Raw genomic sequence first — 44,761 nt, 5'->3', positions numbered from 1 at the left:
CCTCCGGGGGGGGGCGGGGGGGGGGGGGGGGGGGCGGGCGGGGGGGGGGGGGGGCCCGGCCCCGGGGGGGGGGGGGGGCCGCGGGGGCGGGGGGGGGGGGGGGCGGGGGGGCCCCCCCCCCCGCCGCTCCACTCGTCAGGTCAGGCCACGCAGAACGACTTCCAGGCCTGGATGCTCGGTTGGTCGAGCAGCCGGAAGTCGCCCTGGCTGACCGTCTGGTTGTAGTAGGCCACGAACTCCGGCCGCTGACCGTTCAGATAACTGGTCATGGCGCGGATCCAGGTGGCCCGGCCGGCGCCGGAGTCGCCGGGCACCAGGTCACTGCCGGTCTCGGCGACGCCCCACGGCTTGCCCAGCGCCTTCGACTTGTTGATCATCGGGCCGTAGATCTCCTGGGGCGAGGCGTACCGCTTCCACTTCTTGCCCCAGTTGTAGCAGTCCCAGCCGAGCGCCTCGATCACGTCGCCGCCGGGGTAGAACGCGTCGAAGCTGCGCCCGGACTTCGAGTCCAACGTCCAGCACATCAGGATCAGCGTGTTGATCAGCTTGGCGTTGTCGGCCCGGGCGGCCAGGCCGGCGACCCGCTTCCACGCCGCCCGGTAGGCGTCCGTGGTGAACGCGCCGCGCTCGACGTCGTCCTCCGGCTCGTGGAAGTAGGACCAGTAGACGTTGTGGTCGCGCGGGATCGAGGCGAACCAGGAGGCCAGCCGGGCGTCGTGCCGGCCGGAGTTGATCTCCTGGGGTGAGGCCTTGAAGGACACCACCACGGTGCGGTCCACCACGTCGGCGCGGCTGCCCTTCCAGGCCGGCGGCAGGCCCGGGAAGAAGATCCGGGCCATCTGCAGCTTGCCGAACGTCTGGTCGGAGCGGCTCAGCGCCTGGCCGAAGGTCTCGCCGCTCTGCACCCCGATCGACGCGCCGGGGAGCGTCAGGCGGGTGCCGGCGAAGCCCTTGGCGTTCGCGCCGGCGGACGCCGACGGCTTCGCGGCGGGCTTGCCACCGAGGCCCTGGGCGACGCTCGGGGACGCGGCGCCGGGCCCGGCCGGGGCGCCGAGGCCGGCCGACGGCTTCGGCCCGGCGGTGGTCGGCACCTCGCCCGCCTGCGGGTTGGTGGCGTCGGGCCGGAGCGCGGCCACCGCGACCCCGCCGCCGGCCACGGCCAGCACCACGGCCGCCGCGATCATCATGCGCCAGCGTCGGCGGGCCCCGCCGGGCGGCGGGACGGGTGAGCCGGGCGGTGGTGGCGGCTGCCCCGGACCACCGGCGGCCGGCCGGGCGTGCGGCCCGACCGGGGCGTCCGTGTGCGGCGGCCCGGTCAACGTGGCGGTCGCCGCCGCGTGGCCCCAACCGGCGGTCGCCCGGTCGGCGCCGACCGGCGAGGTCGCGTCGGGCCCGGACCAGGACGGGTCGTGTCCCCACCCGGGCTGGTCGTGCCCGGACCAGGGCTCGTCACGCCCGGACCAGGACTGGTCGTGCGTCGGCCAGCTCTGGTCGGTGTGCTCGTGACCGGCCACCCCGCGTTCGGGCCAGGGCAGGTCACCGTGGGCGTCGAGCCGGGCCGGTGGCGCGGGCGCGGCCCGGGCGTCGGGCCAGGGCAGCGTGACCCCGTCCGACTGGTGCGAAATGTCCTGCCCCGGCCACAGGCCGGGCGGCTGCCCGTAGGCGGTGTGCGGATCTCGGTCGGCCGGCATGGCCCTCCCTGGCTGTCGGCGGCCCGTGTCGTGGGCTCAGGTCGGACGCACATTCCCGCCCGACAATATCCCTCGTTCACCCTGGCCGTACGTACCGTCACTCTCAGCCGAACGCCTCACCCTGCTCATCGGTGACGGCCGAAGCGGGCATCTCGACCCCGGTACGCGAGATCGCGTCGAGTAACCGGTCGGCCAGTTCGGGGCGGCAGACCAGCAGATCGGGCAGGCGCGGATCGGCCCGGTTGTAGCGCAGCGGGGACCCGTCGATCCGGGACGCGTGCATGCCCGCGCCCAGCGCCACGGCCACCGGCGCGGCGCTGTCCCACTCGTACTGGCCGCCCGCGTGGACGTACGCGTCGACCTCGCCGGTCACCACCGCGCACACCTTGACCCCGGCCGAGCCCATCGGCACCGCCCGCGCGCCCAGCAGCTCGACCAGCTCGCCGACGAACGCCGGCGGGCGGCTGCGGCTCACCGCGATCCGGATCGGCCCGTCGGTCGCCTTCGGCGTCGGGCAGGTGGTGCCGAGGACCACCGGGGCACCGTCCACGGTGGTGCGGGCCGGCATGCCGACCGCGCCGGCGACAAGCGCGCCGTCCGGCGCGGCGGACCGCTGCCAGAGCGCCACGTGCACGGCCCAGTCGTCCCGCCCGGCCTCGGAGAACTCGCGGGTGCCGTCCAGCGGGTCGATGATCCAGACCCGGTCCGCCTCGTGCCGGGGCGCGCGCTCGCCGTCCGCCCAGGCCCGGCGCGCGTCGGCCTCCTCCTCGGAGAGCACCGCGTCGGCCGGCCGCCACCGGGCCAGCGCCGCGGTCATCAGCTCGTGCGACGCGCGATCGCCGGCGTCCTTGAGCGACTTCGGATCGGCGAAGCCCTGCCGGTCCCGCAGCGCGGTCAGCGCGACCCCTGCCTCGGTGGCCAGCCACTGCGCGAACTGCTGGTCGTCGAGTCGTCCCGTCTCGTCCTCGGTCACGAGCCCCATCCCTGTCTCGCGGGTCTGCCGACCCGTCATCCTTCGGCGGTCGGCCCTGTCGGCGCCACCGTCCGGTCGGATCGTAGACAGCCGCGAGCGGGTCTCGCCTTCCCGTCCGTCCTGGTGGACACCGGTGGCCGCCCGCATGTTGAACTTCGCGTGTATGCCGGTCGGACCCGCCGGGCCAGGCCCTAGGCTCTGCGCATGACCGCCGAGCAGCTGATCTCCTTCGCCCGTGGGGCTCCTTCGCTGGACATCGTCGATGTCGAGGGGCTCAAGGCCGCCGCCGTCCGCGCCTTCGACGCCGACCCCGCCGGGGTCACCGCGTACGGCACCTCCGTCGGCTACCCGCCCCTGCGGAAGTGGATCGCCGAGAAGCACGGCGTCGAGGCCGACCAGGTGCTGGTCACGAACGGTTCGCTGCAGGCCGACGCGTTCCTCTTCGACCACCTGGTCCGCCGGGGCGACGCGGTGGTCGTCGAGCGCCCGACGTACGACCGCACGCTGCTCAACCTGCAGCAGATGGGCGGCGAGGTGCACGGCGTGACGATCCAGCCGGACGGTCTGGACACCGCCGAGCTGCGCAAGCTCCTGGAGTCCGGGGTCCGGCCGCGGCTGGCCCACGTGATCCCGAACTACCAGAACCCGGCCGGCGTGACCCTCTCCCTGGAGAAGCGTCGTGAGCTGCTGGACCTGGCCGCCGAGTACGAGTTCACGATCTTCGAGGACGACCCGTACGCGGACATCCGGTTCCGGGGCGAGCCGCTGCCGTCGATGCTGTCGATGGACGGCCGGGGCGTGGTGGTGCACGCGTCCAGCTTCACCAAGACGGTCTGCCCGGGCGTCCGGGTCGGTTACCTGGTGGGCCCGGCGGAGCTGATCGCGGCGATCGCCAAGCGGGCCACCAACCTCTACATCTCGCCGGGCATGGTGGCGCAGGCGATCGTGCACGACTTCTGCGTCTCGGGCGCGATCGACAGGTCGATCCACACGGTCCGCACCGCGCTGGGCGAGCGGGCCGGTGCACTGGCCGAGTCGCTGCGCCGGCACATCCCGGAGGCCCGGTTCGTGGAGCCGGACGGCGGCTACTTCCTCTGGGTGGAGCTGCCGGAGGACGTGGAGGTCGACCGGCTGGCGCCGGCCGCGGCCGAGCGCGGCGTCGCGGTGGTGAAGGGCAGCGACTTCATGGTCGACGGCGGTCGGCACGCGCTGCGGTTGGCGTACTCCGCGGTGACCGCGGACCGGATCGACGAGGGGGTCCGGCGGCTCGCCGAGGCGATGGCGGCCGTCCGCGGCTGATTTGCTGTCGGGTTTCCGACAGAAAGCCCTTGCAGGCCGGTCCGGCTCTCCCGCCGGACCGGCCCCCGGCCCACAATGCTGCGAGCGTCGCTCACCTTTCGGTCCGGCGAGCGGTCCCGACCGGGTCGGCGACGCGCCCAGCATCACCCCCGCCCCCAAGGGGTGCCGGGTGGGCCGTGTCGCCCCTCACCACCCTGACGCGGCCGGCCCACCCGGCGCCACACGTGATCGGCACTCCCGCTCCCCGGCGGCGTAGCCTGCAACCCGCAGCTTCGTGGAGAGGGGGCGAGAGATGACGGACCGGGTGTCACGCGAGCGAGCCACCGGCCAGCAGGGTGACCGGACGGTCAGGCCACGCGCCTGGGCGGCCCCGGTGCGCGCCATGTCCCGCATCCTCAACGCCGACGGCTCCCCGCGCACGCCGCAGCCGGCCGGCCCCGGTCGCAGCGGCATCGTCGACTGCGGTCTCTACGTCGACGGCGAGCGCCGGCCCGGCCGCCCGCAGTACGCCGAGGCCCTGGCCGCGGCCCGCCGGGAGCGCGACGGTTTCGTCTGGCTCGGCCTGCACGAGCCCGACCTGACCGAGATGACCGAGATCGCCGCCACGTTCGGCCTGCACGAACTGGCCGTGGAGGACGCGGTCAAGGCCGAGCAGCGGCCGAAGCTCGAGCACTTCGGCGAGATCGTCTTCCTGGTGCTGCGGACGGCCCGCTACTGCGAGCACACCGAGCTGACCGAGAACTCCGAGGTGGTGGAGACCGGCCAGGTGATGCTCTTCATCGGGCCGAACTTCGTGATCAGCGTCCGGCACGGGGACGCCTGCCGGCTGTCGCCGGTCCGGGCCGACCTGGAGGCGAAGCGGGACCTGCTGCGGCAGGGGCCGTGGGCGGTCGCGTACGCGATCACCGACCGGGTGGTGGACCTCTACCTGGAGGTGGCCGACCGGCTGGAGGACGACCTGGACGTGCTGGAGGCGGACGTCTTCGACCGCCAGAGCAGCGGCCGGATCCAGCGGATCTACCAGATGAAGCGGGAGCTGGTCGAGTTCAAGCGCGCGGTGGTGCCGCTGCAACGTCCGCTGATGACCCTCACCTCCCAGGTCAACCGCGCGGTGCCGCAGGAGGTACGCCGCTACTTCCGGGACGTGCAGGACCACCTCAGCCGCACCGTCGAGCAGGTCAACTCCTACGACGACCTGCTCAACTCGATCCTCCAGGCCCGGCTGGCCCAGGTGACAGTCGACCAGAACAACGACATGCGCAAGATCGCCGCCTGGGCCGCGATCGGCGCGGTGTGGACCGCGATCGCCGGCATCTACGGCATGAACTTCGAGAACATGCCCGAGCTGAAGTGGACGTACGGCTATCCGGGCATCTGGGCCGTCAACCTGGCCCTGTCGTTCGTCCTCTACCGCTGGTTCCGCCGCAACGGCTGGCTCTGACGGCCGCGGCCCGGAGTCGGACCGGTCCGGACGCGGAAGCGCCGGCCACGCGGGACGAGCCCACGTGCCGGCGCTGCTCCGACTGTCGGTTCCGGCTCAGCGGCGACCGCCGGCCCTGGCGGCGTTGCGGCCGTTCTGCGCGGCCTTGGTGATGTCGTCGGCCGGACGGCCGGAGACGTCCCGGGCGCCCTCGGCCACCGAGGGGACCTGGCTGTTCGGGTGGATCACCGGCTCGGCGGCGGGCGTCGTGGTGGACGCGCTGCTGCCGCCGGCCACGGGCGAGCTGCCGGCGCCGGTCGGGCCGGCCTGGGTCACCTTCGCGGTCGAGTCGGGGGTCTCGACCACGATCGTGTCCACGTCCTCCCGCATCGGCTCCAGCTTGTCCCGACCGGTCGGGGCGACCGCGCCGGTCGGGTCGTACTCGGCCCACTCCTGCTGCTCGCGGCGGCGACGCATGGCCATCGCCCCGGCCAGGCCGGCGACCGTGCCGGCGACCAGCAGGCCCGTGGTCAGGCCGCGCGACCTGCGCTGCTTCTTCTTCCCCGTCTTCATGTTCTTCGCCTTCTTCGTGATCGCGGACTTCTTCGCCGCCGCGGCCTTGCGGCCGGTCAGCGCCTTGCCCGCGGCCTCGGTCCGCGCGTTGCGCACGGCCAGGAGCACCGGCGCGAGCGCCGCGGCGCTCGACGCGACGCCGCTGGACGCCCGGTCCCGGACCAGGACCGCGGTGGGTGCGACCGCGACCCGGGCTGCCTGGACCCGCGGGCCGACCGTGGCGCCGGCACCCTTCGCCGCGTGCGTGGCGGCCTGCCTCAGGTGACCGATGCCCTGGTTCAGCTCGGCCTTCGCGAGCTGGCCCTGGGTCTTTCGCCGCCCGATTCCAAACACGGTCCCACCTCCTGGGAGTTGTTCCTTCGTCATCCTCCACCTTCGGATGCCTCCGCATGGCCGTATCGGGCACATGGGAGGATCCGCAAGGAACTGACCAACGAGTGAGGAGTACCCGTGGCCGAGGCTGTCTACGCCACCTTGCACACCAACGCCGGCCCGATCCGGCTGGAGCTCTTCCCGAACCACGCGCCGAAGACCGTCCGCAACTTCGTGGAGCTGGCGGAGGGCACCCGTGAGTACACCGACCCGCGCACCGGCCAGCCGGGCAGTGGGCCGTACTACGACGGCACCATCTCGCACCGTGTGATCAGCGGTTTCATGGTCCAGATGGGCGACCCGACCGGCACCGGTCGCGGTGGCCCGGGCTACAAGTTCGCCGACGAGTTCCACCCGGAGCTGCGCTTCGACCGGCCGTACCTGCTGGCGATGGCGAACGCCGGGCCGGGCACGAACGGCTCGCAGTTCTTCATCACGGTGGGACCGACGCCACACCTGAACAACCGGCACACCATCTTCGGCCAGGTGGCCGACGAGCAGTCGGCGAAGGTGGTCGACTCGATCGCGAACACCCCCACCGGGCCGAGCGACCGGCCGCTGCAGGACGTGGTGATCGAGCGGGTCGAGATCGAGCGGCAGCAGTCCTGAGCGTCGCGCGGGTACCTTTGCTCGCATGACTGAGCGCTCCGGGCAGGCAGGCGACGCGACCGAGGGGCCGGTGCCGACCACTCCGGTCTGCTACCGGCACCCCGATCGGGAGACCTGGCTCCGGTGCGCCCGCTGTGACCGGCCGATCTGTCCGGAGTGCATGCGCGACGCCGCCGTCGGCCACCAGTGCCCGGAGTGCGTCGCCGAGGGACGCCGCACCGTGCGGCCGGCGCGCACCGCCTTCGGTGGCGGTGCCGCCGGCCGCGAGGGCTATGTGACCAAGGCACTGATCGGGCTGAACGTGCTGATGATGGTGTTCTCCGTCATCTCGGCGCGGAGCGGGAACGCCCTCGCCGGCGGCGGCCTCGGCGGCCTGATGGGCGGCTCGACCCCGCTGACCGACTGGGGCGGCGTGATCGGCCTGGCGATCCTGCCCGACGGGAGCCTCGGCGGGGTGGCCGACGGCCAGTGGTACCGGTTGGTCACCGCGATGTTCCTGCACTTCGGCGTGCTGCACCTGCTGCTGAACATGTGGGCCCTGTGGGTGCTCGGCCGGACGCTGGAGGCGGTGCTCGGGCCGCTGCGGTTCCTCGCGCTCTATCTGCTCGCCGGGCTCGGCGGCAACGTCGCGGCCTACGTCTTCACCGCGCCGAACCGGTCCACCGCCGGCGCGTCGACAGCCATCTTCGGCCTGTTCGCCGCGATCTTCGTGATCATGCGCCGGATGGGCCGGGACACCTCGGCCATCGTGCCGATCCTGGTGATCAACCTGATCTTCACGTTCACCGTGCCGAGCATCTCGGTGGCCGGGCACCTCGGCGGGCTGGTGGTCGGCGCCGTGACGGCGCTGGTCCTGGCGTACGCGCCACGGTCGCGGCGGACCGCGTTCCAGGTGGCCGGCGGCGCGCTCGTGCTGGTCGCCCTGATCGGCATGACGCTGGTCCGCACCGCAGCCCTGACCGGCTGACCGGTCGCCTCGTGGCGTGGCCGTTACCGGGTCGGCGGTCGGTGGGTGGCCGTTCCTGGCCGGTGGTTGGTTGAGGGCCGTTCCTGACCGGCGGCCGGCGCATGGCCGTTACCGGCCACAGGAAGTGATGGCCTCGAGGCGATATACCTCAGGGGCATAATTATGACTCCTAGGTATATCGCTTAGTGGCAGTGCGTTCCTCAACCGCGACACGCCCGGCCAGTCACAGTGCCGGGTGACGGGTCGCCGTGGCGCCGGGCGACGACCGCGACGCAAGGCCGCCGCGACGCACGCGCAGCGAGGCGGGGTGGACACCGCGCCGCGAGGTTGGTCTGGAGGCAGGCGCCATGACGTGGGGCGCGCGTCGTGGCGCGGAGGGCCTCGGCGTCAGGGACGGGAATCGGCGGCCCGGGCGGCGGTGAGCGTGGCCGCCACCTCGTCCAGCGGCGCGTCCAGGTCGCGGCGGCCGAACAGGTGCAGCGACTCGCCCGCGTCGATCTCCAGCGTCTCGGCGGTCACCCCGCGACGGCTGCGCCGGTCCAGCCGGATCGCCTCCACCGTGGCCCACGGCAGCCGGCGCCGGCCGGCGTAGCCCCGGATGACGGTGAGGCCCTCCGGGTCGACGGCGAGCCGGACCGGTGCGACGAGGTCGCGCAGCGCCCAGGTGAGCAGCGCGACGGCGGCCAGCCCGGCGAGCGCCGGACGGACCGGGTCGCCGGCGGCGAGGAGCAGGCCCAGCGCGCCCAGGGCGAGCGCGCCGAGCGCCTTGACCAGCGGCAGCGCTCGCGGCACCCGCCACTGCGCGGCCGGTGACGGCTGTGGATCCATGCGCCAAGCATGCCAGCCGGGGCACCCGGACGGCGGGGGAGGGCGACCGGTCGGGTCAGCACGTAGGATCGGGGGAAGCGAGGTTACCGGGGAGTAGACATGAGTGACGCGGTCATCGTCGGTGCGGTACGGACCCCGGTCGGGCGGCGCAAGGGCAGCCTCGCCGGCGTGCACCCGGTCGATCTCTCGGCGCACGTGCTGCGTGCCCTGGCCGAGCGCACCGGCATCGACCCGGGCCAGGTCGACGACGTGGTCTGGGGTTGCGTGTCGCAGGTCGGCGAGCAGTCCTGGAACGTGGCCCGCAACGCCGTGCTGGCCGCCGGCTGGCCCGAGTCGGTCCCCGGCACCACGATCGACAGGCAGTGCGGGTCGAGCCAGCAGGCGCTGCACTTCGCCGCCGCCACCGTCCTCTCCGGGCAGGCCGACCTGGTCGTCGCCGGCGGCGTCGAGTCGATGACCCGGGTGCCGATGGGCTCCAGCGTGGCCGGCGGGATGCCGTTCAGCGCGGCGATCCTGGAGCGCTACCGCGGGGTCGAGGGCGTCGCCGAGGATTCTCCGTTGCCGTTCAACCAGGGTGTCGGGGCGGAGCTGATCGCCGAGCGGTGGCGCTTCTCGCGGACCCAGCTCGACGAGTTCGCGCTGGCCAGCCACGAGAAGGCGGCCGCCGCGCAGGACGCCGGGGCGTTCGAGGCGGAGCTGGCCCCGGTGGCGCTCGCCGACGGTGGCAAGTTCGCCGCCGACGAGGGCATCCGCCGGGACACGTCGCTGGCCAAGCTGGGCGAGCTGGCCACCCCGTTCCGCGTCGACGGCGTGGTCACCGCCGGGTCCGCGTCGCAGATCTCCGACGGCGCCGCCGCGCTCGCGGTGACCACCGCCGAGTGGGCCAGCCGGCACGGGCTGCGTCCGCTGGCACGGGTGCACACCGCGGTGGTCGCCGCCGACGACCCGGTCACCATGCTCACCGCGCCCATCCCGGCCACCGCGAAGGCGCTGCGCCGCGCGGGGCTGGGCATCGAGGAGATCGGGGTGTACGAGGTGAACGAGGCGTTCGCCCCGGTGCCGCTGGCCTGGCTGGCCGAGACCGAGGCGGACCCGGAGCGGCTCAACCCGAGGGGCGGGGCGATCGCGCTCGGCCACCCGCTCGGCGGCTCCGGCGCGCGGATCATGACGACGATGCTCCAGCACATGCGGGACAACGGCATCCGCTACGGACTGCAGACCATGTGCGAGGGCGGCGGCATGGCCAACGCCACGATCGTCGAGCTGCTCTGAGCGGAGCCGGACGTCGCACCGCGGGTGCGATTTGCACGGATGGAAGTTCCAGAAATCGGGCGTGACCCATATCACCCCAGGTCACATGCTCGTTGCACCGGGCATGGACGTGTTCTCGCGAACGTTCCTTCCGGCCGCCGCCGACACCGGCCTGGCGACCCAGACCGCCACCCGCCACATGCCGGTGTTCCGCAGGTGCGTCGGCTCCGGTGACGCCACCATCCTGGTCACCCGGTGCAGCCGACCGGACCACCCGGTCGGCGGCGAGTACCTGATGCTCCTCACCCACCGCCGGCTGGTGGTGACCCGACAGACCCGGGTGCTGCACCGGCTGCGCCTGCACCTCAACACCGAGCTGCGCGAGCTGAGCAACGTCACCTGGAGCCCGGACCCGCGTACGCACAGCGTGGAGTTGGCGGCCACCGCCATCGACGGCATCCGGGAGCGGTTCCTCATCCGCACCCACCACCCGAAGCAGGTGTGGCAGCTCGACGCGTTGCTCAACCACGCCTTCCGGACCCGGCTGCGGACGCCCGCGGAACGGCTGGTCGCCACCATCGGCGACCCACCGGCCGCCGCCCGGCCCGCCGTGTTCCGCCCGGCGACCGCGCACTGACGTTCTCCTTACCGAACCCGAACATCGCCCGGACCGTCCCCGCCGCCGGTCGTCGGTCATCATGGGCCGGTGACCGCCGACGCCGCGCAGCGCGGGCTCGTCCTCGTGGTGGAGGACGAACCGGCCATCGCCGACCTGGTCCGGCTCTACCTGACCCGGGACGGCTTCGGCGTACACCTGGAACGGGACGGCACGGCGGGGCTGGCCGCCGCGCGGCGGCTGCGCCCGGTGGCCTGCGTGCTCGACATCGCGCTGCCCGGCCTCGCCGGCACCGAGATCTGCCGGCGGCTGCGCGCGGCGGACGACTGGACGCCCGTCATCTTCCTCACCGCGCGCGACGACGAGGTGGACCGCGTGGTCGGCCTGGAGTTGGGCGCGGACGACTACGTCACCAAGCCGTTCAGCCCGCGTGAGCTGGTCGCCCGGGTGCGCGCGGTGCTGCGCCGCAGCGCCGGCACGCCCGTCGAGCAGCCCCGGGTGCTGGGCGCGGTCACCCTCGACCCGGTCCGGCGGGCGGTGACCGCCGGCGGGGTTCCGGTGCAGCTCACCTCCACCGAGTTCGACCTGCTCGCCCATCTGATGTCCCGCCCCGGCCGGGTGTTCACCCGGGAGGAGCTGCTGGCCGCCGTCTGGGGGTACGCGGCGCACGGCGGCACCCGGACCGTGGACGTGCACGTGGCGCAGGTCCGGGCCAAGCTCGGCCCGGCCGGCGTGATCCGCACCCACCGTGGCGTCGGGTACGCGGCCGATGCCTGAGCAGCCCACCATGACGCTGCCGGTGATCCGGCCCGGCCCCCCGCCCGTCCGCCGCCGCCCCGGCCTGACGTTGACCGTCCGTGCGGTGCTCGTCACCTGCGCGGTGGCGTTGGTGTCGGTGCTGGTCACCGCGCTGGTCGCGGTGCCGCTCGCGGTACGCGGCGCGGAGCGGCGGGACCAGGACGCGCTGGCCGCCCAGGCCCGCCTCGCGGCCGACGTGCTGCGGGTCCGGCCGGTACGCCAGCGCGACAACGCCGGTGACCGGCTCATCCGGCAGCTCGGCCAGCAGCAGGTCACGGTGTACGTGATCCGGGGCGGTCGGGTCGACCGGGCCGGGCTGCCCGCGCCGCTCGTCGCCCGGGTGGCCGCCGGTGGGAACGTCTCCGGCCGGCGGCTGGTCGACGGGGAACGCCGGCTGGTCGAGGCGCGGTCGCTGCCCGGCGGCGACGGGGTGGTGCTGACCCGGGCGGTGACCACCGGCCCGTGGCGGCAGGTGCTGCGCGGGCTGTGGCTGCCGCTGCTCGCCGGCCTCGCCGCCGGGGCGGCCGCCGGGCTGCTGCTGGCCCGCCGGCTGGCCCGCCCGATCCGCACCGCGGCTGCCGCCGCCGCCCGGCTGCGCGCCGGGGACCGGGCGGTCCGGGTGCCTGTCGAGCCGCCCGACGAGGTGGCCGACCTGGCGCACGCGCTGAACGGGCTGGCCGCCGCGCTGGCCACCAGCGAGGGCCGGCAGCGCGAGTTCCTGCTCTCCGTCTCGCACGAGCTGCGCACCCCGCTGACCGCGATCCGCGGCTACGCCGAGGCGCTTGCCGACGGCGTGCTCGACGCGGACGCGGTCCCGGCGACCGGCCGGACCGTGCTCGCCGAGGCCGAACACCTGGACCGGCTGGTCAGCGACCTGCTGGCGCTGGCCCGCCTGGAGGCCGCCGACTTCCCGCTGGAACCCGGGCCGGTGGACCTGACCCGGCTCGCCGCCGACGCGGAGCGCACCTGGTCGGACCGGTGCGCGGCGGTCGGGGTCCCGTTCCGGGTGGAGACGCCGGGCGTGCCGGTGCCGGCGTACACCGATCCGGGGCGGATCCGGCAGGTGGTGGACGGGCTGCTGGAGAACGCGCTGCGGGTCGTACCCCCGGGGGCGCCGGTGGTGCTCGCGGTCCGGCCGGCCGGCGCGGACCCGGCGAGCGGCGGCGTGGTGGAGGTCCGCGACGGCGGACCCGGCTTCACCGACGACGACCTGGCGGTGGCGTTCGAGCGGGGCGCGCTGCACCAGCGGTACCGGGGGGTGCGCAAGGTGGGCAGCGGGCTGGGGCTGGCGCTCGCCGCCGGCCTGGTCCGTCGGCTGGGTGGGGACATCGCCGCCGGGCACGCCCCGGAGGGGGGCGCGGCGTTCGCGGTCCGGCTCCCCGGAGACCCTTACCTGGCTCGAACATCGGCCTGACGGTCCGCTCGCGTGTCCGGGGGACGCTGACGTCACCACCGGACGAGAGGAACCTCCGTGACACGTCAGCGAATCGTCACCGGCGCCACCGCACTGCTCGCGGCCGCCACCCTCGGCCTCGCCGGGTGCGGGGCGGCCCAGGTCGGCGCCGACTCGGCCCGGGACGGCGCGGTCGAGGTCGCCGCCGCCATGGGCGTGGACGGGCAGGCCCTCGCCGCGCTCGGCGTGGACGCCGGTGACCTGGACGTCGACCCGGTCGCCGCGCCCGCCCCGTCCGCCTCCGGCACGCCGGGCCAGCAAGCCGGCGAGCGCAAGGGCGAGCGGGCCCAGGAGTGGCGCAAACGGCACCGCGCCCGGGTGCTGCTGCGCAAGAACACGCTGCACGGCGAGGTCGTGGTGCAGACCAAGGAGGACGGGACGAAGACCGTCACGGTCCAGCGCGGCCAGGTCACCGCGATCGACGACAGGTCGATGACCGTCAAGTCCACCGACGGGTTCACCATGACCTGGACGTTCGACGAGAAGCTGAAGGTGGTCGAGCGCCGCGCCACGATCCAGCCGAGCGACGTGAAGGTCGGCACCACGGTCGGGGTGGCCGGTACGAAGGACGGGGACCGGGGGGTCGCCCGGCTCATCGTGGTGCCGCTCAGGCAGCAGTAGAGTGGGCAGGCTGTCGTGACCTGAGGGATCCGCCAGGCTACGCTATGCCCCGACTTGCCATCGCGCCCGTGGAGAACCCGTGAAGCTCTCGATCCTCATGCCGGTCTACAACGAGGAAGAACGTGTCGCGGATGCGCTCAAGCAGGCGCTGGCGGTCGACTACCCGTGCGAGATCGAGCTGGTCGTCGTGGACGACGGCAGCCGGGACGGCACCGGCGAGGTGCTCGGCCGGGTGGACGACACCCGCCTGCGGGTGATCACCCACCAGCGCAACGCCGGCAAGGGCGCGGCCATCAAGACCGCCGTCGACAACGCCGAGGGTGAGTACATGGTCATCCTCGACGCCGACCTCGAATACGACCCGCAGGACATCCCGCGCCTGCTGGAGCCGGTGCTCGACGGTCGGGCGACAGTGGTCTACGGCAACCGCACGTTCGGCAGCCACAGTTCCTACAGCTTCTGGTACGTGGTGGGCAACAAGGGCGTCACGCTTGCCGCCAACGTGCTCTACAACTCCTACATCGGCGACCTGGAGACCTGCTTCAAGCTGATGCCGTTGGAGCTGTACCGCTCGCTCCAGGTGCGCTCGCGCGGCTTCGGCATGGAGGCCGAGGTCACCGGCAAGCTGCTGCGCCAGCGCATCCGCCCCTACGAGGTGCCGATCAGCTACCGCGCGCGGGGCCGCGAGGAGGGCAAGAAGATCACCTGGAAGGACGGCGTCGAGGCGATCTGGATCCTCGCCCGCGAGCGCGCCCGTCGCCGCCCGGTCGGCGCCACCTCGCGCTGACCCGCCCGACCCGAGGACCCCGCGCACCGGCAGCCGCCGGGTCGCGGGGTCCCGTCGTGTGCGGCCCTGGGTCGGACCGGTCCGGCGTCCCCGGGTCAGGCCGGGTCGAGGAACGCGTCGACCGAGCGGCGCAGCCCGGCCGCGTCCAGCCCGTGCCAGCGGTCGTGGTCCTCGGGGGTGCCGTAGCGACGCAGCTCGGCCCGGCCCACGCCGAGCGCGAGCAGCCGGTGCGGCCGGTCGGCGAGCGCGGCGGCCACCACCCGGGTCGACGTGCCGGCCAGGTAGGGCTCGACCAGGATCACCTCGCCGCCGGCCAGCGCCCGCAACCCGGCGGTGTCGAACGGCCGCGGCCGGTGGGTGAAGGCCACCGTCACCGGCCGGTCGGCCACCGCGTCCAGCGCCGCGTCCAGCACCGGCCCGACCGCCACCAGCAGCGGCGCGCCCGGCCCGGCGTCCCGGACCACCCGCAGGTCACCCGCCTCCGGGTACGCGACCGCGTTCACCCGCGTGGACAGCCGCAGGTAGGCCGAGCCGGTCCCGCACACGGCGGTGCGCAGCAGTGGGCGTACCTCGTCGGGGTGGCCCGGCACGTGCACGGTCCACCCGTCGAGCGTGTCGAGCAGCGCCACGTCGGCCGGCGCCACGTGGGTGCGCCCGGCCGCCGCCCGGTCGTACGAGGCGCCGATGCCGACCAGCACCGCGCCCACCCCCTGGTGGTCGAGATCCAGCTTGATCTGCTCGTACGCCCGCTCGATCAGGAACGGGGCGTAGCTGTGCACGATCGGCCGCTGCCCGGTCAACGCGAGCCCGCCGGCCACACCGATCATGAGCTGTTCCCGGATGCCGACGTTGATCACCCGATCCGGGTGCCGGGCGGCGGCCGGCGCGAACGCGGCGGCGGAGATGTCCGCCAGCACGATCGTGCTCCGGGGATCCGCCAGCACCTCACCGGCGCTGGTCACGAACGCGTCCCGCATGGTCATGGCGTCACTCCCCGTCGGCGACGGCCGCGACGACGACGTGCGGCCGGTGGTGGTCGTGCCCGGTGAGGGCGGTGTGCAGGGCGTCGTGGTCGTGGCCGTCCACGGTGGCGGCGGTCCACCCGTTGACGGTGAACCGGCTCGCCGCGCCGCCCGGCCAGCCGTACGTGGCGGAGCGGTTGTCCACCACGATCGCGGTCAGGTTGCCGAGCCCGGTCGCGCCGGCGTACGCGATCGCCTCGTGGTTGGCGCCCTCGTCCAACTCGGCATCGCCCAGCAGCACGTACACCCGGGGGGCGGGGCGGCCCTGGGCCCGCAGGCCGAGCGCGATGCCCACGCCCAGGCCGAGCCCGTGGCCGAGCGACCCGGAACCGATCTCGACGCCCGGCACCAGCAGCCGGTCCGGGTGGTCGCCCAGCCGGCTCGCCGGGCCGCCCTGGTCGTCCAGCCAGTCGACCGGGACGAAGCCCCGGGCGGCGAGCACCGCGTAGTAGCCGGCGACCGCGTGCCCCTTGGAGAGCAGGAACCGGTCCCGGTCCGGGTCGTCCACGGTCGCCGGGGTGACGCGCAGCACCCGGTCGTAGAGGACCTGGAGCACGTCGAGCGTCGAGTACACGTTCGCGCCGAAGTCGCGGCCGGCGCGTACCCGGTCCAGCAGCGCGGCCAGCTCGGTGGCGGTGGTCGTCGTCATGCCGATAGCCTCGAACCTCAACCGAACTTCACCTCAAGGTCCTGTGATGCACGAGGCAACCCTCACCATCGGCCAGCTCGCCGAACGCAGCGGCGTGGCGCCCTCCGCGCTGCGCTACTACGAGCGGCTCGGCCTGATCCACGCCGCCCGCACCGGCGGCAACCAGCGCCGCTACGCCCGCACCGAGCTGCGCCGGGTCGCCTTCGTCCGGATCTCCCAGCAGGTCGGCGTGTCGCTCGACGAGATCCGGGAGGCGCTGGACTCGCTGCCGTCCGGGCGGACGCCGACCCCGGAGGACTGGGCGGCGCTCTCCCGGGCCTGGCGGGACCGGCTGGACGAGCGCATCCGCCTGCTCGGCAAGCTCCGCGACGACCTGGACGGCTGCATCGGCTGCGGCTGCCTGTCGTTGCAGCGCTGCACGCTCTACAACCCCGGCGACTCGCTGGCCGCCGAGGGCCCCGGCGCGCGCCTGGTGCTCCCCCGGGACTGAGGCGTCACCGCACCAGCAGCACCTTGCCCAGGTGGTCGTTCGTCTCCACCAGCCGGTGCGCGTCGGCGGCGTCCGCCATGTCGACCCGCGCGTGCACCACCGGCCGGATTTTTCCGGCCTCCACCAGCGGCCACACCTGCTCGCGGACGCCCCGGGTGATCGCCGCCTTCTCGTCGACCGGACGGGACCGCAGCGCGGTGGCGTGCACCGAGGCGCGCTTGGCCAGCAGCATCCCCAGGTCGAGTTCGCCCTTGCGCCCGCCCTGCATGCCGATCACCACGAGCCGCCCGCCGGTCGCCAGCGCCGCCACGTTCCGGGGCAGGTAGGACGCGCCCATGATGTCGAGGATCACGTCCGCGCCACGCCCGTCGGTCACCCGGCGTACCTCCTCGACGAAGTCCTGCTCCCGGTAGTCGACGGTGTGCGCGGCGCCCAGCTCGCGCAGCCGGTCGTGCTTGGCCGCCCGCGCGGTGACCACCACCGTCGCGCCGAGCGCCACCCCGAGCTGGATCGCGAACGTGCCGATGCCGCTGCCGCCGCCGTGCACCAGCAGCGTGTCCCCCTCGGTGAGCCCGGCCAGGTCCACCACGTTCGACCAGACCGTGCAGGCCACCTCCGGCAACGCGGCGGCGTCGACCAGGTCCACCCCGGCCGGCACCGGCAGCAACTGCCCGGCCGGCACCGCGACCTGCTCGGCGTAGCCGCCGCCGGCCAGCAGCGCGCAGACCTCCTGGCCCACCGACCAGCCGGCCACCTCCGCGCCGAGCGCGCGGACCGTCCCCGAGCACTCCAACCCGGGGTACGCGGGCGCGCCCGGCGGCGGCGGGTAGTGGCCCTGCCGTTGCAGCAGGTCGGCGCGGTTGACCGCGCTGGCGGCCACCTCGACGACCACCTCGCCGGGGCCGGGCTCGGGGTCGGGCACCTCCGCCCAGACGAGTGCCTCGGGTCCGCCGGGTTCCGTGATCGTGATCGCGCGCATGGCTCAGTCTTACCCGATCGCGCGTTCGTGGCAGACTATGCGCGGTCGGGTTCCCCGTCGGGGAGCGCGTCGGGAGGGTTCGCCTAGTGGCCGATGGCGCTGGTCTTGAAAACCGGTAAGGCAGCGATGTCTTCGTGGGTTCGAATCCCACACCCTCCGCCTGTAACGCCGAGGAGGCCGAGGTGACGGACGCGGCGCTGGCCGAGGTGACGGCCGAGCTGGCCGCGCTGGAGGACCCGAAGGCCCGCGCGGTCAACGAGCGGCACGGCGACGACCACGGGGTCAACCTGGGCAAGCTGCGCGCGGTCGCGAAGCGGCTGAAGACCCGTCCGGAGCTGGCCCGCGAGCTGTGGACGACCGGGGACAGCGCGGCGCGGCTGCTGGCGGTGCTGATCTGCCGCCCGAGAGCGTTCGGGGCGGACGAGCTGGACGCCATGCTGCGCGAGGCACGCACCCCCAAGGTGCACGACTGGCTGGTCACCTACGTGGTAAGGAAGAGCCCGCACGCCGAGGCGCTACGGGTGGCCTGGCTCGCCGACCCGGACCCGGTGGTGGCGAGCGCCGGCTGGGCGCTGACCACGGACCGGGTGGCCCGGCAGCCGGACGGACTGGACCTGGCCGGCCTGCTCGACGTGGTCGAGGCGGAGATGCGCGACGCCCCGGACCGCCTGCAGTGGGCGATGAACCACTGTCTGGCCCAGATCGGGATCGAGCACGCCGAGTTCCGTGACCGGGCGATCGCGATCGGTGAGCGCCTGGCGGTGCTGAAGGACTATCCGACGCCGCCGGGCTGCACGTCACCGTACGCGCCGATGTGGATCGCCGAGATGGTGCGCCGGCAGCACGACAGCGGGGTATGAAGGGGCGCAGAACATTTCGCGCACCCGGAAGGACCCGTTTCGATGACCCTGGAACGACCGATCGCCCCGGACCCGTACGAGCTGCTGCCGACCGTGCCGTCGTTCGACCTGACCAGCGACGACGTGCACAACGGCGAGCCGATGGACGCGCGGTACGCGCACGGCAGCACCGGTGGCGAGAACGTGTCGCCGCACCTGTCCTGGTCGGGTTTCCCGGCGGAGACGAAGAGCTTCGTGGTCACCTGCTTCGACCCGGACGCCCCGACCGGCAGCGGGTTCTGGCACTGGGTGCTGGTGGACGTGCCCGCCTCGGTCACCGAGCTGCCGACCGGGGCGCGGGAGGCCGACCTCGGCGGCGCGTTCAGCATCCGCAACGACTACGGCGACACCGGCTACGGCGGCGCCGCGCCGCCGCCGGGGGACCGCCCGCACCGGTACGTCTTCGCGGTGCACGCGGTCGACGTGGAGCGCCTGGACGTGGGCAAGGAGGCCAGCCCGGCCTTCGTCGGCTTCAACCTCGCGTTCCACACCGTCGCCCGGGCGGTGATCCGCCCCACCTACCAGGTCAAGGAGTGAAGTAAGGAGGGGCCCCTTCTTAACACCTCGGTGTGAGAAGGGGCCCCCTCTATACCGGAGGCGTTAACAGGGGGCCCTTCCTTACACCCGGGCCACGGCGAAGACGGACTGCCCGAACGGGGGGCGGATGCGCTGCTCGGCGGCCTTGGTGGCGGGCAGCACCAGGGTGTCGTAGACCTTCACCATCGGGCCCTCCTTCGGCATCAGCCGGAAGACCTTGGTGGCCATGAAGTAGCCGATCAGGCCGAGCGCGTTCGCGTAGTGGATCTTCTCGACCGTGAGCCCGGCCTCGGTCATCGCCGTGGCAAGCGTCTTCTTGGTGTAGCGCCGCACGTGGCCGGTCGCGATGTCGGCCGGGCCCATGGCGAACTGGAACGCCGGCACGATGATGATCACCGCGCCGCCGGGCCGGACCAGGTCGCGCATGCTGCGCAGCGCGCCCACGTGGTCGTCGATGTGCTCCAGCACGTTGTACGACACGGCGGCGCTGTAGTCGCCGCGCTCGGTGTGCGGCAGCAGCATCTGCCGGACCTCGACCCCGGGGTACGGGGCGAGCCGTTCCTTGAGCTTGACCAGCCGGTCCGGGTCGGCCTCGGTGGCGGTGATCCGCGGGATGTGCTCGGACCAGGCGAGGGCGTAGTCGCCCAGCCCGCTGCCGATCTCGATGGGGTTGTCACCGAGGTAGGGCACGGCCAGTTCGACGAACCACCGCCGGTGGTTGACCGCCGTGGCCAGGCCTTCGAGCACCTCCGCCTGGACGCGCTGATCCCCAGTGATTTCTGCCATGCGTCGATTCCTCACGAGATTACTGACCCGCGCCTGGACCGTCAGAGTCAACCATCTGGATGGCTGGCGGGAAAATCGGGGGCACCGGAGGGGCCGAATTGCGGTCGGGTGGGGCACGTGATCGGCGGTCGGCGAACTCGGCACATAGTACGCGAGTCCCCGAAATATGTCACCTGGCCGTCATGCGATGACTACGCTCTGAAATGTTATGACTACTCCGCAATCGGACGCGGAACCGCGCCGGGGACGGCGGATCGACGCCCTCACCGTGCTCAGCTTCGTGCTGCTGGCGTTCTGGGTGACCGCCCGGCTGTGGGTGAACCCGGCGAACGGCGTACGGGACAATCGCACCGATCAGGCGCAATTCGAATGGATGATGGCGCACGGTGCGCGAGTCGTCACTGATTTCGCCTATCCGTTCACCTCGGATCGCATGAATGTGCCCGACGTCGTCAATTTGATGGCGAACACCTCCGTGTTATCCATGTCGCTGCCCCTGTCACCGGTGACGGTGTGGTTCGGGCCGCGCTGGTCGTTTCTCATTTTCCTCACCCTGGGACTCGCCGCCACCGGAGCCGCCTGGTACTTCCTGCTCTGCCGGGTGGTGGTGGGCGCCCGTGGGCCGGCCTGGCTGGGCGCCGGCTTCTGCGCGTTCGCGCCGGCCATGGTGTCCCACGCCAACGCCCACCCCAACATCGTCAGCCAGTTCGTGGTGCCGCTGATCGTCTGGCGGACGCTGCGGCTGGCGCGGCCCGGCCGCTGGCTGCGCAACGGAGTGCTGCTCGGCCTGGTGATCGTCTGGCAGGCGTTCCTCAACCTGGAGATCCTGCTGATGACCGCCATCGGCCTGGGCGTGGTGGTGCTGGCCCTCGCACTCGGCCGGCCCGCGCTGCGGTCGGCGGCCCGCCCCTTCGCGGCCGGGCTCGCGGTGGCCGCCGTGGTGGCCGGGGCGCTGCTGGCCTACCCGCTGTACGTGCAGTTCGCCGGTCCCGGCGCGTACTCCGGGCTCTCCACGCTGATCCGGGGCTACTCCACCGACCTCGCCGCCTACCTCGCGTGGTCCCGGGAGTCGGTGGCCGGCGACGCCCGGGGGAGCGCGCCGCTGGTGAAGAACGCCACCGAGGAGAACGCGTTCTTCGGCTGGCCGCTGGTGGTGCTGGTGGTCGCGCTGGTCTGGTGGCTGCGCCGGAACGCGGTGGTGCTCGGGCTGGCCGCGGTCGCTGTGGTGTTCGGCCTCTTCTCGCTCGGCCGGGAGATCCGCTTCGACGGGCGCGGGACCGGCGTGCCCGGGCCCTGGGCGGCGCTGGAGAACCTGCCGGTCCTGCACTCGGTGGTGCCGACCCGCTGGTCGCTCGCGCTCACCCCGATCATCGGCGTGCTGCTGGCACTCGGCGCCGACCGGGCGCGACGGCTGGCGCACCGGTATCCGGCGGCCCGGGGGCAGATCCGGTTCGCCACCGGCACCGTGCTGGCCATGGCGCTGCTGCCGATCCTGCCCACCCCGCTGCCCGCGACGCGCCTGGACCCGACCCCGGCGTTCGTCACCTCCGGGGCGTGGCGGCCCTACGTGGCGGGTGGGCGGAGCATCGTCACGCTCCCGCTGCCCGACACCACGTACGCGGTCCCGCTGCGCTGGTCCGCCGAGACCCGGCTGGAGATGCCGCTGGCGCGGGGCTACTTTCTCTATCCGGACACCCGGCCGGGCGCCGGCCGGGTCGCGCTCTTCACCGCGCCACCGCGTCCCACGAGCAGTTTCTTCGAGACGGTGCGGCGAACCGACGCGGTGCCGCCGATCACCCCGCAGGACCGGGTGGCCGCCGTCGACGACCTGCGTCACTGGCGGGCCGGGGCGGTGGTCCTCGACCCCCGGCTGCGTACTGCCGAGTCGCTGCGCCGGGCGATGACCGAGCTGACCGGGATCACGCCGACCCGGGTGGGCGGGCTCTGGGTCTGGGACGTCCGTCCGCTGGTCGGCTGAGCGCCGGTCAGGCCTGGCGGACGCAGCAGCCCTGGCAGACCTTCGGCCGGGGCAGCGTGAAGGCGAGGCAGCAGGTGCGCCGCTGCACGGTCGGCTCGCCGGTCGGACCGGGCACCAGCTCCACCAGGTCGGCGAGGTCGAGCGCCTGGAGCAGCGTGCCGACGGTCGCGGTGGTCGGGCCGGGCAGCGCGTCCGCCGCGCGCAGGATGCCGTGCGCGATGCCGGAGGCCACCGAGCCGAGCAGGGTACGGGTGCCGATCCGCACCTCACCCTGGATGGCGGCGATCAGCGGGGCGAAGTGGGCGTCCAGCAACGTCGCGCGCAGCGCGCCGAGCAGCGCGGCCTCGTCGGCGACCACCCGCACGCCGGGCGCGCCGGCCAGCGCCAGCGGGTCGCCGGGCAGCACGGCCACCGGGGTGGACGCGCGCAGGCCCAGGGTGAGCAGTTGGTGGTGGTCCTCGAAGTGCACCAGCACGTTCGCCGGGTCGAGCAGCGGCACCCGTCGGGCCGAGGCCCAGCCGAGCACGGCCGGCAGCGCCGTCCAGTAGCTGTAGGACTTCCAGGCGAGCGCGGCGCAGGCGTGTGGGGTGCCGCCCCAGCGTCGCCCGGCGGCGGTCAGGAACTCGGGCAGCAGCGTGCCGTCGATCAGGCGGGCGGCCGGGGCCCAGCGGTCCAGCTCGTCGGGGACCAGCAGGCCGGGCGCGAGCCCGGGCAGGTCGTCGGTGCCGAACATGGCGCGCAGGGTCGCGGTGACCGGGGCGAACGGGGTGGCGACGTCGCGCCCCGGCATCACCGCAGTCACCTGGCCGTCCCCTGTCTGGTCGCCCGTCGGCCGGCGCGTGCCGTCGACCGAAGCTAAGGCTAGCCTAACCACGCTCCCCGGGGGAGGGGAAGTGGTGCCACGGGCTTCAGGGGGAGGTCCCGGTCACTCCGTCGCCGTCGCGTACTACCCGGCGGGGTGGGCGGAAAACGCCGCCGGGGACGCCGACGGACGGCGCAAGCATCGACGTGTGCCGCTGAATTGTCAAGGTGAGTGTCGAATACGAGGCAGTTTCCGTACACGGTCGGACACGAAACGTGAAGATGGTCTTCCCGCGTACGAGGATGCTGATGACCTCACCGATCGAGCGTGCCGCCGACTCGTTCGCGGCCGAACTCGCCCGGCACCGGACCGGCCGAGGGTTGTCCAAGAAGCAGTTGGCGACGCTGATGGGCTTCGACCCGTCCTACGTCAGCCACGTCGAAGGGCGCCGGCACCGGCCCACCGAGGACTTCGCCCGCCGGGCCGAGGCCGTGCTGGAGGCCGGCGGCGCGATCTGGCAGCGCTTCCGGGAGTACGACGAGCTGCGGCACAGCCGGGGCACCGGAGCGCACCGGGAGCCACCCGTCCCCGGCCAGTGGCTGCCCCCCGGCACCGGCCTGGTGGTCGAACGCGAGGTCGCCACGCTCACCCACACCGGCGACGGCTACCACTGCGCGATCCGGCGGGAGCTCTACAACGCCGGCACCGAGCCGGTCACCCGCTATCTCGTCCGGGTCGCCGTCGACCGCTACCCCAACGACCCGGGCCGCTCCAACCGGCACCACCGGGAGCACCCGCTCACCTTCGCCGAGCTGCAACTCACCGCCGTCCGGGACGACGCCGGCGGGCGCGAGCCGATGCACTGGCGGGCCAAGCACGACCGGGACGCGTTCAAGGAGATCTGGCTGCTCTTCGAGAACGACGAGGGCCGCTTCCCGCTCTACCCGGGCGACCGGGTCACCATCGAGTACGCCTACCGCGTCGGGCGGGACAAGTGGGGCCCCTGGTTCCAGCGTGCCGTACGCCTGCCCACCCGGCACCTGGCGGTGCGGCTCGACCTCCCCGCGGACCTCGACCCGAAGGTGTGGGGCGCGGAGACCTCGCTGTCGGCGGAGGAGGGCCCGCTGCGGACCCCGATCCAGCGCGCCGAGGCGGGCGACCGGGTGATCTACGACTGGGGGACCGACGACCCGCCGCTGAACGCCCGCTACCGGATGCAGTGGCGGTTCCGCAGCCAGGCCGCCGACGCCGAACCCGACACACCGCCCACCGGCGACAGCCGGATCCGCGCCAGCGACCGGATGCGCGCGGTGGGCGTCGTGCAGCGCGGCGACGACGTGCTCCGCCAGCCCGCCCGCCAGTTCGACCTGCCCACCGAGGAGGCGCACGCCCGGCAGGTGGTGGACCGGCTCGCCGGGATGCTGACCCGCCTCGACGAGCTGCATCCGTTCAGCAAGGGCGTCGGCCTCGCCGCGCCGCAGCTCGGCCTCGGCTGGGCCGCCGCGCTGGTCCGCCCCGCCGACCGGACGGCCGAGCCGGTCGTGCTGCTCAACCCCCGGGTGGTCGACGCCGCCGCCGAGACCGACGAGCAGTACGAGGGCTGCCTCTCCTTCTTCGACCACCGGGGCCTGGTGCCCCGGCCGCTGCGGATCGACGTGGAACACGCCCAGTGGGACGGCAGCCGGGTCATCACGTCCTTCGAGTACGCGATGGCACGGCTGGTCGCGCACGAGATCGACCACCTGGAGGGGCGGCTGTACGTCGACCGGATGGCACCCAACGTGCCGCTGGTGCCGGTCGAGGAATACCGCGAGACCGGCACCCCCTGGCGCTACTGACGCGGACGGGGGGCCGGGTCGCGTGCCCCAGGGGGCGGGGGCACGCGACCCGGCTCGGGGGGAGTAAGGCTCTAGAGGGCGCCGAACGTGTCGTAGCGGATGTGGTCCGGCGGGACGTCGTCGGCGGCGAGCGCCCGCAGGGTCGCCCGGACCATGGCGGCCGACCCGGAGACGTAGCAGTCGTGCGTGGTCCACGGCCCGTAGCGGGTGACCACCTCGGAGACGTCACCGATCTCGCCGGCGAAGTCCGGGTCGTCGCTGCACGCCGGCGTCACCGACAGCCAGGGGTGCGCCGCCACCAACTCCTCCAGTCCGGCCAGCCCGTACAGCTCGTCCGGGTGGCGGGCGCCGTAGAAGACGTGCACCCAGCGGGTGCGGTTGACCCGGGTCAACTCCTCCACCAGCGCCTTGATCGGGGCCAGCCCCACCCCACCCGCCACGCAGAGGACGTCCCGGGTGGAGTCCGGGTCGAGCGTCATCGAACCCATCGGCGCGGCCAGCCGCAGCAGGTCACCCGGCTTCGTCCGGCGCACCAGCGCGCCGGACACCCAACCCGCGCCGCCCTCCGGCGTCCGGACGTGGAACTCCAGCACGTTCTCCTCGTTCGGCGCGTTCGCCACCGAGTACGTGCGCCAGGTGCGCGGCAGGTGGCGGGGCACCTCCACGCTGACGTACTGGCCGGCCTGCCAGGGCAGCGGGTCCTGCAACGCCCGCACGGTCAGCACCGCCGTGTCCGGGCCGTGGCGCTCGTGGGTCAGCACCTCGGCGTGCCAGAACGGCGGGTTCGCGTCGGCCGCCGCGCCGGCCTGCATCCGCTCGCTGATCCCGGCGTACGCGTCCCGCCACGCCTGGTCGTACTCCAGGTTCCAGCCGTCCCCGGCGACGCTGCGCAGCCCGTCCAGCAGGGCGACGCCGAGCGTCTCGTAGTGCTCGGCCGTGACGTGGTACTTCCGGTGGTCCCGGCCCATCCCGCGCAGGTAGTCGTCGAACGTCTCCGGGTCGTCCATCGTCTGGGCGGCGGTGACGATCGCCTCCAGCAGGCGGTCCCGCTGCCCGCTCATCTGCACTGGGAAGAGCTTGCGCAGCTCCGGGTCGAGCAGGAACAGTCGGGCGTAGAAGTGGCCGCAGAGCCGGTCCCCGTGCTCCTCGACCAGGGCCCAGCTCTCCTTCAGCAGCCGCGCGACGTTCTCCACAGGCACGCTCCTTCTCCGGACGGGCGGATCGGCCCCCATAGAATGTCCACGGAGCGTGTCGGCCGGTCGCACACAATGTGCGATCGGCTCATCTGCCGTCCGGAGTGGTTTCATGGTCCGGTGACGGTTGACGAGCTGGCCCGGCCGGTGTCCCGCCGGATGCTGGGCACCGAGACGCTGCTCGTGCTCGGTCTCTCCCTCGGCCAGTCGGCCGTGTACGCGCTGGTCTCCCTGGTCGCCAAGCTCACCGCGTCGGGCGGGCTGTCGAAGCAGACCGCCGCGCTGAACACCTCCGCCTCGGCCCGGCCGTACCTCGACCTCACCTACCAACTGCTCGGGATCGTCTTCGCGCTGCTGCCGGTGCTGCTCGCCGTACACCTGCTGGCGCGCGACCCGGGCGACCCGGCGCGGACGCTCGGCGTCGACCTCCGGCGGCCCGGCTCGGACCTGGCCCGCGGCGCCGGCCTGGCCGCGCTCATCGGCCTGCCCGGGCTCGCGCTGTTCTGGGTGGCCGCCCAGCTCGGCGTGAACGCCACACTGGTCCCGGCCGCGCTGCCGGACCTGTGGTGGGCGGTGCCGGTGCTGATCCTCGCCGCCGTGCAGAACGCCGTGCTGGAGGAGGTGATCGTGGTCGGCTACCTGGTCACCCGGCTGCGGCAACTTCACTGGCGGCTCGGCGCGGTGCTCGCGGCCAGCGCCGTGCTGCGCGGCTCCTACCACCTCTACCAGGGCTTCGGCGCGTTCGTCGGCAACGCCGTGATGGGCGTGATCTTCGGGCTGTTCTACCTGCGCACCCGCCGGGTGGCCCCGCTGATCGTCGCGCACACGCTGCTCGACGTGGTCGCCTTCGTCGGCTACGCGCTGCTGCCCCGGTCCTGGTTCGGCTGGCTCTGACCCGTGCCCCGGTAGCGGCCGACCGCCCGCGCGGCGACCCGCTCGGCGGCGGCCGTGCCACCGGTCGCCGCCGCCAGCACCGCCGCGCCCGGCAGCAACCGCGCGGCCAGCCGCAACCCGAGCCAGCCGCCGGCCTGCGCGGCCACCGGCGTGGCCAACCGCCAGGCCGCCTCCGCCACCCGACCCCACGGCCCGTCCGCCGGCTCACCCGCCGACCGGGCCGCCGCCAGCGCCGCCCGCGCGGCCCCCTCGTCCGGGTGCACCGACGTCAGCACCAGCAGCTCCGCCGCCCGGTCCGGGTGCGCCGGATCGTGGCCGTAGGCGGCGGCCACGTGCAGCACCAGGTTCGCCTGGGTCCACAGCACCGCCGCCAGCTCGGCGGCCGGCGCGAACAGGCCGGCTCCCGCCGCGAGCCCGCCGCCGGTGCCGGCCATCCGGACGAACCGGCGGGTCGCCAGCCGGGCCACCCCGTCCGCGTCCGCCTGCGGGTACGCCTCGCGGACCCGCGCCACCCAGCTCCCGGCCCGCGGCCCGAGCGCGTCCACCGCCGCCAGGGCCAGCAGCTCCGGCGCGAACCCGGGGTGGTCGCGCAGGCGCGGCCCCACCGCCCGCCAGCCCGCCACCGGGGTACGCGCCACCGCCGCGACCCCGGTTGCCGCCGGTTCGACACCGGTCGGCTCCGGCCTGGTCGGTCGCTTGTCGGACTGCTCCGGCCCGGGCCGCTCGTGCCGGGTCTGCTCCTCCTGGCTGGGCTGCGTCCGCGCGGGCTGCTCACCGGTGACGGCGACCCCGCCGGCCGCCTCGTCCGACGGCGGCTCGACGCGCGCCCGTCTGGCGGGGCGCTTCGCCGGGGTGGTCTTCGCCGCCGGCGCGGCCTTGGTGGTCCGGCGGGCACGAGGGGCCCGGGGCGCGGCGGCGGCCTCATCGACCGCTGCCCCGTCCGTCGGAGCCGACTCCGCCCCGGCCGGCGCGGTGAACTCCGGTGCGACGGTTGTCTTCCGGGGCGTGGCGGGAGCCTTCCGGGTGGCCTTCCTGGCCGCCTTCTTCTCGGCGGGGGCGCGGCGTGCCGACCCCTCGCCGACCGGGATCTCCGAGACCTGCGGCGTGGCGGTCGCCTCCTCCCCGGCGGTCCCCACGTGTGGGTTCCCCTGCCCGGCGGAGGTGACCGGCCCGGGCGTCGCCTCGCCGGAGACGGTTCGCGGCACGGCCGGGCCGGCGTCGGCCGGGGGCGGTGTGCCGTCGGCTGCACCGGGCTCGGCCGGGGACGGCGTGGCGACCCGAGTATCGGGGCCGACCGGGGACGGCGCGGCGACCTGGGCTCCGCTGTCAGCCGGGGGCGCGGCCGACACGCTGGGCTCGGCAGGTGCGGGCGGCGCGCCGGAGTCACCCGTTTCGGTTCCGCCGGATGGCGCGTCCGCCGGTGTACCCGGAACGGGCGCGGACCGCTCGGCGGCCGGGCGTGGGCGCGGAGCCGGCGGGACGTCGGTGGCCGGCTCGGGTGGCTGGAACAGGACCGTCGGCGCGGCCCGTCGCGCCCGCCTGCGCGGCGGCGCCTCGCCGGGCGCGTCGGTGGACGGCGGCTCGGGAGCCGGCGGTGGGCTGAAGGTCGGTCGTGGGGAGCGGCTCCGCCGGGCCTTGTCGGCGGGCTCGCGACGGGGGGTATCGCTCGGCGGCTGCTCCTGCATATCGATGGAGCGTAGTCGGCGAGGTGACCTGGCACACGGCGAAGACACGGCGACTCGGCGGGGTGCCGGTAGTCGCTTTGCCCCCGGCGGGTGCGGACCTGTATCCTCGGGCGCGGTGGCCTCCGGGTCACCGGGGAGACTTCGCCTAGTCTGGTCTATGGCGCCGCACTGCTAATGCGGTTGGGGTTTTAAAGCCCCTCCCGGGTTCGAATCCCGGAGTCTCCGCGCGAAAGCCGGTTGTGTAGACTGGCCGAGCACCAAGCGCCCGTAGCTCAATGGATAGAGCATCTGACTACGGATCAGAAGGTTAGGGGTTCGAGTCCCTTCGGGCGCACGTCACGAAAAGGCCGTGATCAGCGAAAAGCTGATCACGGCCTTTTCGCGTCCCGGGCCTTAGATCGTGCGGCGTCGTACCCGCCACACCACCACACCGATCAGGATCGTCGCGACGGCGACGAACAGAGCCGACTCGACGAGCTGGAACGTCCAGAACCGGTCGGCCGGGTGGTAGACCCCGAACCGCTGGATCCCCCGCGCGTGCAGGAACTGGTTGAGGTTGGTGCCGGCCCGGTCGGCGGCGCCGGCCAACTCGTCGTACTCGGTCCGGGTCAGCCTGCGTCCGGTCGCGTCCGCGTAGCCGCGTTCGACAGTCCAGTCGGCGAGGCCGGGCGCCCGGCCCTTCGCGCCGTCGGCGGGGACCGGGGCCATGGTGGTGAGCGGCGTGGCGTACGCGGGCCGGGCCAGCAGCGCCACCGACATCCGGGCGGCCAGGAACGCCCCGAACGCGACACCGAACGCGGGCAGGCTGCGCCGCAGGATCGCCCCCGCGGCGGTGGCGACGCCGAACGCGAACAGCGCGTACGCCACCGGGACGATCCCTTCCAGGTCGAAGGCGTCGTACTGGAACCGCCCCTCCCACGCGTCGAACGGCTGCCGGAACCAGGTGAGCACCGCGGTGAACAGTCCGGTGAGCGCGACGGTCACGCCGGCCAGCGCGGCGAGCTTGGCGGCCAGCCAGCGCATCCGGGGCACGGCCTGGGTCCAGGCGAGCTGCCAGGTGCCGTCCTCCAGTTCGCGGGCGAGCAGCGGCGCGCCGAGGAACGCACCGATGACGACGGGGACCAGGTAGAAGGCCGCCAGGAGGTTCTCGACGTAGCCGTACTCCTCGTCGAGCCGGCGGAAGGAGGCCGCGCAGCCCTCGCCGACGCCGGCCGCTCCCGCACAGCGGGCGGGCCCGCCGGGGAACAGGTCGTGGGCCTGCGTCCCGAGCAGGAGCAGGGCGACGCCGAACATGCCGACGAGCAGGCCCAGGACGCAGACCTCGGTCCGGTGCTGGCGCCAGATCAACCACGTCATGCCGCCACCTCCGGGGTGACGGTGGCGCCCGGCTCGGACGGCCGCCGCAGGTACGCCAGCACCAGGTCCTCCAGCGCGACCGGCCTGGCCTGCCACCCGGGCGCGGCCGGCAGCCCGCCGTCGCGCACCAGCAGGGTCGTGTGCCGGTCGCTGTGGACGGCCTCCACCACGGCGTCGGCCCGCTCGACGTCGTCGGCCGTACGCGGGCCGACGAGCAGCCGGTGCTCGGCGAGGAGGGTGTCGATGTCGCCGGTCAGCGTGACCCGGCCGTCGTTGAGCACGACCAGGTGGTCGCAGACGCGCTCCAACTCGTGCACGACGTGGGAGGAGAACAGGACGGTCACCCCGCCCTCGGCGACCGCGCCCATCAGGACCTGGAGGAACTCGTGCCGGGCCAGCGGGTCGAGGCTGGCCACCGGCTCGTCGAGGACGAGCAGGTCGGGCCGTTTCGCCAGGGCCAGGGCCAACGCGACCTGGGCCTGCTGTCCGCCGGAGAGCGTGCCGGCCCGGCGGTCGAGCGGGATGCCCAGCTTCGCCAGCCGGCGCTCGGCCAGCCCCTGGTCGAACCGCAGGTTGCAGGCCCGGCCGAAGCGGAGCATCTCGGCGACGGTGAAGCGCTTGTAGAGCGGGTGGTCCTGCGCCAGGAATCCGATCCGGGACAGGGTGTGCGGGGTGCTGGCGGTGACGTCGTGGCCGAGGACCTCCACGGTTCCGGTGGTCGGTGCCAGCAGCCCGACGGCCAGGCGCAGCAGCGTGGTCTTGCCCGCGCCGTTCGGCCCGACCAGGGCGATCACGCCGCCGGCCGGCAGGGTCAGGGTGCAGTCGCGCAGCGCCCAGCCCTTCCGGTACCGCTTGCCGACACCGTCGGTGCGCAGCGCGACGTCGGTCCCGGTCACGCCACGTCCTCGTTCCTGGTCTGCTGGTGGACCGAGGCGAAGAGCGCGTCGACCGCCTGCTCGTCGAGGCCGGCGGCGTAGGCGCGGCGCAGCCAGGTCGCCAGGCCACGGTGCAGCGACGTGTACGTCGACGGCGACATCGGGGCCGGCTGCTGCTCGTCGACGAACGTGCCCTGGCCCGGTCGGCCGGTGACCAGGTTCTCCTGTTCCATCTGCCGGTACGCCTTGGCGACCGTGTTGGGGTTGATCGCCAGGTTCTCGACCACCTCGCGGATGAGTGGGAGGCGGTCACCGGGTCGCAGGAAGCCCAGCAGCACCGCCTGGCGGACCTGCTGGACGAGTTGGAGGTACGGCGGCACGCCCGAGCGGGTGTCGAGCCGGAAGACGAACACGGAGACCCCTTACTGCTGCTTTACTAGGAAGATAGTAAAGCAGCAGTAAGGGGTCAACAGCGCACGCCGCCTACGCCTGCACCGCCGGCGTCCAGGAGAAGATGGCGTTGTTCGTCGTGCTGCAGGGGTAGAGGATCAGGTCGGATCCGTTCGACGTCGTGCTGCCCTGCACGTTCAGGCACTTCGCGGGGTTCAGTCGGCTCTTGAACTGGTAGAAGTCGAATCCGCCGATCTTCCGCACGAACTGCGGGTACCACTGGTCGTTCAGCGTTCCGCTGCCGCCGCAGGCGTACTGGACGATCTTCGTGCTGTTGACGTCGGTGCTGCCCTTGATGTTCGCGCACATTCCGGTCTTGCCGTTGACGATGCGCTGGTAGCCGCTGGAGGTGGGCCGGAAGATCCACCGCTGGTGGAGCGGCGTGACCCCGCCGCCCCAGGTCGCGCAGGTGTAGACCTGGACCTGCGCGCTGGATGCCGTGGAACCGCCCTGGACCTCGACGCACTTGTCGACGGCGCTGGCGGGAAAGACCTCCCACGGTCCGTTGTCCGCGGCGAAGGCGACGGACGGTGCGACCCCTCCACCGACGGCGACCCCGACCAGTGCCGCGATGACGGCGCCGAATTTACGTAGCTTCATACTCGTTACCCCCGGTTGGTCGAGCGAACAACGGGCCCGACCCTACCCAACGCAGTCAAGCATGTGCATTGAGCACTGCGTTGCGTGGGTCAGTTCCCGATGTAGTGGTAGTCGGCGTTCAGGCTGCCCGGTGCGGCCGGCGGCGGTGACAACGCGTCCGACGGGTCGACGGTGAGGAAGCGCACCAGGTCGGGCGGGTCGGTGGAGGTCACCGTCGGCACGTCGATCGCGCCGGGCGCCACGCCCCGCTCCACCCAGGTCATCAACGGCGTCAGGAACTCGGGTACGCCGATCTCGCTCGGCCTGTCCACCTCGGGCCCGAACAGGCAGTGGTATCCGCCGGGGATCAGGTAGAGGCGGGAGAACCGCTGGCTCGCCGCGTACCCGCCGGCGTGCCGCTCGACCGCGGCGTACCAGTCCAGGGTGGCGAACGGCGAGATCTGCGCGTCGGCCCAGCCGTGGAAGACGAGCAGCTTGCCACCGTGCGCGCGGAACGCGGACAGGTCGGGTGACGTGGCGTTGTAGACGGCGTCGCCGAGGATCTGGAGCCGGTCGAAGGTGGCCTCGGTGAAGGTGACGTCGTCCAGGGTGAAGCCGGCCGGCGGGTTCCGCGGGTACGCCAGATTCCTGAAGTACGCCAGTCCGATCCTCGCCGCGAGCGGGTCCGGTCCCACGAACCAGCCGTTCCAGCTCAGCTCCGACCCGTACGCGAAGCCGCCGTTGTAGAGGTTGCGGCCGCGCGCGTCGGACGGCCCCCGGTAGGCCGCCACCGCCACCGCGACCTGCGCGTCGGTCAGGCAGTCGGGCCGGTCGGCGCCCTCGCACCGGATGGACGAGGGCTGGAAGCCGCACGTGCGCGGGTCCTCGATCAGCTCGCCGCAGGCCCGCTGGACGGCGGCGTGCAGCACCGGCAGCTTGGCCGGCGTGAGGATGCCGCCGCTGTTCTTCCGCGTCAGCCACGCGTTGGCGAGCGCGAGCGGCGCGAGGTTGTGCGCGGGCGCTCCGGCCAGGATGCCGTCGAAGTCGGCCGGGAAGCGTTCGGCGAGGTTGAGCCCCTGCCGGCCACCGGTGGAGCAGCCGTCGAAGTACCTGTGGGTCGGTTCGCGGCCGTAGAAGCGTCGCGTCACCGCGTCGGCGTACACCCTGAGTTTGTGTTCCGAGGTCAGCCCGAAGTCGACGCGGGCGGCGACGTCGTGCGCCGCCCAGTCGCCGTCGCCGAAGTCGGCGCCGGTGTGCCCGCTGTCGGAGGCGGCGAGCACGAGCCGCTTGTCCCGCGCGGGGGCGCACTGGAAGCCGAACAGCGGCAGGGTCAGTTCGGGCACCGCGCCGCAGAGGCCGCTGCATCCCTGTTGGACGTACTGTCCGGTCCAGCCCCGCAGGGGCAGTTTGATCTCGTATCTCTCGTGCGGCGGCAGCGTGCCCCTGACGTCGCAGTAGTCGTCGTCCGCCACGGCGGACTCCACCCCGGGCAACCGGGTCAGCCCGGCACACCGACCAGGCGTGGCCGGTGCGGCCGGCGCCGGCAGCGCCAGCACCGGTACGGCGGCCAGCACGGCCATCAGGATTCGCCTCATGGCTCCCGACGCTACGGACGCGCCACGGCCGGCGGATCGGTCCGCGGACCGGCTTCCGACTCGGTCTCCCGACGGAGCCGGCAGTGTTGAGAAGGGGACCCTTCTCTACCGGAGGCGTTAAGAAGGGGCCCCGCCTTGCGTCGGGGCGGTGCTGCGGCTGGCCTCTGCAACAAACCTGCACATCCAATCGCTTGCGTATTCGGTAAGCGCTTTCTTAGCCTGTGTTTCATCGATGTTTCGATCCCTGTCCGGGTTGGATGTGCGCACGCGAAGCCACTTCCGGTGTCGGGCGTCCATGCGGCGTCCGCACCGTTCCCACCGTCGAGGAGAAACAGTGAGAGACCTCGTGCGACGCCGGCTGCTCGCCGGCGGAACCGCCCTGGCGGCGGCTGTCGCGGTCGTTGCGGCAATGCCGGTCACCCAGGCGTCCGGCGCATTCGGCAAGCCCGAATCAGAATCCATCAACGTCAATGCAACTAACCTCAGTATCGGGGCCGGCGCGGACGGCTCCAGCAAGGCCGCCGGCACCAGCTACGGCAACGTGGTCGACGGCGACATGAACACCTGGTGGTCACCGTCCGGCTCGACCGGCCGCATCTCGGTCAAGTGGGGCTCCGCCGTCACGGTCGCCTCGATCGCCATCCGGGAGGCGGCCGGCGCCGTCGGGGTCATCGGCGGATGGCGGGTCGTCAACAACGACACCGGCGCCACGCTGGCCAGCGGCACCGGCGCGGGGGTCATCACGTTCGCGGCCACCTCGCTGAAGAAGATCAACTTCGAGATCACCAGCGCGACCGGCAGCCCGAGGGTCGCCGAGTTCGAGACGTACGCCTCCGGGTCGAGCACGCCGCCACCCACCACCCCGCCGCCGACGACCGGGCCGACCACCCCGCCACCGACCACGCCGCCCCCGTCGAGCGGCACGCTGTACGTGGCGCCGACCGGCACCGACGGCGCGGCCGGCACCCAGGCCAACCCGACGACGCTCGCCTCGGCGATCACCCGCGTCGCCGCCGGCGGCACGATCTACCTGCGCGGCGGCACCTACCGCTACACCCAGACCGTCACCATCGGCCAGGGCAACAACGGCACGTCGAGCGCGCGGAAGAACATCTTCGCCTACCCGGGTGAGACGCCGGTGCTGAACTTCTCGGCCCAGAGCGAGGACCCGGCGAACCGGGGTCTCCAGGTGGGCGGCTCGTACTGGCACATCCGGGGCGTCGTCGTCGAGCGGGCCGGGGACAACGGCATCCTGCTCGCCGGCAACAACAACATCATCGAGCGGGTGGTGACCCGGCACAACCGGGACTCCGGGCTCCAGCTCTCGCGGCTGGTGGCCAACGCGCCCCGCGACCAGTGGCCGTCCAACAACCTCGTCGTGAGCACCGAGTCGCACGACAACGTCGACTCCGACGGCGAGGACGCCGACGGGTTCGCCCCGAAGCTGACCGTCGGGCCGGGCAACGTCTTCCGCTACACCGTGTCCCACAACAACATCGACGACGGATACGACCTCTACACCAAGAGCGACACCGGGGCGATCGGCGCGGTGACCATCGAGTCCTCCCTGGCCTACGACAACGGCACGCTGAGCAACGGCGGGCAGGCCGGCAACGGCGACCGCAACGGCTTCAAGCTCGGCGGCGAGGACATCGGGGTGAACCACGTGGTCCGGGGCAACATCGCCTACCACAACGGGCAGCACGGGTTCACCTACAACCGCAACGTCGGCTCGATGACGGTGTCGAACAACGCCAGCGTCGGCAACACCGAGCGCAACTTCAACTTCGACGGCGGCTCCTCGGTGTTCCGGAACAACACCTCGTGCAGCGGCGGCGCGAGCGACCGGATCGTCGGCAACTCCGACAGCTCCAACCAGTTCTTCTCCGGCAGCAACGGGTCCCGGTGCACGTCGTACTCCGGCGCCCTCGGCTGGTCCTTCGCCTCCGACGGCCGCCTCGTGGTGACGTTCGGCGGCAAGGTGGTCACGCCGTAACGGGCGGGCGGACGCCGGCGTCACCCTCGCGGCGGCGCCGGCGCCCGCCGGCCACGGATCGGGTACGAGTCCCGGCGCTCACGGCGTGCGGGGACGCGGTGGCTCCACAGGTGGCGAGCCGAACCGTCGCTGGCGGGCGGCAGCGAACCGCTTCGGGTCGGCCCATCCCCAGCGCCGGGCGATCTCGGCCACCGCGAGGCCGTCGGCCGGGTCCGCCCGGCGCAACTCCAGGTCGGCCCGTTCCAGCCGCACCCATCGCAGGTAGGCGGTCGGGGTGGTGTCGAGGTGCTGGCGGAACGCCAGCCGCACCGCGCGAATCGTCGTGCGGGCCTCGGCGGCGGTGTCGGCGAGCGTGATGTCCCGGTCCGCGTTCTCCTCGATGAACGTGACCGCGCGACGCAGCGCCCGGGGATGGGCGTCGCGGCGGTCGGAGATCGTGGGATCGCTGAGCGCGTCGTTCGGGAAGACGCTCAGGGCGGTGGCGACCAGCAGCCGGGCCACGCTGCCGGCCAGCAGTGGCTCACCGGCCGCCCCGAGGTCGACCGTCTCGCGGGCGTACCCGTAGACGGTCTCCCACGTCTCGGCGGCGGCCGCGGAGACGGGCCGGTGGCTGGTGAACCGGACGGACCCGGCGCGGCGGCCGGGCGCGGTCTCCGCGACGCTGTCCAGCAGCACCGGGTCCAGGACCAGGCTGTGGAAGTCGACCTCCGCGCAGTCCGCGATATAGTCGCGCTCCGGCGACACGGGAATGAACGCGTCACCGGGGCCGTACGCGGTCTCCCGGCCGCCCGCCGGGTGATAGGCGAGCCGGCCGGTGTCGATACGGCAGATGACCACCAGACCGATCGCCTCGCTCCGCAGGTCGGAGTGAAGGCCGAAGGTGACCCGGTCGAGCCGCGCCGCCGGCGTGATCGCGGCAACCTCCAGCCGCAACCTCGGCGGTACGTCGCCGACCTCGACGCGGATGTTCCCGCCATAGCTGTCGCGGAGCAACTGCTCAGATGCCTCGACACCGGTAGCCTCGAAGACCTGCCCCATGCGCACTCCTCGGGGTGCAACCGCCATGCGGCGCGCAGCAACGACGGCGCGCCACCTGCCCCGTCCGCAGCCAGGCATCATTGTCCGGCAGACACGAACCCTCTCGGAGCAGGCGACGTTCCGTCGGCGTGCCGGGCTGTCCACCATCCCGGCGAAAGGCGTCAGGAGCGGCTTGGTAGCCGCACCGTGACGAGGAGCCCGCCGCCGGCACCGGGGGCGAGGTCGAGCGTCCCCTCGTGGGCGCGGACGACACTCCGCACGATGGCCAGGCCGAGGCCGGCGCCGGCGTGCCCGCCGCCGCGTACCCGGTCCGTGCCCCGCCGGAACGGCTCGGTGAGCGTCGGCACCAGGTCCGGTGGCAGCGGCGGTCCGGTGTTCACCACCCGCAGCACGCTGGCGTCGCCGGACGTCGTGGTGCGGACGGTCACCGTGCCGCCGTCGGGCAGGTTGTGCACGACGGCGTTCTCGACCAGGTTGGTCACCATCCGCAGCAACAGTTCGGCGGAGCCGCTGGTCGGCGCCGCCCCACCGGTCACCTCCAGCGTGACCCGGCGTCGTTCGGCGACGGGGAGCAGCGTCTCGGCGGCCTCCTCGGCGAGCAGGGAGAGGTCGACCGGCTCGTGGGTCACCACGCCACGGTCGCCGCGACCGAGCACCAGCAGCGCCTCGGTGAGGTCGATCGCCCGCCGGTTGACCTCGTGCAGGCGGGTGACGAGTTCGTCCCGGTCCCGCGTCGGGTCGTCGCGGGCGACGTCGAGCAACGCCCGGGAGATCGCCAGCGGGGTACGCAGCTCGTGGGAGGCGTTCGCGGCGAACCGTCGCTGCTCGGCGACGTGCGACTCCAGTTGGTCGAGCATGGTGTCGAACGCGTCGGCGAGTTCCCGGAACTCGTCCCGCCGGCCCGGCATCCGGATCCGGCGCGACAGGGAGCCGGTGCCGGCCGTGCGGGCCGCCTCGGTGATCCGGGTCAGCGGCGCGAGCATCCGGCCGGCCAGGAACCAGCCGCCGAGCAGGCCGAACGCGAGCAGGAACGCCAGCGTCTCGGCCGCCCTCGGCGCGAAGACGCGCAGCAGGTGGGACCGGACCGGGAAGACGCCGGGGGTGAGCGTGTCGGCGGAACCGGGGACGATGAGCATGGCCCGGTCGGGGACGTAGCGCAGCAGGAACACCCACACGGCGGTGAGCAGCAGGGCGCCGGCCAGCACGAGGAACCCGGCGTAGCTGAGGGTGAGTTTCGCCCGCACGCTCAGCCCCGGCCGCCTACCCATGCTCGTCCCCGGTCGCCGGTGGCGTCCCGATGCGGTAGCCGACACCGGGCACAGTGGTGATCAACCATGGTTCGCCGAGCCGTTTGCGCAGCGATCGCCTCCAGCCGCAGCCCGTCCCGGACGGCCTCGGCCAGGTAGGGCTCGTCCTCCACGATCAGCACGCGCATGCGACTCAGTCTGCCCGGACCGGCGCGGGACGGGACCGGTCCGGGCTCGTTGCCCCGGCCCGCCACCAGCGGCGCGACGCCAGCCCGAACAGCGCCGCGCCGGCGGCGTTGACGAGCACGTCGTCCACGGACGAGACCCGGTCCAGTCGCAGGACGTACTGAAGGGTCTCGATCACCGCCGAGCCGGCCGCGCCGAGCGCGAACAGTCGCGGCACGGACGCCAGCGACCGGAACCGCAGCGGCGCGAAGAACCCCAGCGCCGCCAGGACCAGCAGGTTGCCGCCGATCCCCAGCGGTCCCATGTCGACCAGGTCCCGCAGCGGGACCAGGCTCACCCGGCCCGGGACGACACCCGCCCCGGGCCCCGGCATCAACGTCATCCAGACGAACGGCACGGTGCCGTAGACCAGGCCCACCTCGGCCACCGACCTCCGCCACGCCGTCGCGGCGTCCGGCGCCCGACGGCACCGGGCCAGGGCCCACGCCGCCAGCGCGGCCAGCGGCAGTCCGACAAGCGTCATGAGCAGCACACCGTTCTCGGTGTCGAGGCAGCCGTGCCACCGCCCGGCCCGGCACGCCGGCGCGGCCATCAGCAACGGCCGCCGCACGACGAACGCCACGCCGGCCACGCCGAGGGCCGCCAGGGCGACGAGCACGACCCTCGGCGTACGGCGGGAGTCGCCGGAGCCCTCGCCGGGCGTGGCCCCGGTGACGCCCGGCCGGGTGGCCGGCGGGATCCGGCCGGTTCCGGACGAGCGCGCCGCCGACGCGCCCCGGGCCGGCCCGACGCCGGCCGGCCTGCGCCGGCTGACGCCCCCTGTCGGTTCCAGGTCCATGGCGATGATCCCTTCCGGGCGATCGGGTGCCGGCGGTACGCGGCGGCTGTCCTCCCCCCACCCAAGCCGGTGGGCCGTTGCGCGGGCGTATGCGTTTCCCGATGCGGCCGCCACACTCCGCGTCCACGCCGGAGCGGCGGCGGTCAGGGACACGACGTTCGGGACATTTGCCCACAACGGCATCCCGCCTAGGCTGGGCTCGACACGGGGTCCAGCCAGGAGCGACATCGCCGAGGAGGACTCATGATGGGATCGGCCGGGCCGCCCCGGCAGACCCGGTTCGTGTCGTCGGAGCCGGACGAGGCGCGCGACTTCATCGGCCGGGTGTACGACTCGCACTTGCGGGTCGGGAACGCGGTGAGCGGCGGCATGTGGGTCGGCTTCGACCGGGTGGAGTTCGGCGACGTCAACCTGAGCGCGGTGCGGATCTCGGCGGACCTCGACTTCCGCATGGAGGGCGGCGACCAGATCCTCATCGCCACCGTCAAGGCCGGCCGGGTCGACTACGTGCGGGGCCGGGACAGCGCCCGCTACGGACCCGGCGACACGTACCTCGGCAGTCGGTCGGAGGTGCGGTGGGACGCTCGGCTGCACGGTCCGGACCTCGACGTCGTCGGCCTGCCGGAGTCCCTGCTGCACGAGGTCGCCGGCACCGCGCCGGACCGGTCGGGTGGGCACTGGCGGCCACTGTCGTGGCAACCGTTGCCCGGATGCGCCGCGCAGTGGCGTACCACCGCGCGCTATGTCCGGGAGTTGTTCGAAGGGCCGCAGGTCGCGACCGAGCCACTCATCCTCGGTGCCGCGGTGCGGATGCTGGCCGCGACCGCGCTCACCATCTTCCCGAGCGACGTGCTCCCGGGGCCGAGCGCGACGGACCGGCACGACGCCCATCCGGCGACGCTGCGCCGGGCGATCGCCTTCATCGAGTCCCAGCCGCATCTCGACCTGGGTGTCGCCGACATCGCCCGTGCCGCGAACGTCACCTCCCGCGCGCTCCGGCTCACCTTCCGCCGGCACCTCGACACCACACCCCTGGCCTACCTGCGGCGGGTCCGACTCGACAAGGCCCGGGAGGAACTGGGCCGGGCCACCGCCGGCGACGACCGGACCATCGAGTCGGTCGCGAGCCGCTGGGGCTTCGCCGACCCCTCCCGCTTCGCCGAGCGCTACCGCGACGAGTACGGGGAGTCGCCCGACCGGACGCTGCGGCGCTGACCTCGGGGTCGCCGGCGGAGTGTTGACGCGACAGGCTAATCGGGGCAGGCTGTGGAAGCGCTCCCAACGGCGAGCTTCGATTTCCTCAGGAAGGAAGAGCTCGTGCGTCCCACCACAGCACTGCTCCCCGTCGTGCTGGCCGCCACCCTCGGTGGCCTGGCCCTGCCGACGCCCGCCCAGGCCGCGACCGGTCCGGCGCTGGCCGTCGACGTGACCGCCGGCCGGCACGCGATCAGCCCGTACGTCTACGGCATGAACTTCGCCGACGAAGCCCTCGCCCGGGAGCTGCGCCTGCCGGTGCACCGGTACGGCGGCAACGCCACCACCCGCTACAACTTCCGCACCGACACCACGAACCGCGCCTCGGACTGGTACTTCGAGAACATCCCGAACGACAACGCGGACCCGGCCAGCCTGCCCGACGGCTCGGAGAGCGACAGGTTCGTGCAGCGGAACAAGGCCACCGGCACGGACACGATCATGACGGTGCCGATGATCGGTTGGGTCGCCAAGGACCGGGCCCGGTCGTGCGGCTTCAGCGTCGCCAAGTACGGCCCGCAGGAGTCCACCGACCAGTGGGCGCCGGACTGCGGCAACGGGAAGAAGCCGGACGGCAGCCTGATCACCGGCAACGACCCGGAGGACACCAGCGTGGCGGTCGGGCCGGAGTACGTCACCGACTTCGTCACCCACCTGAAGGGCCGGTTCGGCGCCGCCGGCGCCGGCGGGGTCCGGTTCTACAACCTGGACAACGAGCCGGACCTGTGGCACGCCACCCACCGGGACGTCCGTCCGGTCGGGTTGGGCTACGACGAGCTGCGCGACCGCACCTACCAGTACGCCGCGGCGATCAAGAAGGCCGATCCGGGCGCGAAGACGCTCGGCCCGGTCGGCTGGGGCCTGAACTCGATCTTTTACTCCGGCCTGGACCAGGACACCTGCTCACGGACCGGCTGCTGGTCCAACCCGCCGGACAAGGCCGCGCACGACGGCCAGGACCTCGGCCCGTGGTACCTGGACCGGATGCGGGAGTACGAGCAGCAGCACGGCACCCGCATCCTCGACTACTTCGACGTGCACCTCTACCCGCAGCAGTCCGGCGTCAGCGGCTCCGACGCGGGCGACGCCGCCACCCAGGCGCTGCGGCTGCGCTCGACCCGCCAGCTCTGGGACCCGACGTACACCGACGAGAGCTGGATCAACCAGCCGGTCCGCTTCATCCCCCGGATGCGTGACCTGGTCGACAAGCACTACCCGGGCACGAAGATCGCGATGACCGAGTACAGCTGGGGCGGGTACGGTTCGCTCAACGGCGCGCTCGCCCAGGCCGACGTGCTCGGCATCTTCGGCCGCGAAGGGCTCGACCTGGCCAGCCTCTGGACCGCGCCGACGGCCGACCAGCCGGTCGCCGACGCGTTCCGCATCTACCGCAACTACGACGGCGCCGGCGGCGCGTTCGGCGAGACCTCCGTCCGGGCCACCAGCGCCGACCAGGACAAACTGGCCGTGTACGCGGCCGAGCGCACCGCCGACAAGGCGCTGACCCTGGTCGTGGTGAACAAGAGCGGCGACGCCCTGACCAGCCCGGTGGCGCTCACCGGCGCCTCCGCCGGCAGCGCCCAGGTCTACTGCTACAGCGGGGCGAACCTCGCCGGGATCGTCCGGGAGGCCGACCAGCCGGTGACCGCCGGCGGCTTCACCGCCACCTTCCCGGCCAACTCGATCACCCACCTGGTGCTGCCGCGCGGCACGACCCCGGGTGACACCACGGCGCCCACCACGCCGGGCAAGCCGACCGCCGGCACGGTCACCGCGGACAGCGTCGCGCTGAGCTGGACGCCGTCCACCGACGACACCGGCGTCACCGGGTACGACGTGCACCGGGTGGACGCCACCGGCACGGTCAAGGTGGGCAGCGCGACCGGCACCACGTACACGGTGACCGGGTTGACCGCGGACACCCCGTACACCTTCGTGGTGACCGCGCGCGACGCGGCGGGCAACGTCTCGGCGGTCTCGCCCGGGTTGGCCGTGCGGACCGCGCCCGCCACCCCGACCGGCGGCTGCTCGGTGGGATACGCGGCGAACAGTTGGCCGGGCGGCTTCACCGCGACCGTCACGGTCACGAACACCGGCACCACCGCGATCGACGGCTGGAAGCTGGCGTTCGACTTCCCCACCAGCGGCCAGAAGGTCGGCCAGGGCTGGTCGGCCACCTGGAAGCAGACCGGGACGGCGGTCGCCGCGGAGAGCCTGAGCTGGAACGGCAGGCTGGCCCCCGGCGCGTCCACAGGCATCGGCTTCAACGGCACCTGGAGCGGCACCAACCCGGCGCCCATCGTGTTCACCCTCAACGGCCGCCGCTGCGGCTGACCCACCGCCCGGTCCCATCCGTACCGGCGGTCACACCGCGCCTGTCCGGTCCCCGAGATGGCTACGCTTCTGGTGTGGCCGGGGACGGGGCGACGCGATGGAGATGACCGATCTCCGACTGGTCGTCGCCGCCGGGGCGCTGGCCGCCGTCGCGGCGGCCGGTGCCGTGGCGGTGTGGCGGCGCCGACCCCGGCCCGGGGTGGCTCTCCGGGCCGGGGTCGTGCTGCTGGCCGAACTCCTGCTGGTGACCGCGGTGGCCCTGGTCGTCAACCGGGCCGAGGGCTTCTATCCGACCTGGCGGGCGTTGGCGCAGAACGGCTCGACCGCGCGCCGCACGCCCGACACGCCGGGCCGGCTCGACGCGACGGTCCGACGCCTCGCCCTCGGCGCGGACCGGCCGGTCGCGATGCCGTGGCGGCCGCCGTCGCTGGCGGCGTGGCCGGGGGCCGGTGTGACGGTGCAGGTGCCCGCCGGTTATCTGGGTCATCCCTCGTGGCGGTATCCCGCCGTGCTGGTGCTCTCGTCGCCTGTCGACGGATGGACGGACGGGCGGGTGCTGACCGCCGCGCGGCAGGACGCGCCGGCCGTGGTGGTGGTGACGGTGCGGGCCGGGCCGGACGTGGACCCGGGGGTGCTGGCGACGCGGATGCCGCAGGACCTGGAGCGGGACCTGAGGGTCACCGGGCACCGCTGGGGCCTCGTCGCGTCCGGCCACGTCCGGCGGTTGGCGCAGGCCGTCGTCGGGCGCGACCCGGGGCGTTTCCCGGTGCTGGCGATCACCGCCGGGCCCCGGCCGTCGGGGCTGGCGGCGGGCCTGCGATCGGTGGGCGGGGAACTGCCCGCGCCGCTCGCGGCGCCGGCACCGGTGCTCGCGCCGTCGGCCGCGCCGGCACGACGTCACCCGGCGGGACACCACACGCCGCCGACCCGTGCTCCCGTCTCCGGGATCGGACTCCGCCGTGGCTCCTGACAGCCCGGTCCTGCTCGGCCTGCTCGCCGCGCTGGCCGTGCTCGCGCCGGTGGTGACGGCCGTGGTCTGGGATCGCGGCGACCGGTGGCGGCGATCGGCGGTACGGGCCGGCGCGGCGACGCTGTGCCTGGTGACGCTCGTGTCGACGGTCCTGGTGGCGGCGAACCGGCAGGCCGAGACGTACCCGTCCTGGGCGGATCTGTTCGGCACGGCGGGCGCGGGGGAGGCGGTGCCGGCCGACCCGCGGTCGGCGGGGGACCGCTCGCCGGGCAACTTCACCACAGTCGACGTGGCCGGCACGGCCAGCGGTGTGTCCCTGCCCATGCTCGTCTACCTGCCGGCCGCCTACGACGCCGATCCGGCGACGCGGTTCCCGGTGGTCGAGGCGTTCGACGGGTTCCCCGGCTCGCCCCGGAGCTGGGTGCGCGGGTTGGGCGTGGCCACCTACCTCGACTCGGAGATCAGCGCCGGCCGGATGGCGCCCACCGTCGTGCTCTTCCCGCCGCAGACGACCGATCCGGCGCTGGACACGGAGTGCACGGACCTGACCGACGGTCCACGGATGGAGACGTTCCTGACCGTGGACGTGCCGGCCGCGGCCCGGGCCCACCTGCGGGTGCGGAACGACCGCGCGGGCTGGGGCCTGATCGGCTACTCGGCCGGCGGATACTGCGCGACGAACCTGCTGCTGCGCCATCCCGACCGCTTTCTCGCCGGTGCGAGCCTGTCCGGGTACGCCGATCCGGGCATCCGGGTGGGCGACGGCAGCGAGCACACCACGAACGACGACCGCTGGCGGCTGCGCCACCTGCCCCAGCCGCCCGTCGCCCTGTATCTGGCCTGTGCGCGGACGGACGTGCCGGCCACCCGGGACACCAGCGCCCTGGCCGGGTTGGCGCACGCGCCGATCGACCTCACCACGACCTTCCTGGCCGTGGGCGGGCACAACATGCAGACGTGGCGGGCGTTGGAGCCGTCCGCGTTCGACTGGCTGTCGAGTTGGCTGGCCGCGCCCTCGGTCCGCCAGTGACGATCAAGCAATGGGCAGTGGTCGATGTTAACGTCACCATGAGTCGGCCCGATGATGCGACGAAGTTACGACTTGACGAACGTCGTGTTATCGCCCACATTCGATGGTCAAGGACGAGGCTGGGACTCACCGGGCAGGTCTCCCTTGTCGAGACGTCGCGCGCGGACGAGTGCGTGACCTCTTGTTAGCGCTAACACCTGGCGGTTCCACCGTCCGGGTCCAGGCCTTCGAGGAGGATCATGTTTGGCTTTGGTAGGTCCCCATCGGTCACCTCCCCGCCGTCGCGGCGGCGGGGATGGGCGCCCCGGGTCGTCGCGGCCGGCGTGACGGCGGTGCTGGCCGGCGTCGGCGCCACCGCGGTGCTGTCCACCCCGGCCGCCGCCGCGACGGTCGACACCAGCGCCTGGTACGTCCTGGTCAACCGCAACAGCGGCAAGGCCCTGGACGTCTACAACCTGGCCACGAACGACGGCGCGCGGATCGTGCAGTGGGCGCGCAACAACGGCAACCAGCAACAGTGGCAGTTCGTCGACTCCGGCGGCGGCTACTACCGGCTCCGCTCGCGACTCTCCGGCAAGGTGCTCGACGTCTACAACTTCTCCACCGCCAACGGCGGCAACATCGTGCAGTGGACCGACGGCAACGGCACCAACCAGCAGTTCCGACTGGCCGACTCCGACAGCGGCTACGTCCGGCTGATCAACCGGAACAGCAACAAGGTGGTGGAGGTGCAGGGCGCCTCGACCGCCGACGGCGGCAGCATCGTCCAGTACGACGACTGGAACGGCAGCAACCAGCAGTGGCAGCTCGTCCGCGTCGACGGCGGGGGCAACCCCACCACGCCGCCGCCGACCACGCCCCCGCCGGGTGGCACCTGCACCCTGCCGTCGTCGTACCGGTGGTCGTCTACCGGTGCGCTGGCGCAGCCGAAGTCGGGCTGGGCGTCGCTGAAGGACTTCACCGTCGCGCCCTACAACGGCAAGCACCTGGTGTACGCGACCAC

General features: G+C 73.3%; 41 protein-coding genes, 3 tRNA genes and 1 pseudogene. 25 read left to right on the top strand and 20 right to left on the bottom strand.

Features of this window, described 5'->3' with window-relative positions:
- Positions 1 to 140: 140 nt before the first annotated feature.
- Together ACIA5A_RS11375 and ACIA5A_RS11370 are read right to left on the bottom strand one after the other, a co-directional pair.
- Entirely contained in the window at positions 141 to 1,691 is a 1,551-nt protein-coding gene (locus ACIA5A_RS11375) for a hypothetical protein (protein ID WP_396759629.1), read from the bottom strand.
- Positions 1,692 to 1,794: 103 nt separating this feature from the next.
- A complete protein-coding gene (locus ACIA5A_RS11370) occupies positions 1,795 to 2,673 on the bottom strand; it encodes a 3'(2'),5'-bisphosphate nucleotidase CysQ (protein ID WP_396759626.1) in 879 nt (292 codons plus the stop codon).
- A gap of 195 nt (positions 2,674 to 2,868) precedes the next feature.
- On the opposite strand from ACIA5A_RS11370, the gene ACIA5A_RS11365 reads away from it, so the two are divergent.
- Together ACIA5A_RS11365 and corA are read left to right on the top strand one after the other, a co-directional pair.
- On the top strand, positions 2,869 to 3,963 hold the full coding sequence (locus ACIA5A_RS11365; protein ID WP_396759623.1) for a PLP-dependent aminotransferase family protein: 1,095 nt from the start codon (positions 2,869 to 2,871) through the stop codon (positions 3,961 to 3,963).
- A 292-nt stretch (positions 3,964 to 4,255) separates the two neighbouring features.
- Positions 4,256 to 5,404: a magnesium/cobalt transporter CorA gene (corA, locus tag ACIA5A_RS11360; protein ID WP_396759620.1), complete on the top strand. Its 1,149-nt coding sequence runs from the start codon at positions 4,256 to 4,258 to the stop codon at positions 5,402 to 5,404.
- Positions 5,405 to 5,500: 96 nt separating this feature from the next.
- Here the strand turns inward: corA and ACIA5A_RS11355 are convergent, their stop codons facing one another.
- The gene (locus ACIA5A_RS11355) at positions 5,501 to 6,322 is read right to left on the bottom strand and encodes a hypothetical protein (protein ID WP_396759617.1); all 822 of its coding nucleotides are present in this window, start codon (positions 6,320 to 6,322) and stop codon (positions 5,501 to 5,503) included.
- Between the two features lie 84 nt (positions 6,323 to 6,406).
- On the opposite strand from ACIA5A_RS11355, the gene ACIA5A_RS11350 reads away from it, so the two are divergent.
- Positions 6,407 to 6,937, top strand: a complete 531-nt coding sequence (locus tag ACIA5A_RS11350) for a peptidylprolyl isomerase (protein WP_396759614.1) — start codon at positions 6,407 to 6,409, stop codon at positions 6,935 to 6,937.
- Between the two features lie 25 nt (positions 6,938 to 6,962).
- Entirely contained in the window at positions 6,963 to 7,904 is a 942-nt protein-coding gene (locus tag ACIA5A_RS11345; RefSeq protein WP_396759611.1) for a rhomboid family intramembrane serine protease, read from the top strand.
- 387 nt (positions 7,905 to 8,291) lie between these two features.
- Here the strand turns inward: ACIA5A_RS11345 and ACIA5A_RS11340 are convergent, their stop codons facing one another.
- A complete protein-coding gene (locus ACIA5A_RS11340; RefSeq protein ID WP_396759608.1) occupies positions 8,292 to 8,732 on the bottom strand; it encodes a PH domain-containing protein in 441 nt (146 codons plus the stop codon).
- A 99-nt stretch (positions 8,733 to 8,831) separates the two neighbouring features.
- Here ACIA5A_RS11340 and ACIA5A_RS11335 point away from each other — a divergent pair, with 99 nt between their 5' ends.
- The 6 genes from ACIA5A_RS11335 (at position 8,832) to ACIA5A_RS11310 (ending at position 14,258) form a co-directional block, all read left to right on the top strand.
- On the top strand, positions 8,832 to 10,004 hold the full coding sequence (locus ACIA5A_RS11335; RefSeq protein ID WP_396759605.1) for a thiolase family protein: 1,173 nt from the start codon (positions 8,832 to 8,834) through the stop codon (positions 10,002 to 10,004).
- A 103-nt stretch (positions 10,005 to 10,107) separates the two neighbouring features.
- The gene (locus tag ACIA5A_RS11330; protein WP_396760149.1) at positions 10,108 to 10,620 is read left to right on the top strand and encodes a hypothetical protein; all 513 of its coding nucleotides are present in this window, start codon (positions 10,108 to 10,110) and stop codon (positions 10,618 to 10,620) included.
- 69 nt (positions 10,621 to 10,689) lie between these two features.
- Positions 10,690 to 11,376: a response regulator transcription factor gene (locus ACIA5A_RS11325; protein ID WP_396759602.1), complete on the top strand. Its 687-nt coding sequence runs from the start codon at positions 10,690 to 10,692 to the stop codon at positions 11,374 to 11,376.
- Positions 11,369 to 12,811 carry a sensor histidine kinase gene (locus tag ACIA5A_RS11320; RefSeq protein ID WP_396759599.1) on the top strand — a complete coding sequence of 481 codons (1,443 nt, stop codon included), beginning with the start codon at positions 11,369 to 11,371 and terminating at the stop codon, positions 12,809 to 12,811. Before ACIA5A_RS11325 ends, ACIA5A_RS11320 begins: the two co-directional genes overlap by 8 nt.
- Before the next feature lie 57 nt (positions 12,812 to 12,868).
- Positions 12,869 to 13,471, top strand: a complete 603-nt coding sequence (locus tag ACIA5A_RS11315; RefSeq protein WP_396759596.1) for a hypothetical protein — start codon at positions 12,869 to 12,871, stop codon at positions 13,469 to 13,471.
- 79 nt (positions 13,472 to 13,550) lie between these two features.
- Positions 13,551 to 14,258, top strand: coding sequence for a glycosyltransferase family 2 protein (locus tag ACIA5A_RS11310; RefSeq protein ID WP_396759593.1), 708 nt, complete (start codon positions 13,551 to 13,553; stop codon positions 14,256 to 14,258).
- Positions 14,259 to 14,353: 95 nt separating this feature from the next.
- Here the strand turns inward: ACIA5A_RS11310 and ACIA5A_RS11305 are convergent, their stop codons facing one another.
- Both ACIA5A_RS11305 and ACIA5A_RS11300 read right to left on the bottom strand, forming a co-directional pair.
- The gene (locus tag ACIA5A_RS11305; protein ID WP_396760147.1) at positions 14,354 to 15,235 is read right to left on the bottom strand and encodes a transketolase family protein; all 882 of its coding nucleotides are present in this window, start codon (positions 15,233 to 15,235) and stop codon (positions 14,354 to 14,356) included.
- A 10-nt stretch (positions 15,236 to 15,245) separates the two neighbouring features.
- Entirely contained in the window at positions 15,246 to 15,929 is a 684-nt protein-coding gene (locus ACIA5A_RS11300; protein ID WP_396759590.1) for a transketolase, read from the bottom strand.
- A 46-nt stretch (positions 15,930 to 15,975) separates the two neighbouring features.
- Here ACIA5A_RS11300 and soxR point away from each other — a divergent pair, with 46 nt between their 5' ends.
- Positions 15,976 to 16,419 (top strand): redox-sensitive transcriptional activator SoxR, encoded by a 444-nt coding sequence (gene soxR / locus ACIA5A_RS11295; RefSeq protein WP_396759587.1) that lies wholly within the window; start codon positions 15,976 to 15,978, stop codon positions 16,417 to 16,419.
- Positions 16,420 to 16,423: 4 nt separating this feature from the next.
- Here the strand turns inward: soxR and ACIA5A_RS11290 are convergent, their stop codons facing one another.
- On the bottom strand, positions 16,424 to 17,398 hold the full coding sequence (locus tag ACIA5A_RS11290; RefSeq protein WP_396759585.1) for an NAD(P)H-quinone oxidoreductase: 975 nt from the start codon (positions 17,396 to 17,398) through the stop codon (positions 16,424 to 16,426).
- 72 nt (positions 17,399 to 17,470) lie between these two features.
- Here ACIA5A_RS11290 and ACIA5A_RS11285 point away from each other — a divergent pair.
- From ACIA5A_RS11285 to ACIA5A_RS11275, 3 genes are all read left to right on the top strand, one after another.
- Positions 17,471 to 17,557 (top strand) — tRNA-Ser (locus tag ACIA5A_RS11285).
- 23 nt (positions 17,558 to 17,580) lie between these two features.
- Positions 17,581 to 18,258, top strand: coding sequence for a DNA alkylation repair protein (locus ACIA5A_RS11280; protein WP_396759582.1), 678 nt, complete (start codon positions 17,581 to 17,583; stop codon positions 18,256 to 18,258).
- Positions 18,259 to 18,300: 42 nt separating this feature from the next.
- Positions 18,301 to 18,834 carry a YbhB/YbcL family Raf kinase inhibitor-like protein gene (locus tag ACIA5A_RS11275; RefSeq protein WP_396759579.1) on the top strand — a complete coding sequence of 178 codons (534 nt, stop codon included), beginning with the start codon at positions 18,301 to 18,303 and terminating at the stop codon, positions 18,832 to 18,834.
- Between the two features lie 81 nt (positions 18,835 to 18,915).
- Here the strand turns inward: ACIA5A_RS11275 and ACIA5A_RS11270 are convergent, their stop codons facing one another.
- Entirely contained in the window at positions 18,916 to 19,620 is a 705-nt protein-coding gene (locus ACIA5A_RS11270) for a class I SAM-dependent methyltransferase (protein ID WP_396759576.1), read from the bottom strand.
- A 208-nt stretch (positions 19,621 to 19,828) separates the two neighbouring features.
- Between ACIA5A_RS11270 and ACIA5A_RS11265 the strand changes: the two genes are divergently transcribed.
- Positions 19,829 to 21,598, top strand: a complete 1,770-nt coding sequence (locus ACIA5A_RS11265; protein ID WP_396759573.1) for a hypothetical protein — start codon at positions 19,829 to 19,831, stop codon at positions 21,596 to 21,598.
- 7 nt (positions 21,599 to 21,605) lie between these two features.
- Here the strand turns inward: ACIA5A_RS11265 and ACIA5A_RS11260 are convergent, their stop codons facing one another.
- Positions 21,606 to 22,388, bottom strand: a complete 783-nt coding sequence (locus ACIA5A_RS11260; RefSeq protein WP_396760144.1) for an IucA/IucC family C-terminal-domain containing protein — start codon at positions 22,386 to 22,388, stop codon at positions 21,606 to 21,608.
- Positions 22,389 to 22,705: 317 nt separating this feature from the next.
- Between ACIA5A_RS11260 and ACIA5A_RS11255 the strand changes: the two genes are divergently transcribed.
- A complete protein-coding gene (locus tag ACIA5A_RS11255; RefSeq protein ID WP_396760140.1) occupies positions 22,706 to 24,238 on the top strand; it encodes a peptide deformylase in 1,533 nt (510 codons plus the stop codon).
- A 71-nt stretch (positions 24,239 to 24,309) separates the two neighbouring features.
- Here ACIA5A_RS11255 and ACIA5A_RS11250 read toward each other — a convergent pair whose 3' ends face one another.
- Complete coding sequence (locus tag ACIA5A_RS11250; RefSeq protein WP_396759570.1) at positions 24,310 to 25,431, bottom strand: globin domain-containing protein; 1,122 nt, start codon at positions 25,429 to 25,431, stop codon at positions 24,310 to 24,312.
- Between the two features lie 120 nt (positions 25,432 to 25,551).
- Between ACIA5A_RS11250 and ACIA5A_RS11245 the strand changes: the two genes are divergently transcribed.
- Positions 25,552 to 26,325 carry a CPBP family intramembrane glutamic endopeptidase gene (locus ACIA5A_RS11245; RefSeq protein WP_396759567.1) on the top strand — a complete coding sequence of 258 codons (774 nt, stop codon included), beginning with the start codon at positions 25,552 to 25,554 and terminating at the stop codon, positions 26,323 to 26,325.
- Here ACIA5A_RS11245 and ACIA5A_RS11240 read toward each other — a convergent pair.
- Complete coding sequence (locus ACIA5A_RS11240; protein WP_396759564.1) at positions 26,286 to 27,461, bottom strand: hypothetical protein; 1,176 nt, start codon at positions 27,459 to 27,461, stop codon at positions 26,286 to 26,288. The two genes, ACIA5A_RS11245 and ACIA5A_RS11240, sit on opposite strands and share 40 nt — an antisense overlap.
- 683 nt (positions 27,462 to 28,144) lie before the next feature.
- Between ACIA5A_RS11240 and ACIA5A_RS11235 the strand changes: the two genes are divergently transcribed.
- Positions 28,145 to 28,235: transfer RNA gene (locus tag ACIA5A_RS11235), tRNA-Ser, on the top strand.
- Positions 28,236 to 28,271: 36 nt separating this feature from the next.
- Positions 28,272 to 28,344, top strand: a tRNA-Arg gene (locus ACIA5A_RS11230).
- Positions 28,345 to 28,403: 59 nt separating this feature from the next.
- On the opposite strand, the gene ACIA5A_RS11225 is transcribed toward ACIA5A_RS11230, so the two are convergent.
- From ACIA5A_RS11225 to ACIA5A_RS11205, 5 genes are all read right to left on the bottom strand, one after another.
- Positions 28,404 to 29,366, bottom strand: coding sequence for an ABC transporter permease subunit (locus ACIA5A_RS11225; RefSeq protein ID WP_396759561.1), 963 nt, complete (start codon positions 29,364 to 29,366; stop codon positions 28,404 to 28,406).
- Entirely contained in the window at positions 29,363 to 30,262 is a 900-nt protein-coding gene (locus tag ACIA5A_RS11220; RefSeq protein ID WP_396759558.1) for an ABC transporter ATP-binding protein, read from the bottom strand. The genes ACIA5A_RS11225 and ACIA5A_RS11220 overlap by 4 nt, the downstream gene beginning before the upstream one ends.
- Complete coding sequence (locus tag ACIA5A_RS11215) at positions 30,259 to 30,654, bottom strand: GntR family transcriptional regulator (RefSeq protein ID WP_396759555.1); 396 nt, start codon at positions 30,652 to 30,654, stop codon at positions 30,259 to 30,261. Before ACIA5A_RS11215 ends, ACIA5A_RS11220 begins: the two co-directional genes overlap by 4 nt.
- 70 nt (positions 30,655 to 30,724) lie before the next feature.
- Complete coding sequence (locus ACIA5A_RS11210) at positions 30,725 to 31,291, bottom strand: RICIN domain-containing protein (protein ID WP_396759552.1); 567 nt, start codon at positions 31,289 to 31,291, stop codon at positions 30,725 to 30,727.
- Positions 31,292 to 31,380: 89 nt separating this feature from the next.
- Positions 31,381 to 32,865 carry a tannase/feruloyl esterase family alpha/beta hydrolase gene (locus tag ACIA5A_RS11205; RefSeq protein WP_396759549.1) on the bottom strand — a complete coding sequence of 495 codons (1,485 nt, stop codon included), beginning with the start codon at positions 32,863 to 32,865 and terminating at the stop codon, positions 31,381 to 31,383.
- A gap of 334 nt (positions 32,866 to 33,199) precedes the next feature.
- On the opposite strand from ACIA5A_RS11205, the gene ACIA5A_RS11200 reads away from it, so the two are divergent.
- Positions 33,200 to 34,861 (top strand): cellulose-binding protein, encoded by a 1,662-nt coding sequence (locus tag ACIA5A_RS11200; RefSeq protein ID WP_396759546.1) that lies wholly within the window; start codon positions 33,200 to 33,202, stop codon positions 34,859 to 34,861.
- A gap of 78 nt (positions 34,862 to 34,939) precedes the next feature.
- Here the strand turns inward: ACIA5A_RS11200 and ACIA5A_RS11195 are convergent, their stop codons facing one another.
- The 4 genes and pseudogenes from ACIA5A_RS11195 to ACIA5A_RS11180 form a co-directional block, all read right to left on the bottom strand.
- The gene (locus ACIA5A_RS11195; RefSeq protein WP_396759543.1) at positions 34,940 to 35,899 is read right to left on the bottom strand and encodes a helix-turn-helix transcriptional regulator; all 960 of its coding nucleotides are present in this window, start codon (positions 35,897 to 35,899) and stop codon (positions 34,940 to 34,942) included.
- Positions 35,900 to 36,060: 161 nt separating this feature from the next.
- Positions 36,061 to 37,167, bottom strand: a complete 1,107-nt coding sequence (locus ACIA5A_RS11190) for a sensor histidine kinase (RefSeq protein ID WP_396759540.1) — start codon at positions 37,165 to 37,167, stop codon at positions 36,061 to 36,063.
- A 77-nt stretch (positions 37,168 to 37,244) separates the two neighbouring features.
- Positions 37,245 to 37,334: pseudogene (locus tag ACIA5A_RS11185) on the bottom strand (response regulator transcription factor); the annotation flags it as partial.
- A 5-nt stretch (positions 37,335 to 37,339) separates the two neighbouring features.
- The gene (locus ACIA5A_RS11180) at positions 37,340 to 38,170 is read right to left on the bottom strand and encodes a VanZ family protein (RefSeq protein ID WP_396759537.1); all 831 of its coding nucleotides are present in this window, start codon (positions 38,168 to 38,170) and stop codon (positions 37,340 to 37,342) included.
- A gap of 243 nt (positions 38,171 to 38,413) precedes the next feature.
- On the opposite strand from ACIA5A_RS11180, the gene ACIA5A_RS11175 reads away from it, so the two are divergent.
- The 5 genes from ACIA5A_RS11175 to ACIA5A_RS11155 form a co-directional block, all read left to right on the top strand.
- On the top strand, positions 38,414 to 39,385 hold the full coding sequence (locus ACIA5A_RS11175; RefSeq protein WP_396759534.1) for a helix-turn-helix domain-containing protein: 972 nt from the start codon (positions 38,414 to 38,416) through the stop codon (positions 39,383 to 39,385).
- Between the two features lie 102 nt (positions 39,386 to 39,487).
- Positions 39,488 to 41,758: a glycoside hydrolase family 44 protein gene (locus tag ACIA5A_RS11170; RefSeq protein ID WP_396759531.1), complete on the top strand. Its 2,271-nt coding sequence runs from the start codon at positions 39,488 to 39,490 to the stop codon at positions 41,756 to 41,758.
- Positions 41,759 to 41,861: 103 nt separating this feature from the next.
- Positions 41,862 to 42,728 (top strand): hypothetical protein, encoded by an 867-nt coding sequence (locus ACIA5A_RS11165; protein WP_396759528.1) that lies wholly within the window; start codon positions 41,862 to 41,864, stop codon positions 42,726 to 42,728.
- Positions 42,718 to 43,758, top strand: a complete 1,041-nt coding sequence (locus tag ACIA5A_RS11160; protein WP_396759525.1) for an alpha/beta hydrolase — start codon at positions 42,718 to 42,720, stop codon at positions 43,756 to 43,758. Before ACIA5A_RS11165 ends, ACIA5A_RS11160 begins: the two co-directional genes overlap by 11 nt.
- Positions 43,759 to 43,997: 239 nt before the next feature.
- Positions 43,998 to 44,761 (top strand): non-reducing end alpha-L-arabinofuranosidase family hydrolase (locus ACIA5A_RS11155; protein ID WP_396759522.1); only part of this gene is annotated, 764 nt, incomplete at its 3' end.

This window comes from Micromonospora sp. NPDC051300 (assembly GCF_044455315.1).
Lineage (GTDB): Bacteria > Actinomycetota > Actinomycetes > Mycobacteriales > Micromonosporaceae > Micromonospora > Micromonospora robiginosa.
The sequence above is the reverse complement of the archived record's forward strand: the minus strand, read 5'-3'. Positions and strand labels throughout refer to the sequence as shown.

Bases quoted from the DNA above. Each gene is read 5' to 3' on its own strand.
- ACIA5A_RS11265 (WP_396759573.1), top strand. From the start codon at position 19,829: ATGACTACTCCGCAATCGGACGCGGAACCGCGCCGGGGACGGCGGATC.
- ACIA5A_RS11330 (WP_396760149.1), top strand. From the start codon at position 10,108: ATGGACGTGTTCTCGCGAACGTTCCTTCCGGCCGCCGCCGACACCGGC.
- ACIA5A_RS11275 (WP_396759579.1), top strand. From the start codon at position 18,301: ATGACCCTGGAACGACCGATCGCCCCGGACCCGTACGAGCTGCTGCCG.
- ACIA5A_RS11340 (WP_396759608.1), bottom strand. From the start codon at position 8,732: ATGGATCCACAGCCGTCACCGGCCGCGCAGTGGCGGGTGCCGCGAGCG.
- ACIA5A_RS11195 (WP_396759543.1), bottom strand. From the start codon at position 35,899: ATGGGGCAGGTCTTCGAGGCTACCGGTGTCGAGGCATCTGAGCAGTTG.
- ACIA5A_RS11290 (WP_396759585.1), bottom strand. From the start codon at position 17,398: ATGCGCGCGATCACGATCACGGAACCCGGCGGACCCGAGGCACTCGTC.
- ACIA5A_RS11300 (WP_396759590.1), bottom strand. From the start codon at position 15,929: ATGACGACGACCACCGCCACCGAGCTGGCCGCGCTGCTGGACCGGGTA.
- ACIA5A_RS11225 (WP_396759561.1), bottom strand. From the start codon at position 29,366: ATGACGTGGTTGATCTGGCGCCAGCACCGGACCGAGGTCTGCGTCCTG.
- ACIA5A_RS11305 (WP_396760147.1), bottom strand. From the start codon at position 15,235: ATGCGGGACGCGTTCGTGACCAGCGCCGGTGAGGTGCTGGCGGATCCC.
- soxR (WP_396759587.1), top strand. From the start codon at position 15,976: ATGCACGAGGCAACCCTCACCATCGGCCAGCTCGCCGAACGCAGCGGC.
- ACIA5A_RS11205 (WP_396759549.1), bottom strand. From the start codon at position 32,865: ATGAGGCGAATCCTGATGGCCGTGCTGGCCGCCGTACCGGTGCTGGCG.
- corA (WP_396759620.1), top strand. From the start codon at position 4,256: ATGACGGACCGGGTGTCACGCGAGCGAGCCACCGGCCAGCAGGGTGAC.
- ACIA5A_RS11320 (WP_396759599.1), top strand. From the start codon at position 11,369: ATGCCTGAGCAGCCCACCATGACGCTGCCGGTGATCCGGCCCGGCCCC.
- ACIA5A_RS11335 (WP_396759605.1), top strand. From the start codon at position 8,832: ATGAGTGACGCGGTCATCGTCGGTGCGGTACGGACCCCGGTCGGGCGG.
- ACIA5A_RS11175 (WP_396759534.1), top strand. From the start codon at position 38,414: ATGATGGGATCGGCCGGGCCGCCCCGGCAGACCCGGTTCGTGTCGTCG.
- ACIA5A_RS11355 (WP_396759617.1), bottom strand. From the start codon at position 6,322: ATGACGAAGGAACAACTCCCAGGAGGTGGGACCGTGTTTGGAATCGGG.
- ACIA5A_RS11375 (WP_396759629.1), bottom strand. From the start codon at position 1,691: ATGCCGGCCGACCGAGATCCGCACACCGCCTACGGGCAGCCGCCCGGC.
- ACIA5A_RS11365 (WP_396759623.1), top strand. From the start codon at position 2,869: ATGACCGCCGAGCAGCTGATCTCCTTCGCCCGTGGGGCTCCTTCGCTG.
- ACIA5A_RS11345 (WP_396759611.1), top strand. From the start codon at position 6,963: ATGACTGAGCGCTCCGGGCAGGCAGGCGACGCGACCGAGGGGCCGGTG.
- ACIA5A_RS11180 (WP_396759537.1), bottom strand. From the start codon at position 38,170: ATGGACCTGGAACCGACAGGGGGCGTCAGCCGGCGCAGGCCGGCCGGC.
- ACIA5A_RS11165 (WP_396759528.1), top strand. From the start codon at position 41,862: ATGACCGATCTCCGACTGGTCGTCGCCGCCGGGGCGCTGGCCGCCGTC.
- ACIA5A_RS11260 (WP_396760144.1), bottom strand. From the start codon at position 22,388: ATGCCGGGGCGCGACGTCGCCACCCCGTTCGCCCCGGTCACCGCGACC.
- ACIA5A_RS11190 (WP_396759540.1), bottom strand. From the start codon at position 37,167: ATGGGTAGGCGGCCGGGGCTGAGCGTGCGGGCGAAACTCACCCTCAGC.
- ACIA5A_RS11270 (WP_396759576.1), bottom strand. From the start codon at position 19,620: ATGGCAGAAATCACTGGGGATCAGCGCGTCCAGGCGGAGGTGCTCGAA.
- ACIA5A_RS11370 (WP_396759626.1), bottom strand. From the start codon at position 2,673: ATGGGGCTCGTGACCGAGGACGAGACGGGACGACTCGACGACCAGCAG.
- ACIA5A_RS11210 (WP_396759552.1), bottom strand. From the start codon at position 31,291: ATGAAGCTACGTAAATTCGGCGCCGTCATCGCGGCACTGGTCGGGGTC.